Consider the following 57,671-nt stretch of genomic DNA (forward strand, 5'->3'; position numbering starts at 1 on the left):
GGATCCTCACCCGCCAAGTCCCCCCGCTGGAGGTCTCATCGGCGGTCATGCCCATTTCCGCCCCCATGTGGCAAGAGCATACGCCCGAGAGGTACGGAAGTGACCCGTCCGTCCGATGGGTCACAGGAACGGGTGAGAGGTGCGGCCCGGGATGGAATGAGGCGTTCCGGTGGGCCCTTCCGGTGGGCCGTTCCGGAGGCCCTTCCGGGGTCGGAGAGGGGCGTGCCGGGGCGGGTACGGGGCGGTCGGCGGGCCTGGCGCGTACCGTGCCCGACCCCGTATGTCCCGCACGCCCGGCCATTCGGGTGATGTGGCGTCACCCCTTCTTGTGGCGGGCTACGTCGGATGGATTACTGAAAGTGTGCGGTGGAACCCCCGCCGGTTTCTTTCCGGCGCTGGGGCGCCGCGTCCTCGTCGGTGCCAGGCGCCAGGCGTACCGCGAGGAGGACCGGGCGGGTGCCCCATGGCCCGCGGTCGCGCACCGGACCGCCGTGAGCGCGAGCGGGTCCAGCCCGTCCGGTCCCGTCCACGCACCGTCCTTACCGCCCTTGCCGAGGGGGCAATGCGCCATGCCCATCTCACCCAGCCAAGGCTCCACCGCCGGCGGCACCACCGTCACCATCACCGGTACCAATCTCGCCGGTGCCACCGCCGTGCACTTCGGCAGCAAGCCGGCCACCATCACCGGCAACACCCCCACCTCCGTCACGGTCGTCTCACCGTCCGGCAGCGGGGTGGTGCCGGTGACCGTGACCACACCCGGCGGCACCAGCAACCCGCTGAACTTCTTCTACGTCGGCGCGCCCTTCAAGTCCGCGCTGAGTACCACCTCCGGACCGCTCGCGGGCGGCAACACCATCACCGTCAGCGGCACCGGGCTGTCCACCGCCACCGCCGTGACCTTCGGCGCCAACGCCGCGACGCCCACCGTGATCTCCGACAGCCAGATCACCGCGGTGGTACCGGCCGGCGCCGCGGCCGGACCGGTCGGGGTGAGCGTCACCACCGCGGGCGGCACCAACAACGGCTTCTCCTACACCTATGTGGACTCGCCGACGGTCACCGGCTTCACGCCCGCCTCGGGCCCGCCCTCCGGCGGTACCGCGGTGACCATCACCGGCACCAACCTGGCCAGCACCCAGTCGGTGACCTTCGGCGGCATCGCGGCGCCGTTCACCGTCATCAGCGACGCCAGCGTGTCCGCGGTCTCGCCGCCCACGGCGGACGGGCAGCCCGGCCCCGCCGACATCACGGTCACCACCCTGGCCGGCAGCGCCACGGCTCCGACCCCGTTCCAGTACGTCGCCGGTCCGGGCATCTGATCACGCACGTGGGGCGACCCGCCGTAAAGGAGATCCGACCTTGAGCACCCCTCAAGCCACAGGTACGGGCACCGGTCCCGCGACGGCCGTGGCGTCCCCTCCTGCGATCAGCTCGGTGAGTCCCGCCGCCGGTTCCCCCGGCGGCGGGACCCTGGTCACCCTGACCGGGAGCAACTTCACCCAGGCGACGGCGGTCCGCTTCGGCCCGACGCTCGCCTCGTCGTTCACAGTGGTCTCCGCCACGCGGATCACGGCGGTGGCGCCGCCGGGCAGTGGCACCGTGCTGATCACGGTGACGACGCCGGGCGGGACCAGCAACGGGGTGGCGTACAGCTATACCGCCACTCCCGTTCCCTCTCTGACCGGGGTTTCGCCCGCTCAGGGGCCGGCTTCCGGTGGTACGACGGTGACGTTGACCGGCGGCAATCTGTTGGGGGCGACGGCGGTTCGGTTCGGGGCGGTCAGCGCTTCGTCGTTCACGGTCGTGTCGGCCACGCAGATCACGGCGGTGGCGCCGCCGGGCAGCGGCACGGTGCAGGTCACGGTGGTGACGCCGGGTGGGACCAGCAACGGGGTGGCGTTCACCTATGTGACGGCGCCGGTTCCGGTGCTGTCGGCCGTGTCGCCGGGGCAGGGGCCGGTCGGCGGCGGGAACTCGGTGACGCTCACCGGTAGCGGCCTTACCGGCGTCACCGCCGTCACCTTCGGTTCCGTGCCCGCTTCGTCGTTCACCGCCGTCTCGGCCACCCAGATCAACGCCGTCGCCCCGCCGGGGACCGCCGGGCCGGTGCAGATCACGGTGACCGGGCCGGGCGGCACGAGCAATGGGGTGACGTACTTCTACGTCGGTGTCCCCTCCCTCACCGGCGCCTCGCCCGTCCAGGGGCCGACGTCCGGCGGTACGACGGTGACGTTGACCGGCACCCATCTGTTGGGGGCGACGGCGGTCCGGTTCGGGGCGGTCAGCGCCTCGTCGTTCACGGTGGTCTCCGACACGCAGATCACGGCGGTGGCGCCGCCGGGCAGCGGCACGGTGCAGATCACGGTGGTGACGCCGGGCGGCACCAGCAACGGCGTTCCGTACGCGTACGTGGCCGTTCCCGTCCTCACCGGTCTGTCCCCCACCGGGGGTCCGCTCACCGCGGGGACCACGGTCACGCTCTTCGGCAGCGGTCTCACCACGACCAGCTCGGTGCTCTTCGGTTCCACACCCGCCCCCTTCACCGTCGTCTCCGACAGCTGGGTCACCGCCACCGCGCCCTCCGGCCCCGCCGGGCCGGTGAACGTGCGGGTCACCACGCCCGGCGGCACCAGCAACAGCGTCGTCTTCACCCGCGTCGCCGCGCCCGGGATCTGAGCCCAAACACCGCCCGCCCGCCGTAGAAAGCGCTGTCATACCTCTCGACAACGCCCGCCTGTGCCCCGACGCTTCGTAAGCGACGGGGACCGGGGCGGCGGAGGGGACTGATGATGCGACGAAGGACACTTCTGACGGCGGCGGGCACCACCCTGCTCGGCACCGCGCTCACCACCGGCACCGCATGGGCCGACGAGACCATCGCGGTCGACCCCGGCACCGAGCACGGGGCGTGGGAGGGCTGGGGCACCTCGCTCGCCTGGTGGGCCAATGTCTTCGGTGGGCGGGACGACTTCGCCGACCTGTTCTTCACCACCAAGGCGGTGGGCTACGGCGGCCGGTCGCTGCCCGGCCTCGGGCTCTCCATCGCCCGCTACAACCTCGGCGGCTGCTCCTGGACCAGCGTGGCCGGCGAGTCCATGGTGGCCTCGCCCAACATCCCCCGGTTCAAGCAGATCGAGGGTTACTGGCACGACTGGAACAGCGAGGACCCGGCCTCCTCGGCCTGGCACTGGAACGCCGATGCGGTCCAGCGGGCGGCGCTGGTCAAGGCCGTTCAGCGGGGCGCCGTCGGCGAGCTGTTCTCCAATGCGCCCATGTGGTGGATGTGTCTCAACCACAACCCGTCCGGCGCGGCGGACGGCGGCAACAACCTCCAGTCCTGGAACTACCGGCAGTTCGCGCTCTACCTCGCCACCACCGCCCGCTACGCCCAGGACCACTGGGGCGTCCGCTTCGCCACCGTCGAGGCGTTCAACGAGCCGTCCTCCGCCTGGTGGAAGGCGGACGGGACCCAGGAGGGCTGCCATGTCGACGCGGCGGTCCAGCGCACCGTCCTCGGCCATCTGCGCACCGAGCTCAACACGCGCGGGCTGACCGGCACCCGGATCTCGGCGTCGGACGAGACCAGCTACGACCTGGCCCGCACCACCTGGGGCTCCTTCGACGCGGCCACCCGCGCCCTGGTCGACCAGGTCAATGTGCACGGCTACCAGGGCTCGGGCGGCCGCCGCGACCTGCTGTACGCGGATGTGCGCGCGGCCGGCAAGAAGCTGTGGAACTCCGAGACCGGCGACAGCGACGGCACCGGTCTGACCCTGGCCACCAACCTCTGCCTGGACTTCCGCTGGCTGCACCCCACCGCGTGGTGTCACTGGCAGGTCATGGACCCCAGCGCCGGCTGGGCGCTGATCCACTACGACCCGGACACCGCCCAGCCCGGCGCGGTGCAGACCAAGTACTACGTACTCGCCCAGTTCACCCGCCACATCCGCCCCGGGATGCGCATCCTGGAGACCGGCTCGGACCACGCGGTCGCCGCGTACGACCCGGCCGCGCGCCGGCTGGTCCTCGTCGCCGTCAACCCCGGGGCCGCCCAGACGCTCACCTTCGACCTGTCCCGCTTCGGCCAGGTCACCGGGGGCGCGGGCGGGCTGGTGCCGCGCTGGTCCACCCAGACCTCGGGCACCGGCGATCTCTACACCGCGCGTCAGGACACGGCGCTCGACGGCAAGCGGCTGAGCGTGCCGTTCGCCGCGAAGTCGGTGCAGACGTTCCAGATCGACGGGGTGACGGAGTAGCGCGGCGGGGCCGGGGCTACGGCGCGAGGCGGCGGACGATCCGGCGCAGCTGGTCCGCGTAGCGCTCGCGGAACTCCGGCGCGTCCGGCACGCCGAGATCTCCCCGGAGACCGAGCGCGTCACGGGCCGCCCCGGGCGTACGTTCGCGCGGTGGGCGCGGGACCACGTGGCCGCCTTCCGCTGAGGCGCACGGCGCCGGGCCCCGCCGTGAGGCGCTGTGGCGCGGGCGCGGAGGGCGCGCTCGGGTCAGGAGGCGGTGCGGGTGCCTCGCTTGCCCGTCTGCTTCTTGGCGGCGGTCTTCTTGGCTGGGGTCTTCGCGGCTGTGGTCTTCTTGGCTGGGGTCTTCGCGGCTGTGGTCTTCTTGGCTGTGGTCTTCGCGGCCGTGGTCTTCTTGGGTGCCGCCTGCTTCGTGCCGGTCTTCTTCCCGGTGGTCCCCGCCGCCTTCTCCGCGGGCTTCTCCTCGGCGGTCTTCGTCCCGCTCTTCCTCGTCCCCGCCGCCTTCTTCCTGGCGGCGGGGGCCTTCTTCGCGGGAGCCTTTTTCGCCGGGGCCTTCTTGCGGCCGCGCAGATGGGTGACCGTCGCCTCCTCGCGCTCCGCGCCCTCCTCCCCGGTCTCCTCACCGGCCTCCTCGCCCCGGGTCCGCCGGGCGCTGCGGACGCTCTCCTGGAGCGCCGCCATCAGGTCGACCACCTGCGCGCCCGTGGGCCGCTCGCCGGGCTCGGCGGTGGGGGCGGCGCCGGACATCTTCGCCGCCACCAGGGATTCCAGCGCCTCGTGGTACTCGTCGTGCAGGTCGTCCAGGTCCACCTCGCCGAGCGTCGCCATCAGGGTGTCGGCGAGGTCCAGTTCGGCAGGCTTCACGGTCACCTTCTCCTTGGGGGCCACCCCCGTGGACTCGCGCACCTCGTCCGGCCAGAGCAGCCGGTGCAGCGCGAGGGTGTCGCCCACGACGCGGAGCATGCCCAGCCGCTCGCGGCCGCGGTGGGCGTATTTGGCGATGGCGACCTTCTCGCTGCGCTTGAGCGCCTCGCGCAGCAGGGTGTACGGCTTGGCCGCGGCGGCGCCGCCGGTGCCCAGGTAGTAGGCGTCGCCCATCTGGAGCGGATCGATCTCCGAGGCGGAGATGAACGCCTCGATCTCCAGGGTGTGGGTCGTGGGCAGCGGCAGGGCCGCGAGGTCCTCGTCGGTGATCGGGATCAGCGCGCCGTCCGCGTCCTCGTACGCCCGCCCGATCTCGCTCGCGTCGACCGGCTCGTCCTCGAGCTCACAGACCTTGCGATAGCGGACGCGGCCGCCGTCGCGAGTGTGGATCTGCCGGAACGAGATGGAGTGGTCCTCGGTCGCCGAATACATCTTGACCGGAATGCTCACTAGACCGAACGAAATGTTCCTATTCCAGATAGATCGCATACTTGATCCCTTTCGTGAGATTCTTATCGTATGTCTCCGATCGCGGAGGTGGAGGGGCGGCGGATCGCGCTCAAGAACCTCGACAAGGTCATCCATCCGGCCACCGGCACCACCAAGGGCGAGCTGCTGCACTACCTGGCGTCCACCGCGGACCCGCTCCTCGGCCATCTGCGCGGACGGCTGCTGGCGTTCCTGCGGTACCCGGACGGCCCCGACGGCCAGCGGTTCTTCACCAAGAACCCGCCCCCGGGCACGCCCTCCTGGGTGACGACCGCCGAGGTCACCCGCCATGAAGGGGAGACCGCGCGGCAGGTGCTGGTCCAGGACCTGCCCTCGCTGATGTGGGCGGCCAACCTGGTGGTGGAGTTCCACGCCCCGATGTGGCGCGTCGACGCGGGGGTGGGCGTCGCCGACCGGCTCGTCTTCGACCTCGACCCCGGGCCGCCCGCCACGATCGTGGACTGCCGCGCCGTCGCCGTATGGCTGCGCGAGCGGTTGCGCGCCGACGGCCTCACCGCCTACGCCAAGACCAGCGGCTCCAAGGGGCTGCATCTGCTGGTGCCGGTGGCGCCGACCGCCTCCCGGCAGACCACCGCCTACGCCAGACGGCTGGCCCAGGAGGCCGCCCGCGCCATGCCGGACCTGGTCGTGCGCAAGATGACCCGCTCGCTGCGGCCGGGAAAGGTGTACGTGGACTTCAGCCAGAACGCCGCCGCGAAGACCACCGCCGCGCCGTACACCCCCCGCGCCCGCCCCGAACCGGCCGTCTCCACGCCCGTCACCTGGGAGGAGGTCGAGGAGTGCCGCGATCCCGCGGAGCTGTCCTTCCTGATCGACGACATCCCCGGGCGGCTCGACCGCCACGGGGATCTGCTCGCCCCGCTGCTGGACCTGGCGAGGGCGCGCCCGCTGCCGACGGGCGCCGGCAGCGGTGACGACTTCGAGGATGACGGCGACGGCGAAGGCGACGACGAGGGTGCGGCCGGCCGATGACCCCCCGTGAGCTGCCCCTTCGGCCACCCGTGGACGTGGCGCTGGCCCGCGTCGTCCCCACCCTGCCGACCGCCCCGCCCGGCCGGCGGCTGGCCTACGAGCCGAAGTTCGACGGGCACCGGCTGCTGATCTTCCGGCTGGAGGACGCCGTCAGGATGCAGGCCCGCTCCGGCCGCATCGTCACCCGCGCCTTCCCCGACCTGGCGGCCGCCGCGCGGCCCCTTCCGCCCGGCACCGTCCTCGACGGCGAGGTGGTGGTGTGGACCGGCGGCCGTACCGACTTCGCCGCCGTCCAGAAGCGCGCCTTCGCCGCGTCCGAGTCCCGGGCGGGCCGGCTCGCCCGTGAGCTGCCCGCCTCCTACGCCGCCTTCGACCTGCTGGCGATCGGCACGGAGGACCTGCGGCCGCTTCCTTACGCGCTGCGCCGCGCCCGGCTGATGGCGCTCCTCGAACCGCTCGGCCCACCGCTTCAGGCCGTTCCGATGACCACCGACCCGGAGACCGCCACCGCCTGGTACGAGGCGCTTCCGGAGATCGGCGTCGAGGGCCTGGTCATCAAGGACCTGGACCAGCCCTACCGGCCGGGCCGCCACTGGCGGAAGCTGCGCCATTCGGAGACCCGTGACGCCGTCGTCGTCGGCGTCGTCGGCCCCCGGCTCCGACCGCGCGCCCTGGCGCTGGTGCTCCCCGGCGACGACGCCCCCGTGATCTCCGCACCGCTGGCCCCGGACGTCCGCGCCCAGCTCGCCACGGCCCTGCGCGACCTGCCCGAATCCCAGCCGCCGCCCGCGCAACTCCCCACCGCGCCGGACCGGGTGGGCGTCGAGATCGCCTACCGCCCCATCGATCCGGACCTGACGGTCGAGGTCCGCCAGGAGAGCACGGTCCGCCACGCCGCGACAACGGTCATACGCCTCCGCACCCCCGACTGACCACCCCCGCCGCCCCCGGCTAGGCCCGCCCCGCTCGGCTTAGCCCGGCCCGCCCGGCCCCGCGCCCCCTCGCCCCGGCCGTCCGCCTGATCTTGTTGTCGCCCGGCCCCGCACCCCGCGCGCCCGCCCGCGCGACAACGCGCGGCGCGGGCGACGGGCGGGGCCCCCGGGGTGGGGGACTGGCGCGGGCGATGACCGCGGGTCCGGGCATGGGTGGCGGGCGCGGGCGATGACCGGCGCGTGCCACGGACGTGGGTGACCGGCGCGGACGACGGGCGCGGGTGGCGCGTGCGGGCCCCGGGTGTGGGTGACTGGCGTGGGTGAGCGGTGCGTGCCACGGGCGTGGGTGACCGGCGTGGGTGACGGGCGGGGGCCACGGACGACGGCCGCGGGTCCCGGGTGCGGGTCCCGGGCGTGGGTGACCGGTGCGGACGACGGGCGCGCGCGAGAGCGCGGGCCCCGGGTGTGGGTGACGGGTGCGGGCCCCGGGTGTGGGTGACTGGCGTGGGTGAGCGGTGCGTGCCACGGGCGCGCGCCAACAGCGCGGGTCCCGGGCGTGGGTGACCGGTGCGGACGACGTGCGCGGACGTGCGCGTGCGGGCCCCGGGCGCGGGTGACGGGTGCGGACGACGGGCGCGGGTGGCGCGTGCGGGCCCCGGGTGTGGGTGACTGGCGTGGGTCACCGGCGCGGACAACGGGCGCGCGCCAAGAGTGCGGGCACCGGGCGTGGGTGAGCGGCGTGGGCCGCGGGCGGGCGGGTGGCCGGTGCGGGGCACGGGCGCGTGTGACCGTTGTGGCGGCGGTGTCGCGGTCGTGGGTCAGGTGCCGGGCTGCGCCGGGGCGTTCTCCGGGTCTGGTGGGCCGGTGATCACCGCCGTGACCCGGCTGCCCCGGGGCAGGGCGCCCCGTTCCGCCAGGTCGTAGAGGGCCCACAGCATCTTCGCCACGTACCGTCGCTCCACCCGCACCCCGTGCCGCTCCTCGAACCGGGCCGCGAACGCCTCCAGCTCCGCCGGGACCCGTCCGTACCCGCCGCCGTGGTAGCCGTGTTCGATCCGCCAGTTGTCGAACGTCCGGCCCCACCCCCGCTGGTGCAGTCGCGCGACCTCGGTGTCCAGGTATCCGGCGCCCCCCTTCAGCACCGCGATCCCCAGCGCACCGGCCCCGGCCGGGAGGCCGGCCGCGATACCGGCCAGGGTGCCGCCGGTGCCGACGGCGCAGCAGACGATGTCGCGCGCCCCCAGATCGGGCAGCTCCGCGCCGACCTCGGCGGCCCCGCGCGCCGCGGGCACGTTCGTACCGCCCTCCGGCAGCACCCAGCACCGCCCCCAGCGCTCCTGGAGTTCCCGCAGGGGGCGAGGGTCGTCCTGGCTCAGGGCGCGGAGCGTCTCGCGATAGGCCGACCGGGTCACGAAGGCCAGCTCCATGCCGGACTCCTCGGCCCGCGCCAGCGACCAGTTGCGGGGCGCGTCCGCCAGTTCGTCGCCCCGGATGATCCCGACCGTCGACAGCCCGTACGCGGCGCCCGCCGCCGCCACCGCACGGATGTGGTTGGAGTACGCCCCGCCGAAGGTGAGCAGCCGGGTATGTCCCCGTTCGGCGGCCGCGCGCACATTGGGAATGAGCTTGCGCCATTTGTTGCCGGGTACCAGCGGGTGAATGAGGTCATCCCGCTTCAGCCGCAGCTCCACGCCCCGCTCGGCCAGCCATGCGTCGGGCACGTCCCGCACCGGCGACGGCAGCCGGGGCTCGTGCCGGGCGGCCAGGTCCGTGGAAACGCTCACCCGTCCATTCTGCCCGCTGCCCTCGATTACCGAGCCACGGCTGCCGTCCATGCCGTTCATGCCGTCCATGGCGTCCATACCGTCCATTGCCGAGTCGGTGCGGCCAAACGGAAAGGGCAACGCGGGACGGGAAAAGCCTTTACGGTGGGTGTTCTGGATACGACCGCTCAACACTGTACTAACGGGTTTAGGTGCGTATCAAAGGCCCGGTGAGCCATCTGCGAAAGGTGGACGGTTCCGGCCATGGCCTAAACCTGCGACCTTTGCCCTCTAGTGCCCCGTCTGTCTGGCTTGGACGCTTGTTCGATGTATCTGGTACACGTGCGCATGGGCACGCCCGCGGGTTTCGTCCTGCCTGAGCAGCCACATCGCTGCTTCATCGACCGTGCCTTATCCAGTGAGAAAGTCGAGCACGCGAGCGTGCATTCCGATGAGCCGGGCCTGGTGGTGGTCGGGCTGTTCCTGGTCGCGGAGAGCGTCGTGGCAGCCGAGACCACCGCCCTCGACGTCACCATTCGCACCCTTGCCGGGGAATCGGCGTGGGACGGTGCGCGCATCCTGAGCTGTTCCGTCGCCCTGGTCGCGGACTTCTTCAACCATCTGATCAACGAGAGCTCGGGGGACGGTGGACGGTCTATGCAACTGCCCGATCAGGCCAGCGATGACAGCTGACAACTGATCGCTGGAGAGGCGAAGCTGAATGCGTCAGCACGGAAACGTGCCAGTGCGAATTCGCCTTCCACTCTGTTCTAACACTGCGCCAAGGGAGTGACGGGACATGACCTCTACCCGCATCAAGATCGCGAAGACCCTGGTGGCGATGGTCGTCTCCACCGCCTCGATCGGCTCGGCCGCCGTGCTGGCCACCGCTCAGGACAGCCACCAGCCCCGTGCCCAGGTCGCGACGTCCGAGGCCGTCTACAGCGGCACCGACACCACCGGCTGGGACTGAGCCACCCGGAGGCTCCGGAGGAGACCGTCGAGCAGAGAGCAATCCGCACCTTTCCGCAGACGAATCGCAGACGAAGCGGCAGACGAAGTACACGCGAATCGGCAGCCGGTTCGCAGCCGGTTCGCAGCCGGTTCGCAGACGAATACCAGTCACATCTCAGATGATCCGCCGGCCGCGCATGGCGGCCGGCCTGCCCAGGCGGGCCCGCGCCCGGCCCGTACCCCGGCACCCGCCCACACCTCCCGGCACCGCCCAGCTGCGTGAGACGCGCCGCGGTGGACCACCTGAAACCCCGGCCGATGCGGATGGCGGCCGTCGTGCGGCACCCCATCGTGGACCTCCGCGGACAAGCCGCTGGGCGGTGGCCAGGCGGCCCCCCGGGACATCAGCAACAACAGACAGCCATGGAACACAAGGATGGTGCACATCAGTGAGTGACCTACGGTTCTCGCTGCTCGGGCCGGTTCGCGCCTGGTTCGGTGGAGAGGAGATCGACATCGGGCCACCTCAGCAACGTGCGATGCTCGCGGTGCTCCTGTTGCGCCTGGGCGAGCCGATCACCGGTGAAACCGCCGTGCGGGCTCTATGGGACGACAAGGCACCGTCGGCCGCCGAGGGCACGGTCCGCACCTACATCTACCGGCTCCGGCACCGGATGACGGACGTCGTCGGGGCCGACCGGCTCGCGATCCGCACCTGCAACGGCGGTTACCAGCTGACGTTGCACGGGGCGACGATCGACACCCATCTGTTCCAGCAGCTCCTGGCCGACGCCCGGCGGGCTCGGGCGGAGGACCGGCTGGACGAAGCGCTGGACCACTACTACGCATGCCTCCAGCTCTGGCGTGGTGTGCCCATCGCCGGCACCTACACCAGCTACTTCTCCGATGAGCGGGAACGCCTGCAACAGCTTCGCTTCGACGCGGTCGAGGAGTTCGCGACCGTGGCGATCAGCCTCGGCGAGCACGCCAAGGCCGTACCGATCCTGAAGATGGCGGTGGCCACCCAGCCGTTGCGCGAGAAGCTGTGGGAAGTGCTGATCCTGGCACTGTTCGGACTGGGCAGACGCGCCGACGCGCTGGCCGCCTACCAGGACGCCAGGCGCGTGCTGAAAACCGAGCTGGGCCTCGAACCCACCCCCGCCTTACGGGAACTGCACCGCCGGATCCTCGCATCGGAATCGTTCCGCCCGGCGATGCCGGTCGCCGCGGAGCTGATCCGGCCGGCCGCGTCCGTACCCCGGTCACACATCGCCGACCTCAGCCTGTGGCATGGCTGGGCCGAAGGAGCCTGATGAGCGAGCACATTGCCGAACCCGTGACGAACCCGCGGCCGCGGCGCCCCAAGAAGCCGGCGTGGCTGTCCCGAATGCCCGATCCGGAGGCGGAGGCACGGCTGTTCTGTTTCCCGTACTCGGGCTGTAGCGCGTCGATGTACAGCCGGTGGCCGCGCCGGATCGGGTCGATCGAGGTGTGTCTGGTGCAGCCGCCGGCCCGGCAGAACCGGATACGCGAACCGCACTACCGGACCTACGAGGCGCTGGCCGCGTCCTTCATCGAGGAGCTGCTGCCCTACTTCGACCGGCCGTTCGGCTTTTTCGGGCACTGCGGCGGTGCGCTGCCCGGTGTCGAGGTGGCCCGGCAGCTGGCCGCGGCCGGTCTGCCGACGCCGCGGCGGGTGTTTGTGTCCTCGCAGGTCGCCCCGCATGACGGACCGTACGGCCGACTGCTGGGGCTGGACTCCGAGGGCCTCGGCGAGGAACTGCGCAAGATGATCGTCAGCCTCGGTGGGGTGCCGACCCCCGAACTGGTCGAGATGGGCCTGGACCTGCTGATCCAGGACATCGACGCGAACAAGCGCTATGTGGTCGAGGAGCGGTTCACCCTGCCCGTCGGCATCACCGCGATCGGCTGGGACGACGACCCCGAGATCCCGATGGACCTGATGGGCGGCTGGAAGGAGACGTCCGAGGACTGCCGCTACACCCTCCTGGAGGGCGGTCACTTCGAGTTCCTCGGCGCTCCGGCGGCGCTGCTCGCGGAGTTCGAGCGCGATCTGACGGCGTCGGCGTCCGCCGCGCACTGAACCGACCCTGCGTGGTGTGACCCTCTGTCTCCCCACGTGAACCGCCCCGGGCTCGTCGATGCCCACCCTGCCCGGGGCGGTTCACGTGGGGCACTGCTTTTCACACCGCTTTTCAGGCGATGTGGTGCATCCAGCCGTACGGGTCGTCGGCCACTCCTTCCTGGAGGTCGGTCAGGTGTTGACGCAGCCGCAGCGTGAGCGGGCCGGGCTCGTTGCCGTTGATGGCGAACCCGCCGGTGGCATGGCGGACCGTGCCCACCGGGGTGATCGCGGCCGCGGTGCCGCAGGCGAAGACCTCGGTCAGCTCTCCCGAGACCGCCGCCGCCTCCCACTCGTCCACCGATATGCGCCGTTCCTCGATGCCGTAGCCGAGGTCGGCGGCCAGCCGCAGCAGCGAGTCCCGGGTGACGCCGGGCAGCAGCGAGCCGCTCAGCTCCGGGGTCACCAGCCGGGCGTCACGCCCGGAGCCGAAGACGAAGAAGATGTTCATCCCGCCCATCTCCTCGACCCAGCGGCGTTCCGCGGCGTCCAGCCAGACGACCTGGTCGCAGCCCTTCTCCGCGGCCTGTGCCTGGGCGACCAGCGTTCCGGCGTAGTTCCCGGCGCACTTGGCCGCACCGGTGCCGCCGGGCGCCGCCCGGATGTACTCCTGCGACAGCCATACGCTGACCGGCTTCAGGCCCCCGCTGAAGTAGGACCCGGCCGGCAACGCGACCAGCACGTACTGGTACGCGGTCCCCGCTCCGACGGTCAGGTTGGTCGATGTGGCGATCAGCAGCGGCCGCAGGTACAGCGACTGCCCGCGTCCGGAGGGGACCCACCGCTCGTCGAGCGTGACCAGTTCGGTCAGCGAGTGCAGGAACAGCTCCTCGGGCAGCTCCGGCATCGCCAGCCGCCGCGCCGAGGCGCGGAACCGCCGCGCGTTGGCCTCGGGGCGGAAGCAGGCGATCGATCCGTCGGGCTGCCGGAACGCCTTCAGCCCCTCGAAGATGGCCTGCCCGTAATGGAGTACGGAGGCGCACGGGGACAGCACGAGCGGTTCGTGCGGCCGGACCGCCGCGTTGTGCCAGCCTCGTTCGCGGTCGAAGTCGATCGTCACCATGTGGTCGGTGACGTATCTGCCGAACCCGGGGTCGCCCAGGATCGAGGCGACCTGGCTCTCCGGAGTGAGGCGCTCGCTCCGGAACCGGGTGAACGCTGGGGTCATCGTCGTCATGGTGCCTCGCACATCCCTGGTCGTGTCGTCGTCACCGACGACGCCTGGTCGCGACAAGCGGCAGGTGCTTGACGCCGGCGATGAAGTTGGAGTGCAGGTGCTCCGCCTCGCCGACCTGCTCGAACTTCTCGAACTGGTCGAACAGCTCGGTGAAGAACTCCTGAAGCGTCAGCCGGGCCACGGCGTGCCCGACGCAGAAGTGCGGCCCGATGCCGAAGGCGAGGTGACGCTTGGCGTTGCGCCGGATGTCGAACGTGTAGGGGTCGGGGAAGACGTCGACGTCCCGGTTGGCCGACCCCAGCCAGGCGACGATCGGCTCGCCCGTGCGGATCGTCACGCCGCTGAGCGTGACGTCCTGCTTCGCGTAGCGCATGAAGTGGGTGGCCGGCGACGTCCAGCGCAGCGCCTCCTCGATGCCGCTCTCCAGCAGCTCCGGGTGGGTGGCCCAGTCGTCGTACCCGCCGTTCTCGAGCAGCTCGATCATGGCGCCGTTCGGCACATGGGGCGTGGTGACGTTGGCGCCCAGCAGCAGGCTGTAGCAGTTCGACACGATCTCGCCGGGCTGGAGCTTCCGCCCGTCCTCGAAGTCCATGGTGCGCAGGACGTCGATCAGGTCACCGTTGCCGTCGCCCTTGCGCTGCGCCATCGCCTCCTCGAAGGTGGCGAACAGCTGCCGGTGCGCGAGTTGCAGGGTCCCCCGGGAGCCGGCCGGGGTGATGAACTCCGGGTCGTCCGGGGCGATGGCCTGGCTGGTCAGATAGGTCAGCCGCGGCCAGTGCTCGCGGTCCAGGCCCATCAGCGTGCCGGTGACCGCCATCGGCAGCTTGCCGGTGAGCTCGGCGAAGTCGAACGGTTCCCCGTCGACGATGTCGCCGAAGAGGTACTTGATCTCGTTGCGGATCAGCGGGCGGTGCCGGTCCAGCACCTTCGCGTTGAGCGCCCGCTGGATCGGGGAGCGCATCCTGGTGTGCCGGGGCGGGTCCGTCGCCGGCAGCTGGCGCCGGCTGGCCGGGTCCTTCTTGCCGAGCAGGTTCAGCAGGGTGCCGTGCTCGGAGGTGAAGACGTGGTGGTCGCGCAGCACCCGCGCGACATCGTCGAACTTCGTCGCGGACCAGAAGCCCAGCTTCGGCGTGACCTGCTGCCAGGGCACCGGCTCGCGCTCGCGCATGGCGTGCCAGATCGCGTGCGGATCACCCTCCCCGTGCAGCGCGGGGTCCACCAGGTCGAAGTGGGCCAGGTCGATGGGCTCGGTTCCGGTCGGCCGGGTCAGCCTCATCGGTTGTCTCCTTCACTGCTCTGGTGCACCAGGTCTCCCCGGTGGACGGTGTCGGGAGCGTCCAAGGTCACGGTCGGCCACTTCTCGTCCCCGGCCTGCGAGGCCTGGGGGGCGGCCTTGCGGTCGACCATCTCGGCCAGCCCGGCCACCGTCGCGTTCTCGAAGAACAGCTGGGCGGCGGGGACGTCGACCGACAGCGCGCGCCGGATCTGGCCGAGCAGGTCGGCGGCGATCAGGGAGTTCCCCCCGATGTCGAAGAAGTCGTCGTGGATGCCGACCTTCTGGACCGCCAGCACGGTCGACCACAGGTCGGCCAGCAGCTCCTCGACCTCGGTACGCGGCTCCTCGTACTCGGTGTCCACATCGCGTGGCGACAGCGCCGGCGCCGGCAGCGACCGCCGGTCGATCTTGCCGTTCCGGGTCAGCGGGAAGGAGTCCAGCAGCACGATCGCGGCCGGAACGGCGTGCCGGGGCAGCTTCTGGTGCAGCGCGAGGCGCAGCTCGCCCAGCAGGCTGTCGTCGTCATCGTGCGGCACCACATAGGCGACCAGGGACTTCTCGCCCGGCACGACGTCCTCGCGGACCACCACGACGGCTTCCTTGACGCCCGGCTGGCCGGTCAGCACGGACACGATCTCGCCCAGCTCGATCCGGTAGCCGCCGACCTTGACCTGGTCGTCGAGGCGGCCACGGAATTCGATCACCCCGTCGGCGCGGCGGCGGGCCACGTCACCGATGCCGTACATCCGCTCGCCGGGCCGGAACGGGTCCGGTACGAAGCGCTCCGAGGTGAGCCCCGGCTGCCCCAGGTAGCCCCGGGCGAGCCCGGTGCCCGAGGTGTAGAGCAGACCCCATTCGCCGTCCGGGACCGGCCGCAGCTTCTCGTCCAGGACGTATACGTTGGTGTCGGTGATGGCCCGGCCGATCGGCACCGTGTCGCCGACCGGCTCGGTGATCGTGTGGCAGGTGGTGAAGCAGGTGTTCTCGGTCGGTCCGTACCCGTTGACCAGCCGCAGGTCCGGATAGGTGCGGTGGACGGTGTTGATATGCGCGGGGGAGAGCACATCGCCGCCGGCGAGCAGCTGGCGCAGCCCGCGCAGAGACCTCAGATGGCTGTCGACCATGCGGTGGAAGAGCCCGGTGGTCAGCCAGAGCGTGGTGATCTCCTCCCGGTCCAGGCAGTCGGCCAGCTCCGACAGCGACAGCGTGCCGGGCGGGTAGATGACCAGCCGGCCACCGTGCAGCAGCGCTCCCCAGATCTCGAAGACGGAGGGGTCGAACGTCAGCTGGCACAGTTGCAGCCACGTCTCGTCGGGGCCGAACTCGGCGTAGTCACCGTTGCTCACCAGCCTGGTCACGCCGCGGTGCGGCACCGCCACGGCCTTGGGCAGCCCGGTCGAGCCGGAGGTGTAGCACACATACGCCAGGCTCTCGGCGGTGATACCGGCAGACACCGGGTCGGTGCCGGCCGCCGGTCCGTCCGCCGCCTGATCGAGGTTGATCACGGTCGCGTCGACCTCGGGCAGCTGGTCGATCACCGGCTGGTGGGTGAGCAGTACCCGGGCGCCCGACTTCTCCAGCATGTGCCGGAACCGCTCCGCCGGCTCCCCCGGGTGCACCGGCAGATACGCCCCGCCCGCCTTCACGATGCCGACCAGGGCGATCACCATCTCGAAGGAGCGCTCGACACACACCCCGACCACGCTCTCCGGGCCGACGCCGAGCGCCCGCAACCGGTGTGCGAGCCGGGTCGCGCGCTCATCGAGCTGCTGGTACGTCAGGTCTTCGTCCCGAAAGCGCAGGGCCGTCGCACCGGGGCGGCGCCGGACCTGTTCCTCGAACAATTCGGTGATCGTCGCGTCTCGCCAGTCCTGCCTGGTACTCATCCGTTTCTCATCTCCTCTTCGGCCGGCACCGATCCGGCTCGACGGCTTTTTCGGCAGAGTTTCGGTCACGCACCGGCCAGGTGGGCGACCAGGGACGCCGGCCGCATATCCACCCAGTGGCTCTCCACGTAGTCCAGGCATTCCTGGCGGGCGCCGGGGCCGAACACCACGGTCCACCCGGCGGGGGTCTCGGCGAACTCCGGCCACAGCGAATGCTGGTGCTCGGCGTTCACGAGCACCCGGTAGCCGGCGTTGTCGTCCTCGAACGGATTCACCTGTTCACTTCCTTCCGCCGATCGCTCGGCAATCCCGAAATCCGGAAAATGTCAACGTTGCGGCCGCGGTACCAAGTCGTAGAAACTCACCCGAGGTCCGGCCTCGGGGCGCCGGTAGACCCGCCGGCATTCCAGCTCGCTCTTTTCGAAGACCCCCAGCCACGCCGACCGGTCCCGGGGCAGTCCCTGGTCGGTGAGGACGTGGATGAGGAAGAAGTCGTCGTCGTTGTCGCGCGCGTCGTACCTGATCTCCGGTTCACCGACCAGCAGGATCTTCTGCTCCGGAAGGGCCGCCCGATAGGCGTTGAGCAGGTCCACGACGGCCTGCTCACCGTCCCGGAAGTGCTCGTGCAGCGCGCTCACCGTGCACATGCCGTCGGCCTCGAAGCACACGGCCGGCCAGGTGTCCGGGGCGGAGGCGTCGCCGACGACGAACTCGACCCGGTCGGCCACGCCCTGGCGGCTCGCCAGGTCCCGCGCCTCCTCGACCGCGTCCGCGTCGATGTCCAGGCCGACCCCGGTCAGTTCCGGGTCGCGCAGGCAGGCGTCCACCAGCAGGCTGCCGCCGCCGCATCCGACGTCGAGCATCTTGCGCACCCCGCGGCCGCGCATGGCCTCGACGACCACCGGGGTGTGGAAGACGGACGACAGGGTGGCGCAGTGCTTGCCCAGCGGACCGCCCCGGCGCTGCACATCGGTGCCGTACTCGGCCCGGCCGGTGAGCAGCTCGCCTGTCCGGCTGAGGACCGGGCCGTAGGCCTCCAGGTAGATCCCCAGCCGGGCGAGGGAGACATCAGAGGTCAAAAGCTCGCCCTGCCGGGTGAGGAAGTACCCCGCGTCCCGCGTCTCCAGCACGCCGCGCATCTCCAGATACCTGAGCAGGTTCTGGCCGATGTCCTCCTTGGTGCCGGCCAGCAGGCCCTCCTCCGGCAGCCGCTTCCCGTTCCGCAGGTTGTTCAGCACACCGCTGTCCACGAACGCGAACAGGGCGTGGCACAAGTTCATCGAGCTGATGAGATCGGGCATGGTGGAAAGCCGGAAGTCCTGCCATGCGGCCAGTTGCTCGCCGTCGCGGAACTCCACTACCTCGGGCGCCATCGGGCCACCTCCACAATTCGAGTACTACCGTCGTGAGTCGTGTTGCGGCCGGGCCTGGGGCTCGACCCGCTTTCCGTAGTCCTGGTTGCCCTTCCACAGGGCGCTGACCAGGCCGGCGTGGAATCCGACATAGGATTTCCCGGTGATGGGATGCGGCTCGGCCAGGGCCTTGCGCAGCCGGTGCAGATTGAGCGATGCCACCGCCGGGTAACGGTGGTGCTCGGCGTGATAGTTCGCATTCCACACGAAGAACCTGACGAAAGAATTCGACTCGATCGTCCGGGTGTTGCGCGTGACCTCCGGAACGCCCCACAGTCCGTAGTGCTCCGGCAGGCTCAGAAAGAAGATGGCCGGGACAACGAAGGCCAGCGGCAGCCAATACGCTATCAGCAGCGCATAGGGAAAGGCAATGGTCAGAATTACCATGAGGACAAGCCAGCCGGTGAGCACCCAATTGTCCAGCCGGGCATCCCGCCGGCGCTCGTCGGTGCTCACACTGGCCGGGAATTCCTTACGCCAGGTCCTGATGATGCGTTTGGCCAGGCCGGGCCACACCGGTATGCCGGAGAACGTGTGCAGATAGCCGCGCAGCGTTTCGAAGGTCTCCTCGGGTTCGGTGTCCCCTTCGACTCCGGTGAAGCGGTGGTGCACCAGGTGCTGGTGCCGGTAAATGGTGAAGTTGAGCATGATCGGTGTGCCCCAGAACATGCCCGCGATCCGGTTCCCCCGCTTCGACCGCAGATGGGCCCGGTGCACGCAGTCGTGGGCCGCGTTGATGAAACCGGAGAGCACGAAACCCAGGAACAGCGAGAAAAGGACCGCCCACCAGCCGACGGCGGGCCGCAGGGCGAGATACACCGTCCCCGCGTAGATCACCAGGATCGAGCCGGCCCGTAGCGCGACCCGGCGCCGGTCCGCGGTGGCCAGCTTGGCCAGCAACTCTTTGTCCAATTGCCGGGGCGCTGACGTCTCATTCATAGGGGGTTGCCTTTCGGGGGTTGCCTTCTTCGCGATGAGGAGGAGGGCGGTCGGCCACCCGGACCGGTCGGCCGACCCGGACTGGTCAGCCGACCCGGACCGGTCCGGCGGGCGGCTCGGCGAGTTCGCCGACCACCTGGCGGAGCCGTGCCTCGATGGCCCGCGCCCGAGCCTTGGACGCCGCGAGCACCACGCATTCCGAGGTGCTCGCCAGCTGTTCGTCATAGCTCACGACGACCACGCCCTCCCGCGCTTCCGGCTGGAAGTGCAGATCGTGCAGGTGCAGCGCCTTCTCGAAATCCGGGAACCGCATCGGTGTCACGTCCCGCAGGCTGGAGACGACGGACCGGTCCGCGTATCCGGTCCCCAGCAGCCGTTCCCCGATGGTGTGCAGGGCCAGGCCGCCGCCCCACCGCGCGTTCACCTCGTTGAACAGCAGCTCGCCGGCCTCGGTCACCAGGGCGTCCACGTTGATGTGCCCCCGGTAGCCGACCTGGGCGGCGAGCCCGGCGATGCGGGCGGCCTCGGTCGAGGCGTGGTACGCGAGGTCGGGCGGGAGTTCCGCGGGCAGTTCCAGGCCCACCCAGACCAGGTCCGGCCGGGTCGGTTCGGTGTCCGGCCGGCGCCGGATCGTGCCGCTGGCGAGATACCGGGGGAAGCCGTCCGCGTCGATCAGGTACTCGAAGTAGAAGCAGAGCGCGGCCTGGTGGTAGCTCTCCACCACCAGCACCTTCTCCTCGTCGGCCAGTTCGGACCAGACCTGGGCGGCGAGCGCGGGGAGGTCGTCGGTGACCGGCCGCACCTCCCGGACCCCGGGCAGCGGCGCGCTGTCCCCCGCGACCAGGGCCAGGTTGCCCTGCCCGTTCAGGTCGTCGTCCCGTTTGACGATGACGGTGCCGGTCGGCGGCAGATGACGCTCGATCGCGGTCGCCAGCGCCCGTACGGAGGTGACGACCGCACCGGACGGCACGGGCAGCCCGGCCCCGACGGCCAGCTGTCGGAAGTGCGACTTGCGGTTCAGCAGCTCCGGTCCGCGCTGCCCGGCGAACCGCAGACCGTGGTCCGCCTCGATCCCGAGCAGCTCCGCGAGCGCGGCGACCCCCTCGGTGAGCGCGGCGGGCATCAGCTCCCAGGCGGGCGACGCGGCCATGCGCGACCGCAGCTCGGCCACCAGACCGGGCGAGCACATCGCCTCGTCCGTCAGCACGCCGTCCGCGACCACCACCGTGACCGCGTTCCGCGCCAGCCCCAGCACGTCGTGCACATAGGCGAGGAAGCCCGCGTCGATCGCGACCGGACTGACCACGATGTCTCCGGCCTCCGCCATCCACAGCTGGCGGTAGACCTGCCTGCTGGACATCCCTCCGATGTTCAGCACGATGATTCTCGGCATCAACAGACTCCTGATGTTGTGCGTAAACGGGGCGGGGCGGTCACCGCACGACCCCGTACGCCTGCTGGCCGCGCTGGCTCGCGGCGGCGAACACGCCGCCGTCGGCGTCCGGCCCGGTGGCGCAGACCTGACCCAGCGAGGCGGGGTCCGCGAGGTCGACCTGGTGGCCCCGACGGCGCAGTTCCGCCACGGTCCCGGGGGCGACGCCGTCCTCCACCACCACCGAGCGCGGCCGGTACTGGCGGGGCGTGAACGACGTGGGGACGGCATCGGTGTGGAAGGTGAGCGCTTCCACGGCTTCCTGGGCGGACATGCCGAAGTCGATGTGGTTCAGGAAGAAGTTCAGCGTCCACTGGTCCTGCCGGTCGCCGCCCGGGGTGCCGAAGGCCAGCTTTGGGCGCCCGTCGTCGGCGCGGACGATGGTCGGGCTCAGCGTGGTCCGGGGGCGTTTGCCCGGCGCCAGGGAGTTGGGGTGGCCCTCGGTCAGCCAGGCGATCTGGCCGCGGGTGCCGAGCGGGAAGCCCAGCTCCGGAATGACGGGGGAGCTGGCCAGCCATCCGCCGCTGGGCGTGGCCACCACCATGTTGCCGTCCCGGTCGGTGGCGGTGACCGTGGTGGTGTCGCCCTTGACCACCGTGCGCTTGAGCACGGTGGGCAGCCCGTTGCGGAGCTGGGCGCGCCAGCCCTCCTCGACGGGCCCCGACGGCTGGTCGGGCAGCGGCGGGAACCACGGCGCGCGCCCGTCCGGGTGGCCGGGGCGCAGTTCGGCGGAGGCCCCGGCGCCGATCAGCGCCCGCCGCCCGGCCGTGTACTGCGGGTCCAGCAGCCCGGCCAGCGGGACGTCGGTGTGGTCCGGGTCGCCGTACCACGCCTCCCGGTCCGCGAACGCCAGCTTCGCCGACTCCACCACGGTGTGGAGGTGGTCGGCGCTGCCGAAGCCCATCGAGCCCAGGTCGAACCCGGACAGCAGCGCCAGCTGCTGGAGGAACACCGGCCCCTGCGACCACGGCCCCGGCTTGTACACCTGGTGGCCGCGGTAGTCCAGGGACACCGGACGCTCCACCGTCGGCCGCCACGACGCCAGGTCGGTGCCGGTCAGCAGCCCCCGGTTGGGCCGCCCGGTGGCGTCCAGGACATCGGTGTCGGCCACGAACTTGTCGATGGCCTCGGCGACGAATCCGGTGTAGAACGCCGCGATGGCGGCGTCCGCCTGGGCCTCCCGGCCGGACACCGAGGTGGCCTCGGCGACGATCCGGCGGAACGTGCGCGCCAGGACCGGGTTGCGCTGCCGGTCGCCCGCCGCCGGCGCCCGCCCGCCGCGCAGATACGTCTGGCCCGATCCGGTCCAGTGGTCCCGGAACAGCGGGACGAGCACCTCGATCATCGCCGCCGCCTTCGGCAGCAGCGGGAAGCCGTGCTCGGCGTAGCCGATGGCCGGCTCCAGCACGTCGGCGACCCCGAGCCGGCCGTACTCCTTCACCAGGCGCATCCACGCCCCGAAGACACCGGGCACACAGGCCGGGAGCAGTCCGGAACCGGGCACCGTGTCCAGGCCCAGGCTCCGGAACCGGTCGATGGTCGCGGCGGCGGGCATGGGTCCCTGCCCGCAGATGACCTCCACATCGTCCCGCGCGGCGTCGAAGACCATGATCGGGACGTCCCCGCCGGGCCCGTTCAGATGCGGTTCCACGACCTGGAGCACGAAGGCGGCCGCGGCCGCGGCGTCGAAGGCGTTGCCGCCCCGGTCGAACATCGACGTCCCCGCGGCGGACGCGAGCCAGTGCGTCGATGAGACGGCGCCGTACGTTCCATGGAGTTCGGGTCGAGCTAGCACAGCCACGTCCTTTCCTGCTGGGGCGAGCGGTCGGCGCGCGGGTGCGGCCGGTTCACCGGGCACCGACGGTGGGGGACAGCACCGAGGCGGCGATGTCGTCGAGCACGTCCTCGCGTCCGGCGTAGGGGAACTCCGGCCGCGGCCAGTGGATGACCAGGTCGGTGACGCCTGCCTCGCCGAACAGCCCGCACGCGTCGCGGTAGGTCTCCACCGATTCCAGGACCCCGTCGACCCGCGCACCGGTCACCACCAGGCGGCGGATCGACGCGGGGTCGCGGCCGATCAGGGCGCACTCCTCGTCCAGCCGCGCGGACTGCTCGCGGAAGGTCGGGACCGCGGCGTCGTACCGGTACGGCTCACCGTGGCCCGGGAAGACGATCGTGACCCAGATGTCGGCGTAGCGGGCGGCGAGGCGGATGCCCCGGGGCCCCATCGCCGCCACCGCGATCGGCACCCGCGGCCGCTGGACGCAGCCCGGGTGGAGATGGGCGCTGGTGGTCGTGAAGTGGGTGCCCTGGTAGCTGGTCACCGGCTCGCGCAGCAGCCGGTCGGTGAGTTCGACGAATTCGGCGAACCGGTCGGCCCGCTCGCGCGGGCCTAGCGGCCGCTGTCCGAGCACCTCGTCGTCGAACCCGCCCGCCCCGGCGCCGATGCCGCAGATGAAGCGGCCCTCGGAGATGTCGTCCAGGGTCATGACCTCCTTGGCGAAGGGGACCGGATGACGGTTGCCGGGGCTGGCCACCAGGGTGCCCAGCTGGATGCGGCTGGTCGCCGTGGCGGCGGCGGTCAGCGTCGGGACGGTCGCGAACCACGGCTTCTCGCGCAGCCACCGCCAGTTCAGGTGGTCATAGGTCCAGGCGTGGTCGAAGCCGAGTTCCTCGGCCCGCACCCACCGCTGCCGGGCGGACGCCCACCGCTGTTCCGGCAGGAAGATCACTCCGTGTCGCATCAGCCTCACCACGTTTCCTTGACTCGTCGTTCGCCGGACCGGCAGGAACCGACCGCCAGGTCCGGTACGCGGAGCACGATGTCCACGAGTTCGGACTCCCGCTCCAGCACGGCCGGGGTGCGCAGCTCCGCGGGTGTGTGATCGCCGTAGTCCGCCACGGCCGGGTAGAGCCCGTTGGTGACCAGGTCCATCACCACCGCCTTGCACCTGCGCAGCAGCTGGGACAGCACCTCCTGCCCGGTCACCGGGGCGCGCAGGGTCAGGAAGTAGCAGTCGAAGATCGAGGCCCACATGCGCGGCTGGTGGCCGGCCGGGTTGTCCACCAGGTGCTGGAGCAGCGACCGACCGTCGACGACCAGCTTCGACGCGACACCGAGGTGGATCTGGTGGCTCAGGCCGACCTCGCGGGTCAGGGCCTCGGCCTCGGCATCGACCACGGGCGGCAGCCTGCGCCCGCGGAACAGGCTGCGCACCGCGGGGTAGTCCGCCGCCCAGGTACCGCTGAAGGTGCTGTGCAGCCGGTACATGCTGGGCCGGATCGTCTGGTTGTAGATGGGGCGCGTGCTGGAGCCGGTGTAGAGCAGCATGGCGCCGTACGCGCGGACGTACTCGGTGATCGCGGCGCTGGTCTCCCACGCGTCGCCCTCGCCGGCCTCCAGCCGGGCCAGGCAGCCCGCGAGCAGCCGCCACAGGACGAAGGAGATGTGGTGGCCGGTGATCCACCGGAACCAGAACAGCCGCTCCAGGTCCTCGGCGGTGGCCGGGGTGGTGACGAGGTCCCCCGAGCGGGCGGCGGCCAGCAGCCCCGAGGTGCGCTCCGCCAGGGTGGCGTTCGCGGTGCCGTCCGCCATCCAGGCGTTGCCGGGGTGCGGCAGGGTCAACGGCTCCAGCCCGTAGGGGTAGTCGCCGAAGTCCCAGCCCCGCGTGTCGGGTACGGTCAGGGCCACCGCTGCCGTGTTGCTCATCGTGCGCTCTCCGGGACGTGGGTGAACTCGAATTCGAGGCCGTTGACGTCGAAGCAGTAGAAGCTGCGGACCCCTTCGGCGTCGGTGACGATCTCGGTGGGCGGGTCGGACCGGGCGAACGCGTATCTGCCGGACCGGTGCAGTTCGAGCCAGCGGTCCCGCCAGCGCCCCAGGTCCGCCACGGTCTGTGCGGACAGGCACACATGCTGGAACTCGGACGGTCCCCCGGCCTGCCGCGGCCCGCCCCGGTCGCCGCGTTCGAGCAGGTGGAACCGGAGGTCACCGACGGCCACCTCGGCGATCCTGGTCACGTGCGGCAGCCGGCCGCGGGTCAGCTCGGACAGCTCCTCGGCGATCCAGGTCCGGCGGCAGTCGAAGTAGTCCTCGTACCAGGAGAGGGAGTTGGCCAGGTCGAACGTCTCCACGCCGATGTGGTGCACCTGGGCGGCGGGCGGTGGGGTCATCGGGTGGCTCCTGCCGTCGTGGCCGTGACGCGGCGCAGCCGCGTCTCCAGCACCGGCCCGATCGACGCCAGGGCGGCCGGCCGGGTCATGTCGCCGTGCGCGCAGTCCACCTCGTGGACGTCGAGCGAACCGGTCACGTGGTCGCGCCACAGCTGGGGTGTGTAGGGGGAGTCGGCGGGCTTGCCGCGGGTGGCGGTGAAGAGGACGGCATCGCCCAGGAACCGGCCGAGGGGCGCCGTGGCGAACAGCTTCCGCAGGTCCGTGAAGACCCGCAGCAGCGTCGGCACCGGGATGTCGGACAGCCCCTCGAGGGTGCCGTCCGGGGTGAGTGGCTGCCCCAGCGAGTCCGCCAGCGCCTTCAGCGTCGCCGGCTCGCCGGTGTCCTCCTCCGGCTCCTCGCCGGGCGCCGGCGGATAGCTGTCCAGCAGCGCCAGCAGGTCGACCCGCTCGCCCTCGTCCTGGAGCCGGACGGCGAGCATATGCGCGATCTGGCCGCCGACGGACCAGCCCAGCAGGGTGTAGGGCCCGGTCGGCTGGACCGCGCGGATACGGGCCAGATAGTCGCTCACCAGCTCCTCGGCCGTGCCCGGCGCCTGCTCGGGCGCGCTGAGCCCGGTCGCCTGGAGGGCGTACAGGGGCCGGTCGCGGTCCAGGTGGCGGAGCAGGCCCGAGTAGCCCCATCCGATACCGGCGGCCGGGTGCACGCAGAACACCGGCAGACCCTGGCCGTCGCGCAGCCGCAGGACGGGCGCCAGCGCGCCCGCGCCGCCGGCCTCCCCGTCCCCGGTCAGCTTCCGGGCGGCCAGCGCGGCCGGGGTCGGCGCGTCGAACAGGTCACGGATGCTCAACTGGACGCCGAAGGTGGCGCGGATACGACTGGCCAGCCGTATCACCAGCAGCGAATGGCCGCCCCGGTCGAAGAACGACTCGTCGGTCCCGACCTGTGGCACGCCGAGCACCTCGGCGAACAGATCGCACAGCGTCCGCTCTCGCGGTGTCCTCGGCTCCTGCCCCCGGGGGTGCGCGGCGAACTCGGGCACCGGCAGCGCGGCGCGGTCGATCTTGCCGTTGGGCGTCAGGGGGAGGGAGTCCGCCAGGAGGACGACGGCCGGCACCATCGTGTCGGGCAGCAGCTCGGCGACGTGCGCCCGGACCCGCGCCGGGTCCACCGTCGCGCCCGGCTCGGGCACCACATGGCCCACCAGCCGCTCGTCGCCCGCACCGAACCGGTGCACGGTGGCGGCGGCCTGCGCCACCCCGGGGTGCTCGCACAGGACCGCCTCGATCTCGCCCGGTTCGATGCGCACGCCCCGCAGCTTCACCTGCTCGTCGGCGCGCCGGAGGAAGACCAGCCGGCCGTCGGCGTCCCACCGGACCAGGTCCCCGGTGCGGTACATCCGCTCGCCGGGCGCCCCGAACGGGCAGGCCACGAAGCGGCCGGCGGTCAGCCCCGGCCGGCCCAGATAGCCCTGGGCGACGCCGTCCCCCGCCACGTACAGCTCGCCGGCCACGCCCCGCGGCACCAGCCGCAGCGCACGGTCCAGGACGTAGAGGCGGGTGTTGGCCAGCGGGGCGCCGATGGGCGGTGCGCCGTCGCCGGCGCCGACCCGGGTGGCGGTCGAGTAGATCGTGGTCTCGGTCGGGCCGTAGGCGTTGGTCACGGCCCCGGCCCGCCGGACGAGCTCCTCCGACAGGTCGGCGGGCAGCCGCTCGCCGCCGCTGAGCACGTGCACCCCGGCCAGTTCGTCCGTCGCCTCGCGCACCACCTCCCGCCACAGGCTCGGGGTGGCCTGCATCAGGCTCACGCGGTGCCGGGTGACCAGCGCCAGCAGGTCCCGTGGCCGGCGCGCGGTCTCCTCGTCCGCCAGGATCACCGTTCCGCCGGTGGTCAGCGGCAGGAACAGCTCCAGCCCCGCGATGTCGAAGCCGATCGTCGTCGCGGCCAGCACCCGCTGGGGCGCGGCGCCGCCGAGGGCGGACTCCATGGACCGCAGCAGGCTCACGGTGTTGCCGTGCGTCACCTCGACGCCCTTGGGCCGCCCGGTCGATCCGGAGGTGTAGATGACGTACGCCACCTGCGCGCCGTCCGGGCGGTGCGGCCGGACGTCGGTGTCCGCGAGACCGTCGGTGGCCACCGGCTCGCGCAGCACGAGACGGGGCGCGGCGTCGTCGAGGATGTACGCGATGCGCTGGTCGGGGTAGCCGGGGGCGATCGGCACGTAGCAGGCGCCGGCCTTCCACACCGCCAGCGGCGCGACCACGAGGTCCACCGTGCGCGGCAGCGCGACCGCCACCCGGTCTCCCGGTGCGACGCCCTGGCCGATCAGCCACCGCGCGAGGCGGTTGGCGCGCTGGTTCAGCTCCCGGTAGCCGACGGTCTCCGCGCCGCACACCACGGCCGCGGCCTCCGGGGTGTCGGCGGCCCGCTTCTCGAACAGCTCGTGGATCAGCGCCGCCGTACCCGGGTCGGCGAGGCCGGCCGGTGTGCCGGACCCGTCCCGCAGCAGCCGCTCGCGCTCGTCCGCGCCGAGCACGTCGATCCCGGAGACCCGGCCGTGCGGGTCGGCGGTCACGGCGGCCAGCACCCGGTGCAGCCGCTCGCCGATCGTGGCCACCGTCTCGCGGTCGAACAGATCGGAGCTGTACTCGATCTCGCCGTCGACCCCGAGGGGGTTCCCGGCGGTGTCGAACTCCTCCCGCAGATTGAAGGACAGGTCCACCTTGGCGATGTCCAGCGGCGCCGACTCCGGCTCCACCGTCAGTCCGGGCAGGCCGATGGCGGTGGAGTCCAGATTGCTGTTGAACGGCATCAGCACCTGGAACAGCGGGTTGCGGGCCGGTGAGCGGGCCGGGTTGACGGCCTCGACGACCTGCTCGAAGGGGATGTCCTGGTGGGCGAAGGCGGCCAGGGCACCGCGCTTCACCCGGGTCAGCAACTCCGCGAAGGTGGGGTCGCCGGACAGGTCGGTGCGCAGCACCACGGTGTTCACGAAGAACCCGACCAGGTCGTCCAGCGCCTCGTCGGCACGGCCGGCCACCGGGGTGCCGATGGGGATGTCGGTGCCCCCGGTCAGCTTGCCCAGCAGCACCGCCACCGCGGCCTGGCAGACCATGAACGTCGTCGTGCCGGTGTCCCGGGCCACCGCCGCCAGCAGCTCATGGGTGCGCGCGTCGACCCGCAGCGGCACGGTGGCGCCCCGGTACGAGGCGGCCTGCGGACGCGGCCGGTCGAAGGGCAGGCCCAGTTCGTCGGGCAGTCCGCGCAGCGTCTCGGTCCAGAAGCCGAGCTGGGCCGCGCTGGGGCTGCCGGGGCGCGTGACGTCGCCGAGGAGTTCGCGCTGCCACAGCGCGTAGTCGGCGTAACTCACCGGCAGCGGCCGCCAGGTGGGCGCCGCGCCACGGCACCGGGCCTCGTACGCCTCCCCGAGGTCGCGGGTGAGCGGGGTCATCGACCAGCCGTCGCTGGCGATGTGGTGGATCAGCACCAGCAGGACGTGTTCCTCCGGGCCGGTCTCGAACAGCCAGGCCCGTACCGGGATCTCCCGCGCCAGCTCGAAGGTGGTGGCCGCGGCGGCCCGCAGCCGGTCCGGCAGCGCCGAGGGGGCCACGCGCTCCACGCTCAGCACATCGCCGACCTCCGACAGCGGCAGCACCCGCTGCTCCGGCTGCCCGCCCGTCTCGGGGTAGACGGTGCGCAGGCTCTCGTGCCGGCCGATGACGTCCCTGACCGCCGCGGCCAGCGCCGCCACGTTCAGCGGCCCGCGCAGCCGGGACACCAGCGGGTTGTTGTACGTGGGGCTGGGCCCCTCCAGGCGGTCCAGGAACCACAGCCGCTGCTGCGCGAAGGACAGCGGGACGCGCTCCGGGCGCGGTACGGGCCGCAGCGCGCGGCCGGCCCGGTCGGCCGTCTCGACCAGCGCGGCCAGACCGGCCGGGGTGGGGGCGTCGAACAGGGCCCGGATCGGCAGTTCGACCCCGAGCCTGCCGCGGATCCGGCTCATCAGCTTGGTCGCGCTCAGGGAGTGCCCGCCCAGCGCGAAGAAGTCGTCGTCGATGCCGACGCCCGGTATCTCGAGGATGTCGGCGTAGATCTCGCACAGCACCGTCTCCACCCGGGTGCGCGGACCGCGGCCGGCCGTCTCCGGGGCGGGCGAGGGGAGGGCGGCGCGGTCGAGTTTGCCGTTCGGGTTGAGCGGCAGGCGGTCGAGGATGACGAAGGCGGAGGGGATCATGTACTCGGGCAGCGCGTCCCCGACGTACCGGCGCAGGTCCGCCGGTACCGGCGGAGTGCCGGCCGGGACCACGTAGGCGACGACGCGCTTGCCGCTGGGCGGCTGCGGCAGGGCCACGACGGCCACCTGGGCGATGTCCGGGTGCCCCAGCAGCAGCGACTCGATCTCGCCCAGTTCGATCCGGAAGCCCCGGACCTTCACCTGGTGGTCGCTGCGCCCGACGAACAGCAGCTCGCCGTCCGCCCGCCAGCGCACCAGGTCGCCGGTGCGGTAGATCCGGCTGCCCGGCGCGCCGAAGGGGTTGGCCACGAACCGCTCGGCCGTGACGCCCGGCCGGTTCAGGTATCCGCGGGCCAGTTGCGCTCCGCCGATGTAGAGCTCGCCCACCACCCCGGGCGGGACCGGCTGGAGATAGCGGTCCAGTACATAGAGGTGGGTGTTGGCGATCGGGTGGCCGATGGGCGGCTCGTCCGGCCACTGCGCCACCGACTCCGGCAGCGGGAACTCGGTCGCCATGTGGGTCTCGGTGGGCCCGTAGCCGTTGATCAGCCGGCGGTTGCCGGGGTTGTCCCGGAAGAACGCCTTCACCTCGTCGGACAGCACCAGGGCCTCGCCGCCCTGCCCGATGCGCCGCAGCGCGGGCAGGGTCGCCCCGGCGGCGTTCGCCGCCTCGCACACCGCGTTCAGCACCAGGTTCGGTACGAAGGTCAGGTCGTTGACCTCGTTGGCGCCGAGCCATGCCACGAGCTTCTCGGCGTCCTTACGGACCCCGTCCTCCGGTATGACCACGCATCCGCCGCTGACCGTGGCGATGAGGATCTCCATGGCGGAGACGTCGAAGCTGATCGCGGAGAACTGGGCGATCGTGGCGGGCGGTTCCACCTCGGTCCACCAGACCAGCAGGTTCACCAGCGCCTTGGCGGGCATCGACACGGCCTTGGGCACCCCGGTGGAGCCCGATGTGTAGATCACGTAGCAGGGGTGGTCGGGCCGCAGCGGGGAGCGCCGGTCGGCGTCGGTGACATCGGCGGACGACAGATGCCCGGCCTCGACCGGGCCGGTCAGCTCCAGGGTCGGCCGGGCGTCCCGCAGCATGAACTCGATCCGCTCGGCCGGGTAGGCGGTGTCGATCGGTACGTACGCGCCACCGGCCTTCAGCACCGCCCACAGCGCGACGACCAGGTCCACCGACCGCTCCATGCGCAGGGCCACCAGGGACTCCGGGCCGACGCCCTGGGCCACCAGATGACGGGCGAGCTGGTTGGCCCGGCCGTTGAGCTCCGCGTAGGTCAGGGTGACCTCGCCCATGCGCACGGCGGGCAGGCCGGGCGTGCGGGCCGCCTGGGCCGCCAGCATGTCGGGCAGGGACTGCTCGGGGACGTCCCAGGCGGAGTCGTTCCACTCCACCAGGATCCGCTCGCGCTCGCGCGGCGACAGGATGTCGATGTCGGCCACCGTGCGCCGCGCGTCGTCCGCCACCGTGGTGAGCACCCGGACCAGCCGCTCCGCCACCGTCTCGACCGTGGCGGCGTCGAACAGGTCCGCGCTGTATTCGATCTGGCCCTTCACCCCGGCCGGCCGCCGGTCCTCGGTGTGGCTCTCCTCGAAGTTGACGTGCAGGTCGAACCGGGAGACGCCGAACACCCGGGTCTGCCCGGTCGCGGTGACCCCGGGCAGCGCCAGCGCGGTGTCGGTGGGCTGCGCCGTCATGGACACCTGGAACAGCGGGTTGCGGCCCGCGGACCGCACCGGGTTCAGCTCCCGGACCAGCTGCTCGAAGGGGATGTCCTGGTGGGCGAAGGCGGCCAGATCGCCGTCGAGGACCCGCTCCAGGAGTTCCTCGAACGTGGGGTTGCCGGACAGGTCGGTGCGCAGCACGAGGGTGTTGACGAAGAATCCGACCAGCTCGTCCAGCGCCTCGTCGGACCGCCCGGCCACCGGTGTGCCGACCGGGATGTCCACGCCGCCGGACAGCTTGCCCAGCAGCACCGCGAACGCGGCGTGGAACAGCATGAACATCGTGGTGCCGGTCCGGCGGGCCAGCGCGGTGAGCCGTTCGTGCACCTCCGGCGCCACCTCGAACTCCACGATGCCGCCGCGGTAGGACGGGGCGGCGGGGCGCGGGCGGTCGAACGGCAGCCCCAGCTCGTCCGGCAGCCCGGCCAGGGTGTCGGTCCAGAAGCGCAGCTGTGCGGCGTGCGCGCTGTCCGGGTCGGACGTCTCGCCGAGGAGTTCGCGCTGCCACAGCGTGTAGTCCACGTATTGCACCGGCAGCTCGGGCCACACCGGGGCGGTGCCGGCCAGCCGCGCCTGATAGGCGTGGGCGAGGTCGCGCGCGAACGGTGCCTTGGACCACTCGTCGCTCGCGATGTGGTGGATCAGCGCCAGCAGGATGTGCTCGTCGGGGCCGAGGACGAACAGCCAGGCCCGGATGGGGATCTCGGCGGCCAGGTCGAAGGCGTGGCCCGCGGCGGCGCGCAGCCGCTCCTCGGCCGCCTCCGGGTCGACGTCGGTGACGGTCAGCACGGGGTGGGCGTCCTCGGCCGCGATCACCCGCTGGACCGGCTGGCCGTTCACCTCCGGGAAGACGGTGCGCAGGCTTTCGTGCCGGCCGACGACGTCGTCCAGGGCGGCCGCCAGCGCGGTGTGGTCCAGCCGCCCGTGCAGCCGGTACACCAGCGGCACGTTGTAGGTGGGGCTCGGCCCCGCCAGCCGGCCCAGGAACCACAGCCGCTGCTGTGCGAAGGACGGCGGCACCTGCTGTGGCCGCGGCATGCGCGTCAGCGGGAGGCGGGCGCGTCCGGCGGTCTCGACCAGCGCCGCGACGGCGGCGGGGGTGCGCTCCTCGAACAGTGCGCGCAGCGAGACGTCGACCCCGAGCACGGCGCGGATGCGGCTCACGATCCTGGTGCCGGTCAGGGACTCACCGCCGAGGTCGAAGAAGTCCTCGTCGGCTTCGACCCCGGGCATCCCCAGCACCTCGGAGAAGATCTCGCACAGGAACTGCTCCGCCGACCTGCGCGGCGGTACGGCGGGGGCGATATCCGGGAGGGGCTGCGCGATGGCGTCCGGTTTCGGCTCCGGTATCTGCTCCGGATTCAACGGCATCGTCATGACTCCATACGCTCGTGTTCGCTCATCGACGTTCGAGTTCGAAAATGACCTCGCTGGCCACCATGTCGATGGAATGCTTGCGGCGCAGCCGCCAGCCGCCCTCCTCGAAAACCGATTCCCAGTCCTGCGCGGTCGGCAGGAAATCCCCCATCAAGTCGTGCGCCACCTCGAATCCGAGGGTGAACACCCGCAATTCCTGATCCGGCACACCGACCGTGCGCGTGGCGTCGCCGAGCAGGAATCGCCGCGCGTTCGGGAAGAGATCGCGCAGCCGGGAGAGCGTGGCGACGCACTGTTCCCGCGGCCAGAAGTCATGGCCGGCCATGAAGCAGGTCAACAGCTCGACCTCGGCGAACTCCGGGCGCGGGGCCATGCTCAGCATGTCGGCCTCGACGAACGACAGCCGGTCGGTCAGCCCCGCCTCCGCGGCGCTCTGCTCGGCCACCCGCACGGCGGCGGGCGCGATGTCGATACCGAGCCCCTTGGCCGCCGGGTACCGGCGCAGGATCTGCTGGAGCCGCTCGCCGCTGCCGCAGCCCAGGTCGGTCACCTGCCGCAGGTCGAAGTCGAGGTCGTCCAGGGCCGCGTAGAACCAGGGGTCGTAGCAGAAGGTGCTGATCTCGCGGCAGGCGACCGCGATCGCCGCGGCGTCGCGCTGGTAGAACTGGCCGACCCGGTTCTTCTTCTGGAGCACGGACGGCATCTGGCGGAAGAGTTCCGCGCTTCCCCGGACCAGCCAGTGGAACAGCGACCGGGTCTGGTAGATCTCGGCGAAGGTGTCGGTGGGCGTCACCTTGTTCTCCTCGCGCCGCACCACGCCCGCGGCGGACAGTGCGCGGAACATGGCGAGCGTGGCGGGCGCGTCCAGTTCCTGACGGGCGGCGAATTCCTCCGCGTCGAGAACGCCGTTCTCGTGGAGTTCGTCCAGCGCGCCCAGTTCCCATGCGGCGCCGATGGCCCAGGCGGCCACGGCGGAGTTGTAGATTCGGGCCGCTTCCGTCCAGGCCCCGGCATCAATCGAAGTGTTCACGGTCATCTCCATCACGAAAGCCGGTTCAAAACCTTGTCGAGTGATTGAGGGTTCATGAGTGATTGAGGCCGGCTTCGGGCACCGGCCCGGTGCGTGCCGGAGCGGCCCGCAGCACAACGGCGGCGGCCAGTGCGAACAGCAGGCCGCCCAGACCCGACGCGGCCAGGCCCCAGCCGGGAGTGTGGTGGTCGATGACGAAGCCGATCACCGGCGAGGCCAGCGCGATCCCGAGCCGGGTCGCCGCGTCCTGGAGGCCCATCGCCCTACCGAGGGCGTGGGCCGGCGCCCGGTGGCTGACGTTCTCCGTGGTGGCGGCCAGCGTCGGCGCGCAGACCAGCTGCATCGGCATCAGCGCCAGACCCAGCAGCCACCACGGCTGCCCGACGACCAGCGCCGCCGGGACGATGAGCCCGGCGAGCAGTGTCACCAGCGCCAGCTGCGGCAACGACCGCCGCACCGCGCCGTGCACCAGGCCGCCGGCGATCGACGCCACGGCGAGCATCGCCAGCACCACACCGGACCACTGGGCCTGGCCGATGGAGGACAGCGAGGCCACCAGGGCCAGTTCGGTGCCGCCGAGCGCGAACAGCGCCCCGACAGTGATCAGCAGCGTGCCCGCCAGACCGCGGCTGAGGACGCCGCCGAAGCCGCCCACCCGGAGCCCGGGGCGACCGGGCTTCCCGTCACCGGCCCGCAGCGGCGGGTTCTGCACCAGCAGGGCCGCCACCACCGCGGCGATGACCGCGCCGATCGCCGTCATCGCGGCCGTGCTGGAGTACCGCGCGGCGCAGTAGACCACGATCGCGGGCCCGATGATGAAGGACGCCTCGACCATGATGCTGTCCAGGGAGAACGCGGTGCGCTGCCGCTCCGCCGGCACGGCCGCGCTGAGCACCTGGCGCGCGATCGAGTTCGCGGGCACCACCAGCGCGCCCGCCGGGAACGCGGCGGCCACCAGCGCCGGATACGGCAGCCAGGGGGCGCCGATCCAGTACGCGGTCGCCACCGTGCCGCACACCGCGACGACGGGACGCAGGCCGTACCGGTCCAGCGCCGCCCCGACCAGGGGCGCGCCCAGCATGGTGCCGATGGTGCTCATGGTGGCGACGAACCCGGCGTCGATGTAGCCGCGGTCGAGCCGGGTGACCACATGGAGGGTCAGGGTCAGGCTCATGGCGGCCGTAGGGAGGCGCGCCACGAACATCAACAGGATCGACCGCGCCACCCCCGGAATCGCGAGCACCTCGCGATAGGGCCGGCTGCCACGGGCGATCCGCGTACCCACGCTCACGGGGCCACGCCTCCTTCCACCCGGCGGGACCCGTGGAGGTCCGGGCCGGGTCCGGTGCCGATCGGCGCGCTCCGGTCGAGGGAGACCGTGATGTCGTCGGCCTTGAGCCGGTAGTGCTCGTGATCGAGCAGGCTGTTGATGATCACCGCGCTGCGCCAGCCCGCGAGCCCGAGCGTCGAGTCCGCCACTCCATGGCTGTGCTGCGCCGCGTTCTGCACGTAGATCCGGTTCGCGTCGGGCCCGTCCCAGTGCACCCGGTAGTCGCTGCCGGTCTCGTACGCGTCCCCGGCCACCGGCATCCGGTCCCGCAGCGGCGCCATGAACTCGGGCAGCCGGGACCGGTAGCCGGTGGCCAGCACCACGAGGTCGCACATCGACTCGCGGGTGGTCCCGGTGACCGTGTCCAGCAGGGCGGCACGGAAGTGGTCCGGTGTCTCGGACAGGCCGGTCAGGCGTGCTCCGGCGAGCACTTCGTGGCTGAGTCCGCTGCGGGTCAGATAGTCCAGTTCGTACAGCCGGCGGTAGATCTGGGCGAGGAGTTCGCCGGTGATCCCGGTGGTGGCCGTACGCTGCCGGTCCAGCAGTCCGGCGCGGTGCTGGGCGGGCAGTTCGCGGAAGTACTCCACGAACCTCGGGTTGAACCATTCGTTGCTGAACGGCGAATCGTCCAGCGGCACCAGTCCGGAGCCGCCGGTCACCCAGGTGAACCTGCGCGGCCGGCCGGTCCGGCCGGACAGCAGGTCCAGCGCCACCTCCCCCGCGCTCTGCCCGCCGCCCACCAGCAGGACGTCCTTGCCGTCGACCGGCAGTCCGCGGTCCAGGTGCTGGGAGGCGTGCCACAGGCGCGGGCTGTTGATGTCGCGCGCGCACTCCGGCACGTACGGGGCCTGCCCGACGCCGAGGACGATGCTCTCGGCCATCCGCGCACCCCGGGTGGTGCGCACCACGAACCGGCGGCCGTCGTGGTCCACCGACAGGACCGCCTCGTCGAGACAGACCCGCAGCAGCTGCGCGGCCCAGGCGAAGTACTGGTCGAACTCCTGCCTGCTCACATAGTCGCTGCTGGCGATGAGGTGCCGGTAGAGCCGGCCGTGCTCGTGCAGGAAGTTCATGAAGCTGAAGCGGGACCGCGGATCGACCTGGCTGACCAGGTCCTTGGCCGCGCTGGCCTGCAACCTCGAACCGCACCACAGCAAGCCGGGGTGCCATGCGACGGACTTGCGGGATTCCACGACGCTGACCTGGACATCGCCGATCGGGTCGGCCAGCGCCGCGAGACTCAGGTTGGCGGGTCCGCCGCCAATGGCCAGGACCTTGGTGCAGTCACTTCGGTTCATCGCCAAACCAATCCTTGAAATCGACTTTCCGGCGCGCCCGCCCGGCCCGCACCTCGCCCGTCCGGTGCGGCTACCGGCCGCCGGTGACCAGCGAAATGTCCGCGATGTGCGGCCGTGAGATCAGGTCCCGGACCGCCGAAGCGGCGAAGGCGTTCGCCACGACCTCGCCGACGCCGTGCTCGGACGCCACCTTGGCGGGCGGGAACACCGTGCAGATGACGTCCTGGAGCGGAACGACGGCGTCCGCGTCCGACTGGAGCAGCCCCCGCACGTCCTCCCGCGCCTGCGCGGAGACCTCCCACACATGCCGCTCACCGGTCAGTCCGGCCGACAGCCGTCCCAGGTGCGCCGCGACGTCCGCGGCCAGCCCCATCAGCAGGTACTCCTGCGGGTTCGGCCCCCAGTCGACGCCGGTCAGCTGCTTCGGCGCGTCGACCCGCAGCGCCGGGCCGTCGGAGCCCACGGCCTTCGCCTCCAGCTGGGTGCTGCTCACCCAGCGCACCCGGCAACTCGCCGCCGGACCGGCGGCCACGGCCTCCGGGGCGTCCGGTACGGCTGGGGTGTCCGGGGTGTCCGTCGGCTGCCCGGCCGGGCTGGAGGCGCGGACCAGTTCCACCGCCACCGGATGCGTCAGCGTGGTGCAGTTGGGGCTGAAGTTGCGCATCTGCTCGACCAGTTCCGCGAGGACCTGGTCGTCCGCACTGCCGTCCATGTCGATGCGACACCGCACCGGCTCCGCCGGGTGGTCGTAGTCGATCAGCATCTCCACGCCGTCGAACTCCACACCGCGCGCACTGCCACCGCCGACCAGCGTGGTCAGCGCGCAGGACCCGATGCCGGTGAGGGCGAAGTCCATCGGCGACGCCCCGCCGCATGGGTCGTCGCCCGCGCTGTCGTCGACCTCGAAGCGGAAGCTCCGCGCCGACTTGACCGTGCCCAGCAGGGCCGGTGCGATCCAGGCGGACAGTCCGCGCCGCGGTGACCACTTCGCCCTCGCCGTGTAGACGTAGGCCGCCTCCGCCGGGTCGTGCCGTATCTCGTGCACGACCTCGCTGAATCCGGCGGTGTTGAAGCTGTTCCTCATCGCTGCTGCTCCTCGTCGGTCGCGTCGAGGCCGGTCGCGTCGAGCGCGCTGCCCAGGTCACGGATCAGGTCAGCCGCGTTCTCGATCCCCGCCGAGAACCGCACGAGCCCGGGGTGGATGCCGATCAGCGACCGCTGCCGGGACGTGAGCGAGCTGTGCGAGGTGTTGCTCGGCATGCTCACCAGCGACTCGACCCCGCCGAGGCTGGTGGCGACGTGGGGGATCGTCAGCCGGGACATGAAGTCCAGGGCCGCCTTGTCACCGCCGCGCACCTCGAAGCTGACCATGCCGCCGTAGCCGCGGTAGTCCTCGCGTGCCAGGCCGGCGTAGCGGTCACCACCGAGATCCGGGTGGTGGACGGCGGCCACCCGCTCATGGCCGGCCAGGAACCGGGCGATCTCCCGCGCGTTGTCGTTCTGCGCCCTGATCCGCAGCGGCAGCGTCTTCAGGCCGCGCTCCAGCAGGAAGCAGGCCAGCGGTTCCAGCGTGCCGCCGAACCGGAGCACCTGCGTCCAGATGCGGTCCAGGAACTTGCGCCGTCCCACGACCGCGCCCGCCGTCAGATCGCTGTGCCCGCCCAGGTACTTGGTCGCGCTGTGCACGACGATGTGCGCGCCCAGGTCCAGCGGACGCATGTTCACCGGGGTGAGGAAGGTGTTGTCCACCACCAGCAGGGCGTTCGCCTCGTCGGCGATACGCGCGATCTCACGGATCGGCGGGGCCTTGAGCAGCGGATTGGTCAGCGTCTCGAAGAACAGCAGCTGGGTCTCGGGCCGCACCGCGGCCCGGATCGCGTCGAGATCGGTGGGGTCGACGAAGGACACCTCCCGCCCGGCGGAGGGCATGTCCTCGTGCAGCAGGTTGTACGTTCCGCCGTACACGTCGTACGCCGAGATGATGTGGCTTCCGGCGTTCGTCAGGGCGTAGATCGTGCTCGCTATCGCGCTCATCCCGGAGGAGGTCACGACGCTGCTCCGGGTGCCCTCCAGCGCGGCGATCTTCTCCTGCACCGACCACTGCGTCGGATTGCCGTAACGGGTGTAGATCGGGACGTCCCGGATCGCTCCGTCGGAGAAGGCCGCGTAACTGCTCTCGTCCAGCAGGAAGGTGCTGGTCTGGAAGATCGGCGTGCCGACGCTGCCCGTGATCGGGTCCTGGTAGGTGCCCGCGTGCACCGCGAGCGTTTCCGGCGAGACATCCCGGGACAGGAACCGGTGCTGGGCCGAGACCGGCCCCGCGAAACGCGACCGGGTCAGGTCGTTGAACCAGTGGGCGTCGCTGTTCCTGCCCTCTTCGAAGCCGATCGCGGCACGGTTGTAATTATCCACGTCATCCTTCGGTTCGGTTCGCGGGAACGAATTCTGCTGATGTCGCCGTGGCAACGTATCAGGGCGTCCATCGACGGCTTATGAATAAGTTGTCGACGCGTTGTCAACGACGGATGACACGCCTCGCGCGAAACCCGGACCGAAAAGAAGCGGAGGGCCGACCTTGACATTTTCGACCGCGGCGGACCACGGTAGAAGGCGTTGACGAGTCGGCGTAAATTCACCCACCGTCATCCGGTCGACCCCGCGCGCGCCCGGTTGTGGACCCGGTATGAGCCGCGGCGGTCACAGGTATGGGGGAACAGAAAACGTAAGCAGCACCGCATGTGCGCAACGCGGTCAAGGAGGCTCGGTGAAATCAGCGCAGCAAGATTCCGCGATCTCCGTACTGGCGGACATCAAGAAGCGATACGTTCACGACCGGTCAGTCTTCATACCCGGCCGTCAGATGAAGGAACTCCTGACATTTCTCGGGGCGAGTCCGGAGGACGTCGATAAGCTCCGGACGGCGAGTGAATCGCTGAAGGACGACCCCACGCTGCCGTTCCGGAAGACCCAGAACGGCCGTTTTTGTCTGGACAGCGGCAGCCGGCGGGTGTCCCGTCTCGAATTCCAGCCCTTCGTCCTCTCCAGTGAGGAGGACTTCGTCCGTCACGACTCCGGTGAGTTGCGGCGCTTCCACGAAATCCAGAACGACCTGGCGCTGAACCCGGCGCTGCACGCCCTCTTCGCGCTGAAGTTCCTCCTCATCCACGGCATGGACACGGTGCACCGGCCGCTGCTGGCGTACGACTCCGCCCAGTGGATATGCACCCTGTTCAACATCCGCACCACCACGGATGTCAGCCTGCTGGGCGAACCCGCCCTCGAAGGCGTGCACAGCGACGGTGTGGACCACACCATGACCACCTTCCTGGGGTGCAGCAACATGACCGACGACAGCGCGACGACCTTCATTCACGACATGCGTGAGAAGAACGCCGTGCGCTGGAACGAAACGTCGCCGGAACTGGTCGTGGGCACCGCACGGCACGGCGATTTCCTGGACACCCTGCTCCTGGTGGACCACGAGCGCAAGCACAGCGTCTCTCCCGTGTACACCATCGACCCCGACCAGCCCGCGGACCGGGACATGCTGATTTTCTTCACCAGGCGGCCGGCCCTGAAGGGACATGTCTCGTATCCGTACGACTCCATGACGGCACACCGGTCCCTGCCCATGTCGGCCGATCTCCCGTTGCTGGATCTGGACAGCGAACGCGAGCACGTCCCGGTCGGCTCCTGAACCCAAGCCGGGCATCGTCCAGGAAGGAGTCGTCGTCACGATGTCTGATGAACCACGCTCTGAACAACCAGGCTCTGATGCACCACGCGCGGAAACCGAGGCCGTCGAACGCGTCTGGTACGACGGGAGCTGCCACTGCGGCGGGGTGAAATTCTCCGCGGCGGCCAGCCGCAACCTGACCATCACCCTGTGCAACTGCGGAATCTGCTTCAAATCGGGACACCAGGAGCTGATGGTGCCCGAGGAGCGGTTCACCCTGCACGAGGGGCAGCAGTATCTGAAGCCCTACCGCTTCGGCAACTGCATCGCCGACCACACATTCTGCGCGGTCTGCGGAATCATGCCGTTCTACCGTCCGCGTTCGCACCCGACCGGCTATTTCAGCGTCAACGCGCGCTGCCTCGACCTCGACCAGGCCGTCAACATCGAATACGTCGAGTTCGACGGACAGAACTGGGAAGAGGCCATGGCGGCCGGCCAGCACGTACTGACCGAATGACGAGTGCGGTGAACACACTGACAAGTGGTGCCCCGGTGACGGCACGGCCCTCGCTCGACGTCGACCGCGTCACCGTCGAGTCGCTCCGCGAACTCGGCCAGCTCAAATGGGCGCTGGCCGGACCGGACCGGCTCGCGGCATGCGTCGCGGAAACCGACTTCGGGACCGCGCCGGCCGTCACCGGGGCGTTGCGGGACGCGATCGAGCGGAACATGACCGGCTACCCGACGCCGGTCCTGTCGGCCGAACTGGCCGCGGCATGCGCCGCCTGGCAGCGGGAGAGATACGGGTGGGCGGTGGCACCGGATGACGTCCGGCCGCTGCCCGACGTCATCCGGGCCCTGCACGTGGCCATCGCCCGCTTCTCCCGGCCCGGCTCACCGGTGATCGTCCCGGTACCGGCCTATGCGCCGTTCCTGCTGGTCCCGCGGCTGCTGGGGCGGCAGGTGTACCAGGTCGAGCTGGTCCGCTCCGGCGGCCGGTACGGCTATGACCTCGACGCCCTGGAGCGCGCGTACGCGGCCGGCGGTCACATGCTCGTGCTCTGCAACCCGCACAACCCGGTCGGCCGCGTCATGGAGGCCGCCGAACTGGTCGCCATCAGCGAGGTCGTCGAACGGCACGGCGGCCGGGTGTTCGCCGACGAGGTGCACGCGCCGCTGGTCTACGCGGGCGCCCGCCATGTGCCGTACGCCTCCACCTCGGACGCGGCGGCGGCCCACGCCATCACGGCCACCTCGGCCTCGAAGGCGTGGAACCTGGCCGGGCTGAAATGCGCCCAGGTGCTGCTCAGCAATGACGCGGACCGGCGGCGCTGGGACGCGCTGGGGCGGCTGGACACCGACGGCACCGCCACCCTGGGCATGATCGCCGCGACGACCGCCTACCGGGAGGGCGGCCCCTGGCTGGACGAGCTGCTCGCCCGGCTCGACCGGAACCGGCGTCTGCTGGGCGAGCTGCTGGACGAGCGGCTGCCGACCGTGCGCTACCAGCCGCCCGAGGGCACCTTCCTCGGCTGGCTCGACTTCCGCGGCCACCGGCCGCCGGCGGCCGACCTCGCGGAGTTCTTCGCCGAGCGGGCCGGGGTCACCCTCACCGACGGGGGCAGCTGCGGTCCGCCGGGGGAGGGGTTCGTACGTCTCAACTTCGCCACCACACCGGAGGTGCTCACCGAGATAGTGGCCCGGCTGGCGGGCGCGCTGCGCTCCCTGACGTGAGGTGACGTGACGGGACATGAGGCGGCGCGAGGTGAGGTGGCTCAGCCGGTGGCCTTGGCGACGATGCGATCGATCTCCTCCCGGCCGAAAGCCGGCAGGGTCGTGGACCGGACGTTGCCCATCCCGGCGAGCTGGAGGAGCGACGCGGTGACGGTTTCGGCGTCGGGGGCCTCGATGACGGCCACGAGGTCGTACGGGCCCACGGTCCAGTAGATGTCTCGGAGCTTCGCCCCGAGCTTCTGGAGCCCGGCGGCGAATGCCTCGGACCGCCGCACGGTGTCCTTGTAGTCGCGGACTCCCTGCTCGGTCCAGTTCAGCAGCGTGACAAACGTGGGCATGGCCTTCCACCTCCGGCACGGGGGGCACCTTGCGAGGACCATCCTGGGCGTACGGCCGTGCACCCGCCCGCCAGCGCGGCGGAACGGGTGACGGGGCGGGACGGCTCGCGGGCCCGGTTTGCCGAACCGGCAACAGACGTCGTTCCCGCCGTGGACCAGGCGGCATGATCGACGCTGTTGCCCTTGGTCGACGCCCCGGAGAGAGCCATGTCGCACCCGCCCACGACCGACCCCACCCACCGCCTGGTGCCCTCACCCGCCGGCCGCATCCACCTGGTGGAGCAGGGCGCGGGACCACTGGTGCTGCTTGTCCACGGATTCCCGGAGTCCTGGTACTCGTGGCGCCACCAGATGCCGGCCCTGGCCTCGGCCGGGTACCGGGTGGCCGCCATCGACGTCCGCGGCTACGGGCGTTCGTCCCGCCCCGAGGCGGTGGACGCCTACCGGATGCGCGAGCTGGTGGCGGACAACGTCGCCGTGGTGGAGGCGCTGGGCGAGGAATCCGCCGTACTGGTCGGGCACGACTGGGGCGCGAACATCGCCGCCACCTCCGCGCTCGTACGGCCGGATGTGTTCCGTGCGGTCGGCCTGCTGAGCGTGCCGTACGCCCCGCGCGGTGGCCCGAGGCCCAGTGAGGTCTTCACCGGAATGGGCGGGGAGGAGGAGTTCTACGTCTCCTACTTCCAGGAGCCGGGCCGGGCCGAGGCGGAGATCGAGCCCGACGTCCGTGGCTGGCTCGCGGGCATCTACGCCGCGCTGTCCGCCGACACCATGCCCGAGCCCGACCTGCCCGACCCGCATTTCATCGCCCGCGGCGGCACGATGCGCGACCGGTTCCCGGCCGGGCGGCCGGCCTGGCTGAGCGAGCGGGACCTCGATGTCTACGCGGGCGAGTTCGAGCGGACCGGACTGCGCGGGGCGCTGAGCCGCTACCGGAACATGGACCGGGACTGGGAAGAGCTGGCCGAGTTCGACGGCGCGCCGATCACCCAGCCGTCGCTGTTCATCGGCGGCGGCCGGGACGCCTCCACCACCTGGATGGGCGACGCGATCAAGGCGTACCCCAGCACGCTGCCCGGTCTCGTCGGCTCGCACATCCTCGAGGACTGCGGCCACTGGATCCAGCAGGAGCGCCCCGAGGAGATCAACCGGCTGCTGATCGACTGGCTGGGCCGGGTCGGGGACAGGTGAAGGTGTCCATGAAAGTTATGTGTCCACGATAAAGCCGACAGGATCGTTGACGATTTCGCGGCCAGGGCTCTACGTTCACATGCGCCACAACTCCACAGGAGCGCGCGCCATGTGAGGAGACTTCCGTGAAGCGCAGGACCATGGTCATGGGACTTGCCGCGGCCGCCGCGACACCCGCCATCGGCGGGGGATACAGCGCGGCGGCGGCGGGTTCGGCCGGCTCGGACCCGTTGGCGTTCGACAAGGACGCCTACACCACCGAGACGAAGACCGTGTCCACCGACGACGGCGACAAGCAGGTGACCTACCGCCTCTACAAAGGCGTCGTCTATGTCGCCAAGCCCGTGGACACGAAGTACCAGAGCCTGAACGTCAGCGTGCCCGTCGAGATCGACGGCAAGGCCGTCGACGCCACCCACGCCCCGATCCTGCTGGCCAACCGGATCGGCGGCTATCTGTCGTCGTCGGTGACGGACGACAGCGGCGGCGGACCGGGCGGACCCGGCGGCCCCGGCGGTCCTGGGACGCCGGGCGGGATGGCCGGCAACGCGGACCACGGACTGGCGTCGGGGTACGTCGTGGTGGAACCGGGGGCGCGGGGCCGTGACCTCGTGGCGTCGGACGGTACGTACTACGGCGTGGCGCCCGCCGCCATCGTGGACCTGAAGGCCGCCGTGCGGTACCTGCGCCACAACGAGGGCCGCGTCCCCGGGAACACCGACCGGATCGTCTCCTCCGGCACCAGCGCCGGGGGCGCGCTGTCCGCGCTGCTCGGTGCGTCCGGGGACAGTCCCCTGTACGACGCGTACCTGAGGGAGATCGGCGCGGCCGACGCCGGCGACGCCATCTTCGCCGCCGGCGGCTGGTGTCCCATCGCCGACCTCGAACACGCCGACATGGCGTACGAGTGGATGTTCGGCGGCAGCGAACTGAGCTCCGGCGAGGTCGTCGACCAGACCGTCTCGAAGCAGGTGAGCGCCGCGTTCGCCGACTACCAGGCGTCCTTGCGGCTGCGGGGGGAGAAGGGCTTCGGCCCCCTCACGGCGCGCACCTACGACGACTACCTGCTGAAGACCTACCTCCAGCCGGCGGCCACCCGGTATCTCACGGCGCTGCCGGACGCGGACCGTGCCGCCTACCTCGCCGACCACACCTGGATCACCTGGTCCGGCGGCCGGGCGACGTTCGCGTGGGCGGACTTCCTCGGCCATGTGGGGCGCAAGAAGAACGTACCGGCGTTCGACTCCTTCGACCTCTCCGCGCCCGAGAACAACCTCTTCGGCCAGGGGACCACCAGGGCCCGCCACTTCACGCCGTACAGCCTGCGGCACACCAGCGGCGACACCGGCGCGCGGCTCGACCGCGATCTGCCCCTGAAACTCGACCTGATGAACCCGATGCACTTCATCGGGCAGGCCAACCCCGGCCGGGCGCGGCACTGGTGGCTCCGCGTCGGCACCAGCGACACCGACACCTCGCTCACGGTCGTGGGCAACCTGGCGGCCGGTCTGGAGAACCTCGGCGACGACGTCAACGCCCTGATGTACTGGGACGCCGGGCACGGGGCCAACCAGGACCCGGGTGACTTCATGAGGTGGATCGGCGAGGTGACGGGCTATCGCGCCTGACGCCGGATCCGTCCGTCCGCGGCCCCTCGGGAGAACGCTCCCGAGGGGCCGCGGCCGTTCGCGCATGGCGCGCATCATCCTCGCTAGACAAGACGCAACGTCGCGTCTACTCTACGAGTCATGGCAATCACTCACACCCTTGCCGACCCCCGGGTCGAGGCGGCTCTCAGCCGCATGTTCGAACAGGCGGAGCAGGACGGGGCCATCGCCTCGCGACTGGGGGATCTGACACCCGGGTCGAGGACCCATCAGGAGCTCGCCGACGCCGCGGCCGAGATCTACATGCCGATTTCCGCCGAGGGCGGCAAGCTGCTCTACAACCTGGTCCGCGCCGTCCGCCCGGCCACGGTCGTCGAGTTCGGCATGTCCTTCGGCATCTCCACGCTCCACCTGGCCGCCGCCGTGCGGGACAACGGCACCGGCCGCGTCATCACCACGGAGATGAGCAAGGACAAGATCGCGTCAGCCCGCGAGACCTTCGCCGAGACCGGGCTGGACGACCTGATCACCGTGCTCGAAGGGGACGCCCGGGAGACCCTCGCCGCCGTCGAAGGCCCCCTGGACATCGTTCTGCTCGACGGCTGGAAGGACCTGTGCCTGCCCGTGCTGCGGCTGCTCGAACCGCGGCTGCGGCCCGGCAGCCTCGTCGTCGCCGACGACGTCGACCAGGGCCAGGGCCTGCTGCGGCCGTACCTCGAGTACGTACGCGACCCCTCGAACGGCTACCACAACGTGACGTTCCCCATCGAGGACGGCATGGAGATCAGCTGCCGCCTCTGAGCCACGCGACCGGGGCCACCGCCGATACCAGGACCCGGCAGACCCGGTACCTCTACGAAAGAGCAGGAAGATGCACGTATTCGTCACCGGAGCGACCGGCTGGATCGGCTCCGCCGCCGTCGACCAGTTGCTCCACGCCGGACACAAGGTCACCGGCCTCGCCCGCTCGGACGCCTCCGCCACCGCGCTCGAGGCCAAGGGCGCCCAGGTGCTGCGCGGCGACCTCGACCACCTCGACAGCCTCCGCACCGGCGCCGCCGAGGCCGACGCCGTCGTCCACCTCGCCAACAAGCACGACTGGGCCAACCCGGCCGTGACCAACAAGGCCGAGCGAGACGCCGTACAGACCATCGGCGACACCCTCGCCGGCTCCCACCGGCCGTTCGTCCTCGCCTCCGGCCTGTCCTTCCTCACCCCCGGCCGGGCGGCCACCGAGCAGGACACGTCCCCCTTCCACGGCCCCGATTCCGCCCGCGGCGGCAGCGAGAACCTCGCGCTCGACTTCGTACCCAAGGGCGTCAACACGATCGTCGTGCGCTTCGCCCCCACCGTGCACGGCGACGGCGACCAGGGATTCATGGCCGGACTGGTGGCCACGGCCCGCGCCAAGACCCTCGCGGGCTACATCGACGCCGGGACCAACCGCTGGGCGGCGATCCACCGCGGCGACGCCGGACGCATCGTCCAGCTCGCCCTCGACAAGCAGGCCCCGGCCGGCACCATCCTGCACGCCGTCGCCGAGACCGGCATCCCCACCCACGACATCGCCGAGGCCATCGGCCGCGGACTCGACCTGCCCATCACCTCCATCCCGGCCGACCGCGCCGGCGACCACTTCGGCTGGCTGACCAGGTTCTTCGGAACCGACATGGCCGCGAGCAGCGACACCACCCGCACCCTCCTCGGCTGGACCCCCAGCGGCCCCACCCTGGCCGAGGACCTCGACAGCGGCTACTACTACCGCTGACCGCCCGAGGCCCTGGCCCACACCCCCATGGGCCAGGCGCCGCCCCTGCGGCCACCGCGACCACGACCTTCCTGGCGGAGGACCGTGACCACGGTGGCCGTTGTCCTGGGCCCAGCCGTCAGGACTAGTGGTGCCGGGTCATGGTCTGGTCGAACTCGTCCTGGTCCAGCGCACGATGGGGCAGGGGAGTCGGGGCGGTCCGGTCGGCGCGCAGGCCGTCCAGGATGAGGCCGAAGTAGCGCTGCCACAGCTCCGGCGCGACCTCCCGGCTGTGCTCGGTGATGACTCCGAGCATGAGCTGGAGGAGGGGGAAGTCCGTCGCTTCGATGTCGTCGCGGAGCCGGCCGTCCTCCTGGGCGCGGGAGAGCAGGGCGCTGGCCGCGGGTGTGAGGCGTTCCCGTAGGGCCGCCATGCGGGCCCTGCCGTGCGTACCGTGCAGGATGACTTCCCGGAGCCCGCGGTTGGCGGCGAAGTGCCGGGCACTTTCCTGGAAGAACTGGGTGAATCCGTCCCAGGGGTCCGCGTGGGTGAGGGCTTGCTCGGCGTGCGCGATCAGGCGCTGTGCCTGGTCCTCGAAGACCGCTTCGACGAGTGCCTCGCGGTTGGCGAAGCGGCGGTAGGCGGTGCCGACGCCGACGCCCGCGTGGTGGGCGATGTCGTCGAGGGTGACCTCCAGCCCTCTGTGGGCGAAGAGCTCCTGGGCGGCGGCGATGAGGCGTTGCCGGTTGCGTTCCGCGTCGGCCCGCAGGGGGCGGGTCCCGGGGGTGCTTTCGACGGGAGGGGTGGGGGCGGTCCGACGGCTCATGGCTCCACTGTACCCGCTAACTGGAGGTCGCTTCTCCGGATAGTGCTACGGTGAGGATGCAAGTGGAGATGAAATCTCCACTTGGTCTTCGCCTCGGTGCACGCACGCAGAGAGTGAGAACGACATGGACACCCGAAGCCCCCGCGCCCTGATCGTGGGCACAGGTATCGCCGGTCTGGCCACGGCCATGCGCCTGCGCGAGGCCGGCTGGGAGCCACTGCTGGTCGAGCGCGCCGCCCGGCGCCGCCCCGCCGGATACTTCGTCGGGCTGTTCGAGACCGGCCGTGCCACCGCGGAGCGCATGGGCGTGCTCGACACCATCGGCAACCGGTTCGACCCCACCAGCGTGACCTACGACATCGACCGGACCGGCCGCCGCCGCCCCCGCCAGGGATTCGGCGACCTGCCCGGCCGGCCCCGCCTGCTCCTGCGCGGCGACATCGAAGCCGCCCTGTACGACGCGGTCGCGTCCCGGACCGAGATCCGCTACGGCACGACGCCCACCGCCGTCCACGAGCATCCCGACGGCGTGGACGTCACGCTGCGCACCACCACCGGGGAAGACACCGCCGACACCGTGGAGCGCTTCGACCTCGTGGTGGGTGCCGACGGGCTGCGCTCCACCGTCCGCCGCCTGGTCTTCGGGCCCGACTCCGGGTACCTGCGGCCGCTCCACCACATCATCGGCGCCACGATCCTCAAGGATCCCGTGCCCGGCTTCCGGCCCCAGGACGGCCTCGTCCTGGCCGAGCCGGGCCGCTCCGTCTGGGTTTTCCCCTTCGCCGACCACCGGCCCGGGGTGCTGTTCAACTACCGCACCGACGACGAGGACGCCCAGTTCCGGCGCTCACCCGTCGAGTCGCTGCGCCGCGCCTTCGGCCCCGAACCGACAGGGCCGTTGCTGGAGAACCTCCTCCAGCAGTTCGAGCAGGCCGACGACCGCCTCTTCGACTCCACCCACCAGGTGGTGATGCCCACCTGGCACACCGACCGTGTGGTCCTGGTCGGTGACTCCGCCTGGTGCCTCACCCTCTACTCCGGTATGGGCGCCTCCACCGGCCTGGCCGGCGCGGACCTGCTCGGCACCAGCCTGCTGCGCAACCCGGACAACCTGCCCCGGGCGCTGCGCGAGTGGGAGCAGCGGCTGCGGCCCTTCATATCCACCCAGCAGGCGGACGGCCGCACGGAGGGCCTGACCATGTTCGTCCCCCAGAACCGCCGGGACCTCGCGATGCGCCGCCTCACCCGGACACTGACCGGCAACCCGGTCGGCAGGCGTGCGATGAGGAACCTGGTCGCCGGCACGTTCAAGGCCAAGTCCGTCGACATCGCGGCGCCCTGACCACGTCGGCGTCCGGGGCGAGTGACCTCACGACGTGGGTTGATGACCGCGCTACACGCGGCCGGTGTGGGCCGTTGACCAGCGCATCCCAGCTGTCAGGTGCTCAAGATAGGCCGGGTGGCCGACCGTCACCACGATGTCCACGGAGGGGCGTTCGTCGAATGCGCGGGTTTCCAGCAGCCGCCACACCCTCCAGTGCTCCAGGTCGGCCGGGTCCTCCCACGTCGCCATCTCCTCGCGCGACTCCCCGGGCTCCCAGGGCTCATCCTCGTCTTCCAAGGCCGCGACCTCGCTCCACAGCGGTACGTTGCGGACGGTGCCGCAACGGTAGGTGGTCACCACATCAGCGGCCCGTTGAGAGAACGCTTCGCCGTTGTTCCTCGTCCACAAGAGGTGGGATATCCCGTCGTGTCCTGAGCCTCCGCCCAGCTCGTACACGTCTTTCGCCAGGGTTCGGGGTTCGAGCACGGTCCTGCCGTCGTCCCCCAGCAGATATCCGTCCGCATCGACCCGGAGCCTCTTGCCGAAGAGGAAGCCGTACAGCTCCGAGAACTCCTCCTTCAGCCGCATGCCTGCGACGATCTCCTTGCCCCGCTCCTCGGAGAAGGGGTACCGGTCTCCACGGGGCACTCCATCGTCGTCGTTGTGCAGGTGCCCGTTCGTCAGCAGGAACCACGCGTCCACGAGCAGGGCCATGGGGAACGTGGGCTCGCTCGGGACCTGCCAGGCATCCGGGTTGATGAGATGCACCCGCCCGCGGAAGGTCGAGTCCTCGACAGCGTCGATGGAGACGGTGAAAAGATCAGTCATGGCGAGATGCTCATTCAGTCGGCAGGCGGGGTGGGCACCGATGTCCACCCCAGTGCCCGGACAGTAACCGCCTCCACTGACAACGGTCCCCGCCGTCCTCCACAGCGGTTCCTGAGACCGGGCCCAGCACGGCACACCGGTCGGTGACGGCGCGAGTCGCTCTTTGGAGCGATGAGGAGCGGTGCGTGAGCGCATAGTGTCGGACGGATGAACGTGGTTGACGGCAAGTGGCCCAGGTGGGGCGCTGACGCCGGTCTGGTCGCCCTGGCGGTTCTGCCGCCGCTGCTGTCGCAGCCGTACGTCGACACCTCGGGGCCGGCGTGGTCGTCGCTCATCGGGTACGAGGCGGTGGCGGCGGTGGTTCTGGTGCTGCGGCGGCGGGTGCCGGTGACGGCCTTCGTCACCGGCTTCGGCGCGCTCTTGGCGGCGCTGGTGGGGAGCGCGGGCGAGGGGGCCAAGCTGACCCCGCTGGTCTTCGTGCCACTCGCCGTGCTGCTCTACAACCTGGGCAGCCGCGGTACGAGCTGGATACGTACCGTGTCGGCGCTGCTCGGCGGTGTCGTGATGGCGCTGCTCGGCCTGTGGGTGAACCGGATGACAGCCGGTGCCAGTGAGTTCCGGGGCGGCCTGGACGTTCTCGCCGTCCTGGCTCCGATGCCGCTGGCCTGGGCGATGGGTTTCGGCTCACGCACCCGGCGTGCGCTGCTCGCCGCGGCCGAGCAGCGGGCGGCCGAGGCGAGGCGCGCACAGCTCCTGGAGGCGGCGCAGGCCACCCAGCGGGAGCGGGCGCGGATCGCCCGTGAGATGCACGACGTGGTCGCGCATTCGCTCACCCTGCTCGTCGTGCACGCCGAGACCCTGCGGGCCCGCGGCGACGAACTGCCCGACTGGGCCCGTGCCCAGGTCGACGGGCTGGCGGCGGCGGGCCGGCAGAGCAGTGGTGAGCTGCGTGATCTGCTGCGTATGCTGCGCGACCCCGCGGACGCGGCCCCCCTGCAACCGGTGCCCGGACTCGGTGAGCTGGACGCGCTGCTGGACAGCCACCGCGCCGCGGGAGGAACGATCGAGGTGCGGATGGGGACGACGGAGACCGCCCTGGAGTCCTTGCCCACTCCGGTGCGGACGGCCGGGTACCGCATTGTGCAGGAAGCACTGGCCAACGCCCGCCGGCACGCACCCGGGGCGCCGGTCCGGCTCACCGTCGACGGCACGGCCGGCCGACTGCGGTGCGAGGTGTGGAACAGCCGCGGGGTGCGGCGCGGCACGGCCGGCGCGGGGATCGGGCTCGGCCTGGTCAGCATGCGCGAACGGGTGGACGCGCTGGGCGGAGAACTCACCGCCGGACCGACCGGCGACGGCGGCTTCCGCCTCGTGGCCACGATGCCGTGGGAGAACGCCGATGCCTGAGCAGATCGGCGTGCTCGTGGTGGACGACGAGCCGATCATCCGCGCCGGCCTGAGCGCGATCCTGGACAGTCAGGCCGATCTCACCGTGGCGGGCACCGCGGAGGACGGCGAGGGGGCCGTCGAGGCGTGCGCGCGGCTGAGGCCGGACGTGCTGCTGATGGACATCCGCATGCCGCGCCGGAACGGGCTGTGGGCGCTGGCCGAGCTGGGCCGCCGGGGGCTCCTCGGACCGGGACGGAGCCAGGTGCTCATGCTGACGACGTTCGACCTGGACGAGTACGTCGACGACGCGCTGGCCGCCGGGGCGTCCGGATTCCTGCTGAAGAACAGTTCGTACGAGGAGCTGACCGGGGCGGTGCGGGCGGCGGCGGCCGGGCACAGCGCGCTGAGCCCGGCGGTGACCCGCCGGATCATCGAGGGGCATCTCAGTGGCCGGCAGCGGCCCAGCGACCACGAGCTGGCCCGGCTGAGGGAGCTCACCGAGCGGGAGCGCGACGTGCTGCGGCTGGTCGGGGACGGGCTGAGCAACGCCGAGATCGCCGACCGGCTCGTGGTGAGCCTGCACACGGTGAAGACGCACGTCAGCCGCATGCTCGCGAAGACCGGCTGCCAGAGCCGGGCACAGGCGGCGGTGCTGGCCAGGAACACGCTGTCCTGAAACCGTGCGCGGTGGACGGGGCGGCGCGCTGCCGCGCCCGGCCGTGTCACGCGTTGTCATCCTCGTCATTCCTCGTCATTCCTCGTCATTCCTTCGAATGACCGGGCGTTCGTGGGAAGCCCGCCATCGAGCGATGTGCCGGGCGGCTGCCGCTGGCTGAATGGTTGCCGTGCGCAGGGCCCGCGGCCAGGCCGCTCAGCGGGATGAACACCCGGTCCCTCGACGCACGAAGCAACCATCATGCGCCGAAGGGAACTGCCATGTCCGCACACACGTCGTCTCGCCACCGGATCCTGCGCGCGGGGCTGGCAGTGGCGTTGGCGACCGGTATGAGCGCGGCGCTCATGGGCTGCTCGGACTCGGAGGCGAGCGCGGCGAAGACGTCGTCCGAGCAGGGCGCGGCGGGCGCTTCGGCCGACGAGCGGCTGGCCGACATCGCGCGGAAGGCGGCGGACGAGGGTTCCCTGGGGGTGATCGTCCGGGTCGACCGCGGCAAGGGGGCGCCCGTGGAGATCGCGCGGCAGGCCGGCTGGACGAAAGACGATCACCGCATCGCCGCCGACGACCAGTTCAGGGTCGGGTCCAACACCAAGACGGTCACCGCGACCCTCGTCCTGCAACAGGTCGCCGAGGGCAGGATCGGCCTCGCCGACCCGGTGGAGAAGTGGCTGCCCGGACTGGTCGAGGGCGGCGCGGACATCACCGTCCGGATGCTGCTCAACCACACCAGCGGGCTGGGCGACTTCCTGTTGACACCGCAGTTCCTGCCCTCCCTCACCGGCCAGGAGCGGCGCACCTGGCGGCCGGAGGACCTCCTGGCCATCACCCCCGAGCAGGATCCGCCGGCCGAGCCCGGTGAGAAGTACTCCTACAGCAACGCCAACTACGTCGCCCTCGGGCTGATCCTGGAGAAGGCCACCGGGAGCAGCATGGCCGAGCTGATCGAGCAGAAGATCACCAAGCCGTTGGGGATGAAGGACTCGTTCCTGGCCACGAACGCCGACTGGTCCGCCGGGAAGCAGCACGTGACCGGCTACGAACCGGACGCCGAGCGCCTGAAGGACATCCTCTCCCCGACCGTGGAGCTGCCCGAAGGCGTCGGCTTCGAGGGCCCCGAACGTCCCGACAGCAACATCGACACCACCGCCATCGACCCGAGCTGGTCCTGGGCGGCGGGAGCCATGGTCTCCACCGCACAGGACTGGCAGCGCTTCCTGACCGCGCTGATGTCCGGCGAGCTGCTGCCCAAGGCCCAGATGAAGCAGATGCGCACCACCGTCGCCGCCCCCGAGGAAGGCGGCGGTTACGGCCTCGGCCTGATGAAGGTGAACACGCCCTGCGGCACCGTCTGGGGCCACACCGGCGGCCTGCCCGGCTACTCCAGCGAGATCTACACCGACGCCGGCGGACACCGCAGCGTCGCGGTCCTGACGAGCACGAACTTCGGCATCAAGGAAAAGGCGGCCGCGACCGCGAACAAGGCCCTCGTCGAAGCGGCGACCTGCCGCATGCTGGGCAAGCCACTGCCCTCGGAGACCCCCGGCGAGTGACCGTCGCGGCGGCCGCGCTCGTCGAGTACCAGCGCGACATATGGGTGCGCCACCAGGAAGCTCTGGCGGTGCGACGACCCCGCTCTCCCGATCGACACCGGCTTCGGCGCGACCCTGGTCGACGGCCGCGACTCCCAACTGACGCGCTAGTCAGTGCGCAGCGCAATATCTCGTCCGGGTTATTCCGGGTGATATAGGCATCGCGCGCCTCGCATGCATTGCGTTTATCTCAACGTATCCGTACGGTGTCGGCCATGCGGCAACAGTTCGACGTGGCGGAACGCGTACGTCAGGTGATCGGTGAAGCCGGTTGCACCCAGCGCGAATTCGCCCGGCGGGTCGTGATGGACCCGTCCAAGCTCTCGCGTTCGCTCAGCGGGAGCCGGCGCTTCACCGTGGCCGAGCTGGCGCGGATCGCGGACGCCGGGAACGTGGACGCCGGGTGGCTGCTGGGCACCACGGCCGTCGGCGGGGCGGCGGCCGGGGCCGGCGCGCCCCGGCCGCCCGCCGCGCCCCCCGAGGGCGGGCGGCCGTTGCAGATCGTGCGGGAGACGGTGCGGCTCATCGCCGAGCGCGGCTTCCACGCCGTACGCGTCGCCGACATCGCCGCGGCCTGCGACACCAGCACCGCCACCATCCACTACCACTTCCCGGGCCGCGCCGAACTGCTCGAAGCCGCCGTGCGCTGGTGCATGGACGAGGACACCGCGCGCCGCGCCGCCCGGATCGCCGAGGCCGACGACGCCCGGGAGGAGCTGCGGCAGCTGATCGCGCTCCAGGTGCCGCACACCGAGCGGCAGCGGCGGCAGTGGCTGGTGTGGCTGGACCTGTGGGCCGAGGCCGCACGGTCCACGGCCATCGGGCGGCTGCACGCCGACTTCTACCGGCAGTGGCGGCAGACCGTCGCCGACGTGATCCGGCGGGGGATCGAGCAGGGGGTCTTCCGCGCCGTCGACCCGGAGTACAGCGCGCTGCGCCTGACCGCGCTGATCGACGGGCTCGCCACTCAGGTGCTGGCCACCGCGCCCGGTGCGGGCGGGACCAGCGCCGAGGACATGGACATCGCCTGCAACGCGTACGTGGACACCGAGTTGTCCGAGGCGACCGAAGTGACCGCCCGGCGGCCCGGAGCCGACCGGCCCGGGTCGGCCAGTCGGCCCGGAGCCGACCAGCCCGGACCGTCCGACCAGCCCGGAGCCGAGCAGCCCGGACCGTCCGACCAGCCCGGACCGTAGCCACGCGCTGCCGCGCGCCGCGAGGAAGTCGCCGCGCACCGCGAGAAAGGGAGAGAAGCCCGTGCCCATGAACGACAGCGTGATCATCACCTGTGCCCTCACCGGCGCCGGTGACACGGTGGGCCGCAGCCCCCACGTCCCCGTCACCCCCGAGCAGATAGCCCGCTCCGCCGTCGAGGCCGCGGAGGCCGGGGCGGCCGTGGTCCACATCCACGTACGCGACCCCGAGACCGGCGCCCCCGCCCGCGACCCGCGGCTTTACCGCGAGGTCGTGGAGCGGGTCAAGGAGACCGGCACCGACGTCGTCATCAACCTCACCGCGGGTATGGGCGGCGACCTGGTCATCGACCCCGAGCACCCGCTCACCCACCTCCCCGGCACCGACCTGGTCAGCGGCCTGGACCGGCTGCCGCACGTCGAGGAGCTGCTCCCCGACATCTGCACCCTCGACTGCGGCTCGCTCAACTTCGGCGACGGCAGCAACCTCTACGTCTCCACCCCCGACATGCTGCGCACCGGCGCCAAGCGGATCCAGGAGCTGGGCGTCCGCCCCGAGCTGGAGATCTTCGACACCGGGCAGCTGTGGTTCGCCAAGCAGCTGCTGGCCGAGGGGCTGCTCGACGACCCGACCGTCTTCCAGCTCTGCATGGGCATCCCGTGGGGCGCCCCGGCCGATCCGGGCGTGCTCCAGGCGATGGTCGGCATGCTGCCCGAGGGCGCCCAGTGGGCCAGCTTCGCGCTGGGCCGGATGCAGATGCCGTGGGTGGCGCAGTCCATCCTGCTCGGCGGCAACGTACGGGTCGGGCTGGAGGACAACCTCTACCTCAGCCGGGGCGTCAAGGCCACCAATGGCCGGCTCGTCGAGCGCGCGGTCCAGATCACCGAGCTGCTGGGCGCGAAGGTCGCCACACCGGACGAGGCCCGGCGACGGCTCGGCCTCAAGCCCCGCGCGTAATCCCCCCACCGCCCGCTCCCCACCCGAGGATCGCCATGCCCTCACCACCCCGTACCCCCGAAGAGGTCCGCCGCGTCGCCTGCGTCGGCGCCGGAGTCATCGGCGGCGGCTGGGCCGCCCACTTCCTGGCCCGCGGCTACGACGTCACCGCCTGGGACCCGGCCCCCGACGCCGAGGAGAAGCTGCGCCGTCTCGTGGCCGCCGCCTGGCCCGCCCTGGAGCGGATCGGCCTCGCCGACGGCGCTTCACCCGACCGGCTGACCGTCGCCGCGACCGCCGAGGAGGCCGTGGCCGACGCACAGTTCGTCCAGGAGAGCGCCCCCGAGAAGCTGGAGCTGAAGCGGTCGCTGCTGGCCCGGCTGGACGCGGCGGCCCCGCCCGGTGTCGTGATCGCGTCCTCCACCTCCGGCTATCCGATGACCGATATGCAGACCGAGGCCGCCGACCCCGGCCGGCTCGTCGTCGGTCACCCCTTCAACCCGCCGTACCTCATACCGCTGGTCGAGGTCGTCGGCGGGGAGCGGACCGACGCCGCCGCGGTCGAATGGGCCGCACGCTTCTACAAGGTGGCGGGCAAGTCCGTCATCACCATGGAGCGCGAGCTGCCCGGTTTCATCGCCAACCGGCTCCAGGAGGCGCTGTGGCGCGAGGCGCTGCACATGGTCGCCAACGGCGAGGCCACGGTGAAGGAGATCGACGACTCGATCACCGAGGGACCGGGGCTGCGGTGGGCTTTCATGGGCCCCTGCCTCACGTTCGCCCTGGCGGGCGGCGAGGGAGGCATGGGACATATGCTCGACCACTTCGGACCCTCGTTGAAGTCTCCGTGGACCCGTCTCGAGGCGCCTGAGCTGGACGCCACGCTGCGTACGGCCATGGTCGAGGGCTGTGACGAGGCGGCCGGCGGCCGTACCATCGCGCAGCTCGTCGCGGAGCGCGACCAGGGCGTCATCGACGTCCTGCGGGCGACCGGCCGGCTGCCGCGGCAGCGCACCGAGGGGACGGACGGCATCGCAAGCACCACCAGCAGCAGCATGGGAGACGAGACATGAGCACCACGCTCCCCGACTACCGGCAGACCGTACGTCCCGAGTGGATCGACTACAACGGCCACATGAGCGAGGCGTTCTACGTCCTCGTCTTCGGCCACAGCACCGACGAGATGATGGTGGAGACCGGGCTGGACTCCGCCTACCGGGAGAAGACCGGCTGCTCCCTCTACACCGTGGAGTCGCACATCCGGTATCTGCGCGAGGTCGACGAGGGCGCGGACCTCACCATCCGTACGCGGGTGCTCGGCGTGGACGAGAAGAAGGTGCGGTTCGCCCATGAGATGCACGTGGGCGAACCGGACGGCGCCCCCGTGGCCACGACCGAGCTGCTCGCGCTCCACGTCGACCAGAAGGAGGGCCGCTCGGCGCCGTTCCCGGAGGAGGTGCGGGAGCGGCTGACGGACCTGGTCGAGAAGAGCCCCGAGTGGGCGGGCCGGGGGATCGGCCCGGTTCCGGCCGAGGCGGGTTGAACGACCACCGGCGCTCCTGAACGACCGCCGGCCTTCCTGAACGCCCCGGCCCCGGAACCGTCCGGGGGCCGGGGCGTTACTCGTTCCGTACCCGTTCCGGACCGGGTGAGGTTGAATGGCGGTGGAGGAACCCGACAGACGCGGGGGACGCGCCTACGAGGAGTGACGACGCCATGGCGGACGCCGGACCGGACGGCAAGGGCCGGCGCGTCGAGCTGAGCGGGGTGCCCGAGACCCTGCTGTGGAACCTCTATATGCGGGCCGCCGAGGCCCGCCGGCCGCGGACCGTGCTCGAGGACCCCAAGGCCGTGGAGCTGGTCGAGCGCATCGACTACCCCTTCGAGGAGACCTTCGGGACGCCCAACCCGCTGCTGGCCCAGGGCCACGCGCTGCGGGTCCGCACCTTCGACGCCGCCGTACGGGCGTTCCTCGACGAGCATCCGGACGGCACCGTCGTCGCGCTCGCCGAGGGGCTGGAGACGCAGTTCTGGCGGGTGGACAACGGACGGGCGCGCTGGCTGTGCGTGGAGCTGCCGGAGACCGCCGAGGTACGGCGGGCGCTGCTGCCGGACGAGGAGCGGCGGCGCACCCTCGCCCGGTCGGCGCTCGACCTGTCCTGGCGGGACGAGGTCGATCCGGGGCGCGGAGTGCTGATCACCGCCCAGGGGCTGCTGATGTATCTGCGGCCGGCCGAGGTGCGGGACCTGATCGCGGGGTGCGCCGAGCGGTTCCGGGGCGGGGCGCTGGTCTTCGACGCGGTGCCGCGGTGGTTCAGCGCCCGCACGATGCGCGGCGGGATGCGCACCGCGCAGGGCTATCGCACCCCGCCCATGCCGTGGGGGATGGACGCGGGTGAGCTGCCGAAGGTGCGGACGGCCCATCCGGCGATCACGGACGTACGCGAGGTGCCGCCGCCGCGCGGGCGCGGGTTCTACTTCGGGGCACTGGCGCCCCTGATGCGGTGGCTGCCGGCGGTACGGAACCTGCGGCCGACGATGACGGCGATCGCCCGCTTCTCCTGAGCCCGCGTCCCTCGGACCGCCCCCCTCGGACCGCCCCCGGACCGCGCCCTTCTCCGCCACATCCACCCTGACGTGGCCGAAAACGTCATGCTGACGCCGGGCGAACACTAGTGGAACCTATAGACGTTGTCGCTCAACCGTTTTTCGAGGTCATGGCGCATGCCTACAATCCCGCCTGTTCCGCTCATCGGGTGGTTCGGAAGTCTGTGCATGCGCTGTGGACATTCCGACGACGGTGTCCGTGTAGTCCGTGGAGGCATCGCCGTCCCGGCCGCGGGGCGGCATCGCATGCCTC

Annotated in this window: 49 protein-coding genes (1 of these 49 cut by a window edge); 25 read left to right on the top strand and 24 right to left on the bottom strand. The window is 71.3% G+C overall.

What is annotated here, in order from left to right; genetic code table 11:
* Positions 1 to 49: the start of a S1 family peptidase gene (locus N6H00_RS23875; RefSeq protein ID WP_268973876.1), read on the bottom strand. 1,655 nt of this gene lie to the left of the window's left edge; 49 of the gene's 1,704 nt are visible here — the first part of the coding sequence; the start codon lies at positions 47 to 49; the stop codon falls past the left edge of the window.
* A 520-nt stretch (positions 50 to 569) separates the two neighbouring features.
* On the opposite strand from N6H00_RS23875, the gene N6H00_RS23880 reads away from it, so the two are divergent.
* The 3 genes from N6H00_RS23880 to N6H00_RS23890 all read left to right on the top strand — a co-directional run bounded on the left by N6H00_RS23880 (position 570) and on the right by N6H00_RS23890 (position 4,259).
* Positions 570 to 1,322 (top strand): IPT/TIG domain-containing protein, encoded by a 753-nt coding sequence (locus N6H00_RS23880; protein WP_268973877.1) that lies wholly within the window; start codon positions 570 to 572, stop codon positions 1,320 to 1,322.
* A gap of 40 nt (positions 1,323 to 1,362) precedes the next feature.
* Positions 1,363 to 2,679 carry an IPT/TIG domain-containing protein gene (locus N6H00_RS23885; protein WP_268973878.1) on the top strand — a complete coding sequence of 439 codons (1,317 nt, stop codon included), beginning with the start codon at positions 1,363 to 1,365 and terminating at the stop codon, positions 2,677 to 2,679.
* Positions 2,680 to 2,789: 110 nt separating this feature from the next.
* Positions 2,790 to 4,259 (top strand): glycoside hydrolase, encoded by a 1,470-nt coding sequence (locus tag N6H00_RS23890; protein ID WP_268973879.1) that lies wholly within the window; start codon positions 2,790 to 2,792, stop codon positions 4,257 to 4,259.
* A gap of 16 nt (positions 4,260 to 4,275) precedes the next feature.
* Here N6H00_RS23890 and N6H00_RS23895 read toward each other — a convergent pair whose 3' ends face one another.
* Complete coding sequence (locus N6H00_RS23895) at positions 4,276 to 4,425, bottom strand: hypothetical protein (RefSeq protein WP_268973880.1); 150 nt, start codon at positions 4,423 to 4,425, stop codon at positions 4,276 to 4,278.
* An 80-nt stretch (positions 4,426 to 4,505) separates the two neighbouring features.
* A complete protein-coding gene (gene ku, locus N6H00_RS23900; protein WP_268973881.1) occupies positions 4,506 to 5,669 on the bottom strand; it encodes a non-homologous end joining protein Ku in 1,164 nt (387 codons plus the stop codon).
* A gap of 30 nt (positions 5,670 to 5,699) precedes the next feature.
* Here ku and ligD point away from each other — a divergent pair, with 30 nt between their 5' ends.
* A complete protein-coding gene (ligD, locus tag N6H00_RS23905; RefSeq protein WP_268973882.1) occupies positions 5,700 to 6,662 on the top strand; it encodes a non-homologous end-joining DNA ligase in 963 nt (320 codons plus the stop codon).
* Positions 6,659 to 7,594, top strand: coding sequence for an ATP-dependent DNA ligase (locus tag N6H00_RS23910; RefSeq protein WP_268973883.1), 936 nt, complete (start codon positions 6,659 to 6,661; stop codon positions 7,592 to 7,594). The genes ligD and N6H00_RS23910 overlap by 4 nt, the downstream gene beginning before the upstream one ends.
* Before the next feature lie 818 nt (positions 7,595 to 8,412).
* On the opposite strand, the gene N6H00_RS23915 is transcribed toward N6H00_RS23910, so the two are convergent.
* The gene (locus N6H00_RS23915) at positions 8,413 to 9,465 is read right to left on the bottom strand and encodes a 1-aminocyclopropane-1-carboxylate deaminase/D-cysteine desulfhydrase (protein ID WP_268973884.1); all 1,053 of its coding nucleotides are present in this window, start codon (positions 9,463 to 9,465) and stop codon (positions 8,413 to 8,415) included.
* Positions 9,466 to 9,684: 219 nt separating this feature from the next.
* On the opposite strand from N6H00_RS23915, the gene N6H00_RS23920 reads away from it, so the two are divergent.
* The 4 genes from N6H00_RS23920 to N6H00_RS23935 all read left to right on the top strand — a co-directional run bounded on the left by N6H00_RS23920 (position 9,685) and on the right by N6H00_RS23935 (position 12,415).
* Positions 9,685 to 10,050: a hypothetical protein gene (locus N6H00_RS23920; protein ID WP_268973885.1), complete on the top strand. Its 366-nt coding sequence runs from the start codon at positions 9,685 to 9,687 to the stop codon at positions 10,048 to 10,050.
* Between the two features lie 106 nt (positions 10,051 to 10,156).
* Complete coding sequence (locus tag N6H00_RS23925) at positions 10,157 to 10,330, top strand: hypothetical protein (RefSeq protein WP_268973886.1); 174 nt, start codon at positions 10,157 to 10,159, stop codon at positions 10,328 to 10,330.
* 430 nt (positions 10,331 to 10,760) lie between these two features.
* Positions 10,761 to 11,624: an AfsR/SARP family transcriptional regulator gene (locus N6H00_RS23930; protein WP_268973887.1), complete on the top strand. Its 864-nt coding sequence runs from the start codon at positions 10,761 to 10,763 to the stop codon at positions 11,622 to 11,624.
* Positions 11,624 to 12,415, top strand: a complete 792-nt coding sequence (locus N6H00_RS23935) for a thioesterase II family protein (protein WP_268973888.1) — start codon at positions 11,624 to 11,626, stop codon at positions 12,413 to 12,415. The genes N6H00_RS23930 and N6H00_RS23935 overlap by 1 nt, the downstream gene beginning before the upstream one ends.
* Positions 12,416 to 12,527: 112 nt before the next feature.
* Here N6H00_RS23935 and N6H00_RS23940 read toward each other — a convergent pair whose 3' ends face one another.
* From N6H00_RS23940 to N6H00_RS24020, 17 genes are all read right to left on the bottom strand, one after another.
* A complete protein-coding gene (locus tag N6H00_RS23940) occupies positions 12,528 to 13,631 on the bottom strand; it encodes a branched-chain amino acid aminotransferase (protein ID WP_443073021.1) in 1,104 nt (367 codons plus the stop codon).
* Positions 13,632 to 13,662: 31 nt separating this feature from the next.
* A complete protein-coding gene (locus N6H00_RS23945) occupies positions 13,663 to 14,907 on the bottom strand; it encodes a cytochrome P450 (RefSeq protein ID WP_268973890.1) in 1,245 nt (414 codons plus the stop codon).
* On the bottom strand, positions 14,904 to 16,793 hold the full coding sequence (locus N6H00_RS23950) for a non-ribosomal peptide synthetase (protein ID WP_268973891.1): 1,890 nt from the start codon (positions 16,791 to 16,793) through the stop codon (positions 14,904 to 14,906). Before N6H00_RS23950 ends, N6H00_RS23945 begins: the two co-directional genes overlap by 4 nt.
* Positions 16,794 to 16,858: 65 nt before the next feature.
* Entirely contained in the window at positions 16,859 to 17,068 is a 210-nt protein-coding gene (locus N6H00_RS23955; RefSeq protein ID WP_268973892.1) for an MbtH family protein, read from the bottom strand.
* Positions 17,069 to 17,119: 51 nt separating this feature from the next.
* Positions 17,120 to 18,166: an SAM-dependent methyltransferase gene (locus N6H00_RS23960; RefSeq protein WP_268973893.1), complete on the bottom strand. Its 1,047-nt coding sequence runs from the start codon at positions 18,164 to 18,166 to the stop codon at positions 17,120 to 17,122.
* A gap of 24 nt (positions 18,167 to 18,190) precedes the next feature.
* Positions 18,191 to 19,105: a fatty acid desaturase family protein gene (locus tag N6H00_RS23965; protein WP_268973894.1), complete on the bottom strand. Its 915-nt coding sequence runs from the start codon at positions 19,103 to 19,105 to the stop codon at positions 18,191 to 18,193.
* A 124-nt stretch (positions 19,106 to 19,229) separates the two neighbouring features.
* The gene (locus N6H00_RS23970) at positions 19,230 to 20,537 is read right to left on the bottom strand and encodes a peptide ligase PGM1-related protein (RefSeq protein WP_268973895.1); all 1,308 of its coding nucleotides are present in this window, start codon (positions 20,535 to 20,537) and stop codon (positions 19,230 to 19,232) included.
* Positions 20,538 to 20,577: 40 nt separating this feature from the next.
* Positions 20,578 to 22,371 (bottom strand): gamma-glutamyltransferase family protein, encoded by a 1,794-nt coding sequence (locus tag N6H00_RS23975; protein WP_268977087.1) that lies wholly within the window; start codon positions 22,369 to 22,371, stop codon positions 20,578 to 20,580.
* Between the two features lie 52 nt (positions 22,372 to 22,423).
* Positions 22,424 to 23,320: an LLM class flavin-dependent oxidoreductase gene (locus N6H00_RS23980; RefSeq protein ID WP_268977088.1), complete on the bottom strand. Its 897-nt coding sequence runs from the start codon at positions 23,318 to 23,320 to the stop codon at positions 22,424 to 22,426.
* A gap of 5 nt (positions 23,321 to 23,325) precedes the next feature.
* A complete protein-coding gene (locus N6H00_RS23985) occupies positions 23,326 to 24,285 on the bottom strand; it encodes a hypothetical protein (protein WP_268973896.1) in 960 nt (319 codons plus the stop codon).
* Positions 24,282 to 24,749, bottom strand: coding sequence for a VOC family protein (locus tag N6H00_RS23990; RefSeq protein WP_268973897.1), 468 nt, complete (start codon positions 24,747 to 24,749; stop codon positions 24,282 to 24,284). The genes N6H00_RS23985 and N6H00_RS23990 overlap by 4 nt, the downstream gene beginning before the upstream one ends.
* Positions 24,746 to 32,095: a non-ribosomal peptide synthetase gene (locus N6H00_RS23995; RefSeq protein WP_268973898.1), complete on the bottom strand. Its 7,350-nt coding sequence runs from the start codon at positions 32,093 to 32,095 to the stop codon at positions 24,746 to 24,748. The genes N6H00_RS23990 and N6H00_RS23995 overlap by 4 nt, the downstream gene beginning before the upstream one ends.
* A 22-nt stretch (positions 32,096 to 32,117) precedes the next feature.
* Positions 32,118 to 33,125, bottom strand: a complete 1,008-nt coding sequence (locus N6H00_RS24000; protein ID WP_268973899.1) for a class I SAM-dependent methyltransferase — start codon at positions 33,123 to 33,125, stop codon at positions 32,118 to 32,120.
* Between the two features lie 52 nt (positions 33,126 to 33,177).
* Entirely contained in the window at positions 33,178 to 34,416 is a 1,239-nt protein-coding gene (locus N6H00_RS24005; protein ID WP_268973900.1) for an MFS transporter, read from the bottom strand.
* Positions 34,413 to 35,753, bottom strand: a complete 1,341-nt coding sequence (locus N6H00_RS24010) for a lysine N(6)-hydroxylase/L-ornithine N(5)-oxygenase family protein (protein WP_268973901.1) — start codon at positions 35,751 to 35,753, stop codon at positions 34,413 to 34,415. Before N6H00_RS24010 ends, N6H00_RS24005 begins: the two co-directional genes overlap by 4 nt.
* A gap of 70 nt (positions 35,754 to 35,823) precedes the next feature.
* Positions 35,824 to 36,837, bottom strand: coding sequence for an OsmC family protein (locus tag N6H00_RS24015; RefSeq protein WP_268973902.1), 1,014 nt, complete (start codon positions 36,835 to 36,837; stop codon positions 35,824 to 35,826).
* Complete coding sequence (locus N6H00_RS24020) at positions 36,834 to 38,165, bottom strand: trans-sulfuration enzyme family protein (RefSeq protein ID WP_268973903.1); 1,332 nt, start codon at positions 38,163 to 38,165, stop codon at positions 36,834 to 36,836. The genes N6H00_RS24015 and N6H00_RS24020 overlap by 4 nt, the downstream gene beginning before the upstream one ends.
* Before the next feature lie 448 nt (positions 38,166 to 38,613).
* On the opposite strand from N6H00_RS24020, the gene N6H00_RS24025 reads away from it, so the two are divergent.
* Genes N6H00_RS24025 through N6H00_RS24035 form a run of 3 tightly spaced genes read left to right on the top strand, consistent with a single transcriptional unit; the run spans position 38,614 to position 41,166 of the window.
* Positions 38,614 to 39,450: a 2OG-Fe dioxygenase family protein gene (locus N6H00_RS24025; protein WP_268973904.1), complete on the top strand. Its 837-nt coding sequence runs from the start codon at positions 38,614 to 38,616 to the stop codon at positions 39,448 to 39,450.
* 40 nt (positions 39,451 to 39,490) lie between these two features.
* On the top strand, positions 39,491 to 39,949 hold the full coding sequence (locus tag N6H00_RS24030) for a GFA family protein (protein ID WP_268973905.1): 459 nt from the start codon (positions 39,491 to 39,493) through the stop codon (positions 39,947 to 39,949).
* Positions 39,950 to 39,957: 8 nt separating this feature from the next.
* The gene (locus N6H00_RS24035) at positions 39,958 to 41,166 is read left to right on the top strand and encodes a MalY/PatB family protein (RefSeq protein WP_268973906.1); all 1,209 of its coding nucleotides are present in this window, start codon (positions 39,958 to 39,960) and stop codon (positions 41,164 to 41,166) included.
* Positions 41,167 to 41,207: 41 nt separating this feature from the next.
* Here the strand turns inward: N6H00_RS24035 and N6H00_RS24040 are convergent, their stop codons facing one another.
* Positions 41,208 to 41,504 (bottom strand): GYD domain-containing protein, encoded by a 297-nt coding sequence (locus N6H00_RS24040; RefSeq protein WP_268973907.1) that lies wholly within the window; start codon positions 41,502 to 41,504, stop codon positions 41,208 to 41,210.
* 207 nt (positions 41,505 to 41,711) lie between these two features.
* On the opposite strand from N6H00_RS24040, the gene N6H00_RS24045 reads away from it, so the two are divergent.
* From N6H00_RS24045 to N6H00_RS24060, 4 genes are all read left to right on the top strand, one after another.
* Entirely contained in the window at positions 41,712 to 42,695 is a 984-nt protein-coding gene (locus tag N6H00_RS24045; RefSeq protein WP_268973908.1) for an alpha/beta fold hydrolase, read from the top strand.
* A 146-nt stretch (positions 42,696 to 42,841) separates the two neighbouring features.
* Positions 42,842 to 44,323, top strand: coding sequence for a subtype B tannase (locus N6H00_RS24050; RefSeq protein WP_329618692.1), 1,482 nt, complete (start codon positions 42,842 to 42,844; stop codon positions 44,321 to 44,323).
* Between the two features lie 120 nt (positions 44,324 to 44,443).
* On the top strand, positions 44,444 to 45,103 hold the full coding sequence (locus tag N6H00_RS24055) for an O-methyltransferase (protein WP_268973910.1): 660 nt from the start codon (positions 44,444 to 44,446) through the stop codon (positions 45,101 to 45,103).
* A gap of 70 nt (positions 45,104 to 45,173) precedes the next feature.
* The gene (locus tag N6H00_RS24060; RefSeq protein WP_268973911.1) at positions 45,174 to 46,070 is read left to right on the top strand and encodes an SDR family oxidoreductase; all 897 of its coding nucleotides are present in this window, start codon (positions 45,174 to 45,176) and stop codon (positions 46,068 to 46,070) included.
* Positions 46,071 to 46,194: 124 nt separating this feature from the next.
* Here the strand turns inward: N6H00_RS24060 and N6H00_RS24065 are convergent, their stop codons facing one another.
* Positions 46,195 to 46,875: a TetR/AcrR family transcriptional regulator gene (locus tag N6H00_RS24065; RefSeq protein WP_268973912.1), complete on the bottom strand. Its 681-nt coding sequence runs from the start codon at positions 46,873 to 46,875 to the stop codon at positions 46,195 to 46,197.
* A 124-nt stretch (positions 46,876 to 46,999) separates the two neighbouring features.
* On the opposite strand from N6H00_RS24065, the gene N6H00_RS24070 reads away from it, so the two are divergent.
* The gene (locus tag N6H00_RS24070; RefSeq protein WP_268973913.1) at positions 47,000 to 48,217 is read left to right on the top strand and encodes an FAD-dependent monooxygenase; all 1,218 of its coding nucleotides are present in this window, start codon (positions 47,000 to 47,002) and stop codon (positions 48,215 to 48,217) included.
* A gap of 51 nt (positions 48,218 to 48,268) precedes the next feature.
* Here the strand turns inward: N6H00_RS24070 and N6H00_RS24075 are convergent, their stop codons facing one another.
* Positions 48,269 to 49,027, bottom strand: a complete 759-nt coding sequence (locus N6H00_RS24075; RefSeq protein ID WP_268973914.1) for a hypothetical protein — start codon at positions 49,025 to 49,027, stop codon at positions 48,269 to 48,271.
* 207 nt (positions 49,028 to 49,234) lie between these two features.
* Here N6H00_RS24075 and N6H00_RS24080 point away from each other — a divergent pair, with 207 nt between their 5' ends.
* The 8 genes from N6H00_RS24080 to N6H00_RS24115 all read left to right on the top strand — a co-directional run bounded on the left by N6H00_RS24080 (position 49,235) and on the right by N6H00_RS24115 (position 57,376).
* On the top strand, positions 49,235 to 50,434 hold the full coding sequence (locus tag N6H00_RS24080) for a sensor histidine kinase (RefSeq protein WP_268973915.1): 1,200 nt from the start codon (positions 49,235 to 49,237) through the stop codon (positions 50,432 to 50,434).
* Positions 50,427 to 51,092, top strand: a complete 666-nt coding sequence (locus N6H00_RS24085) for a response regulator (protein ID WP_268973916.1) — start codon at positions 50,427 to 50,429, stop codon at positions 51,090 to 51,092. Before N6H00_RS24080 ends, N6H00_RS24085 begins: the two co-directional genes overlap by 8 nt.
* Before the next feature lie 260 nt (positions 51,093 to 51,352).
* Complete coding sequence (locus N6H00_RS24090; protein WP_268973917.1) at positions 51,353 to 52,642, top strand: serine hydrolase domain-containing protein; 1,290 nt, start codon at positions 51,353 to 51,355, stop codon at positions 52,640 to 52,642.
* A 254-nt stretch (positions 52,643 to 52,896) separates the two neighbouring features.
* On the top strand, positions 52,897 to 53,877 hold the full coding sequence (locus N6H00_RS24095; protein ID WP_268973918.1) for a TetR/AcrR family transcriptional regulator: 981 nt from the start codon (positions 52,897 to 52,899) through the stop codon (positions 53,875 to 53,877).
* Between the two features lie 67 nt (positions 53,878 to 53,944).
* Positions 53,945 to 54,832: a 3-keto-5-aminohexanoate cleavage protein gene (locus N6H00_RS24100; protein ID WP_268973919.1), complete on the top strand. Its 888-nt coding sequence runs from the start codon at positions 53,945 to 53,947 to the stop codon at positions 54,830 to 54,832.
* A 35-nt stretch (positions 54,833 to 54,867) separates the two neighbouring features.
* Entirely contained in the window at positions 54,868 to 55,884 is a 1,017-nt protein-coding gene (locus tag N6H00_RS24105) for a 3-hydroxyacyl-CoA dehydrogenase NAD-binding domain-containing protein (protein ID WP_268973920.1), read from the top strand.
* Positions 55,881 to 56,354, top strand: coding sequence for a thioesterase family protein (locus N6H00_RS24110; RefSeq protein WP_268973921.1), 474 nt, complete (start codon positions 55,881 to 55,883; stop codon positions 56,352 to 56,354). Before N6H00_RS24105 ends, N6H00_RS24110 begins: the two co-directional genes overlap by 4 nt.
* Before the next feature lie 173 nt (positions 56,355 to 56,527).
* Positions 56,528 to 57,376 carry a class I SAM-dependent methyltransferase gene (locus N6H00_RS24115; RefSeq protein WP_268973922.1) on the top strand — a complete coding sequence of 283 codons (849 nt, stop codon included), beginning with the start codon at positions 56,528 to 56,530 and terminating at the stop codon, positions 57,374 to 57,376.
* Positions 57,377 to 57,671: the final 295 nt, after the last annotated feature.

The sequence above is a fragment of the Streptomyces sp. S465 genome (assembly GCF_026898115.1).
Classification (GTDB): domain Bacteria; phylum Actinomycetota; class Actinomycetes; order Streptomycetales; family Streptomycetaceae; genus Streptomyces; species Streptomyces luomodiensis.

Coding starts and splice junctions, on each gene's coding strand:
- N6H00_RS24040 (WP_268973907.1), bottom strand. CDS start 41,504: ATGCCCACGTTTGTCACGCTGCTGAACTGGACCGAGCAGGGAGTCCGC.
- N6H00_RS24015 (WP_268973902.1), bottom strand. CDS start 36,837: ATGAGGAACAGCTTCAACACCGCCGGATTCAGCGAGGTCGTGCACGAG.
- ligD (WP_268973882.1), top strand. CDS start 5,700: ATGTCTCCGATCGCGGAGGTGGAGGGGCGGCGGATCGCGCTCAAGAAC.
- N6H00_RS23980 (WP_268977088.1), bottom strand. CDS start 23,320: ATGCGACACGGAGTGATCTTCCTGCCGGAACAGCGGTGGGCGTCCGCC.
- N6H00_RS24080 (WP_268973915.1), top strand. CDS start 49,235: ATGAACGTGGTTGACGGCAAGTGGCCCAGGTGGGGCGCTGACGCCGGT.
- N6H00_RS23990 (WP_268973897.1), bottom strand. CDS start 24,749: ATGACCCCACCGCCCGCCGCCCAGGTGCACCACATCGGCGTGGAGACG.
- N6H00_RS24055 (WP_268973910.1), top strand. CDS start 44,444: ATGGCAATCACTCACACCCTTGCCGACCCCCGGGTCGAGGCGGCTCTC.
- N6H00_RS24010 (WP_268973901.1), bottom strand. CDS start 35,753: ATGAACCGAAGTGACTGCACCAAGGTCCTGGCCATTGGCGGCGGACCC.
- N6H00_RS24050 (WP_329618692.1), top strand. CDS start 42,842: ATGGGACTTGCCGCGGCCGCCGCGACACCCGCCATCGGCGGGGGATAC.
- N6H00_RS24030 (WP_268973905.1), top strand. CDS start 39,491: ATGTCTGATGAACCACGCTCTGAACAACCAGGCTCTGATGCACCACGC.
- N6H00_RS23920 (WP_268973885.1), top strand. CDS start 9,685: ATGTATCTGGTACACGTGCGCATGGGCACGCCCGCGGGTTTCGTCCTG.
- N6H00_RS24075 (WP_268973914.1), bottom strand. CDS start 49,027: ATGACTGATCTTTTCACCGTCTCCATCGACGCTGTCGAGGACTCGACC.
- N6H00_RS23945 (WP_268973890.1), bottom strand. CDS start 14,907: ATGAGGCTGACCCGGCCGACCGGAACCGAGCCCATCGACCTGGCCCAC.
- N6H00_RS23970 (WP_268973895.1), bottom strand. CDS start 20,537: ATGCCGAGAATCATCGTGCTGAACATCGGAGGGATGTCCAGCAGGCAG.
- ku (WP_268973881.1), bottom strand. CDS start 5,669: ATGCGATCTATCTGGAATAGGAACATTTCGTTCGGTCTAGTGAGCATT.
- N6H00_RS24105 (WP_268973920.1), top strand. CDS start 54,868: ATGCCCTCACCACCCCGTACCCCCGAAGAGGTCCGCCGCGTCGCCTGC.
- N6H00_RS24095 (WP_268973918.1), top strand. CDS start 52,897: ATGCGGCAACAGTTCGACGTGGCGGAACGCGTACGTCAGGTGATCGGT.
- N6H00_RS24115 (WP_268973922.1), top strand. CDS start 56,528: ATGGCGGACGCCGGACCGGACGGCAAGGGCCGGCGCGTCGAGCTGAGC.
- N6H00_RS23890 (WP_268973879.1), top strand. CDS start 2,790: ATGATGCGACGAAGGACACTTCTGACGGCGGCGGGCACCACCCTGCTC.
- N6H00_RS23985 (WP_268973896.1), bottom strand. CDS start 24,285: ATGAGCAACACGGCAGCGGTGGCCCTGACCGTACCCGACACGCGGGGC.
- N6H00_RS24070 (WP_268973913.1), top strand. CDS start 47,000: ATGGACACCCGAAGCCCCCGCGCCCTGATCGTGGGCACAGGTATCGCC.
- N6H00_RS23950 (WP_268973891.1), bottom strand. CDS start 16,793: ATGAGTACCAGGCAGGACTGGCGAGACGCGACGATCACCGAATTGTTC.
- N6H00_RS23995 (WP_268973898.1), bottom strand. CDS start 32,095: ATGACGATGCCGTTGAATCCGGAGCAGATACCGGAGCCGAAACCGGAC.
- N6H00_RS23915 (WP_268973884.1), bottom strand. CDS start 9,465: ATGGACGGTATGGACGCCATGGACGGCATGAACGGCATGGACGGCAGC.
- N6H00_RS23925 (WP_268973886.1), top strand. CDS start 10,157: ATGACCTCTACCCGCATCAAGATCGCGAAGACCCTGGTGGCGATGGTC.
- N6H00_RS23880 (WP_268973877.1), top strand. CDS start 570: ATGCCCATCTCACCCAGCCAAGGCTCCACCGCCGGCGGCACCACCGTC.
- N6H00_RS24060 (WP_268973911.1), top strand. CDS start 45,174: ATGCACGTATTCGTCACCGGAGCGACCGGCTGGATCGGCTCCGCCGCC.
- N6H00_RS23960 (WP_268973893.1), bottom strand. CDS start 18,166: ATGGCGCCCGAGGTAGTGGAGTTCCGCGACGGCGAGCAACTGGCCGCA.
- N6H00_RS24025 (WP_268973904.1), top strand. CDS start 38,614: ATGAAGGAACTCCTGACATTTCTCGGGGCGAGTCCGGAGGACGTCGAT.
- N6H00_RS24085 (WP_268973916.1), top strand. CDS start 50,427: ATGCCTGAGCAGATCGGCGTGCTCGTGGTGGACGACGAGCCGATCATC.
- N6H00_RS23940 (WP_443073021.1), bottom strand. CDS start 13,631: ATGACGACGATGACCCCAGCGTTCACCCGGTTCCGGAGCGAGCGCCTC.
- N6H00_RS24100 (WP_268973919.1), top strand. CDS start 53,945: ATGAACGACAGCGTGATCATCACCTGTGCCCTCACCGGCGCCGGTGAC.
- N6H00_RS24045 (WP_268973908.1), top strand. CDS start 41,712: ATGTCGCACCCGCCCACGACCGACCCCACCCACCGCCTGGTGCCCTCA.
- N6H00_RS24090 (WP_268973917.1), top strand. CDS start 51,353: ATGTCCGCACACACGTCGTCTCGCCACCGGATCCTGCGCGCGGGGCTG.
- N6H00_RS23935 (WP_268973888.1), top strand. CDS start 11,624: ATGAGCGAGCACATTGCCGAACCCGTGACGAACCCGCGGCCGCGGCGC.
- N6H00_RS24065 (WP_268973912.1), bottom strand. CDS start 46,875: ATGAGCCGTCGGACCGCCCCCACCCCTCCCGTCGAAAGCACCCCCGGG.
- N6H00_RS23910 (WP_268973883.1), top strand. CDS start 6,659: ATGACCCCCCGTGAGCTGCCCCTTCGGCCACCCGTGGACGTGGCGCTG.
- N6H00_RS24110 (WP_268973921.1), top strand. CDS start 55,881: ATGAGCACCACGCTCCCCGACTACCGGCAGACCGTACGTCCCGAGTGG.